This window comes from Halapricum desulfuricans (genome assembly GCF_017094525.1).
GTDB classification, from domain to species: domain Archaea; phylum Halobacteriota; class Halobacteria; order Halobacteriales; family Haloarculaceae; genus Halapricum; species Halapricum desulfuricans.
Map to the genome: position 1 here is coordinate 2,846,041 of NZ_CP064788.1, position 47,869 is coordinate 2,893,909.

The 47,869-nt window shown below is 59.7% G+C and carries 41 protein-coding genes, 1 tRNA gene and 4 pseudogenes; 25 read left to right on the forward strand and 21 right to left on the reverse strand.

Features of this window, described 5'->3' with window-relative positions; translation table 11 throughout:
• The first annotated feature begins 285 nt into the window (after nucleotides 1-285).
• The 8 genes from HSR122_RS14610 to HSR122_RS14645 all read left to right on the forward strand — a co-directional run bounded on the left by HSR122_RS14610 (nucleotide 286) and on the right by HSR122_RS14645 (nucleotide 9,086).
• Entirely contained in the window at nucleotides 286-774 is a 489-nt protein-coding gene (locus HSR122_RS14610) for a type II toxin-antitoxin system death-on-curing family toxin (RefSeq protein WP_229110546.1), read from the forward strand.
• Nucleotides 775-799: 25 nt separating this feature from the next.
• Nucleotides 800-940, forward strand: coding sequence for a hypothetical protein (locus HSR122_RS14615; RefSeq protein ID WP_229110547.1), 141 nt, complete (start codon nucleotides 800-802; stop codon nucleotides 938-940).
• A 1,079-nt stretch (nucleotides 941-2,019) separates the two neighbouring features.
• Nucleotides 2,020-4,236 (forward strand): sensor histidine kinase, encoded by a 2,217-nt coding sequence (locus HSR122_RS14620; protein WP_229110548.1) that lies wholly within the window; start codon nucleotides 2,020-2,022, stop codon nucleotides 4,234-4,236.
• A 176-nt stretch (nucleotides 4,237-4,412) separates the two neighbouring features.
• A complete protein-coding gene (locus HSR122_RS14625; protein ID WP_229110550.1) occupies nucleotides 4,413-4,757 on the forward strand; it encodes a HalOD1 output domain-containing protein in 345 nt (114 codons plus the stop codon).
• 447 nt (nucleotides 4,758-5,204) lie between these two features.
• A complete protein-coding gene (locus tag HSR122_RS14630) occupies nucleotides 5,205-5,435 on the forward strand; it encodes a hypothetical protein (protein WP_394355531.1) in 231 nt (76 codons plus the stop codon).
• An 8-nt stretch (nucleotides 5,436-5,443) separates the two neighbouring features.
• On the forward strand, nucleotides 5,444-5,860 hold the full coding sequence (locus HSR122_RS14635) for a PIN domain-containing protein (protein WP_229110553.1): 417 nt from the start codon (nucleotides 5,444-5,446) through the stop codon (nucleotides 5,858-5,860).
• Nucleotides 5,861-6,611: 751 nt separating this feature from the next.
• Nucleotides 6,612-7,658: a PAS domain-containing sensor histidine kinase gene (locus HSR122_RS14640; RefSeq protein WP_229110554.1), complete on the forward strand. Its 1,047-nt coding sequence runs from the start codon at nucleotides 6,612-6,614 to the stop codon at nucleotides 7,656-7,658.
• Nucleotides 7,659-8,216: 558 nt separating this feature from the next.
• On the forward strand, nucleotides 8,217-9,086 hold the full coding sequence (locus HSR122_RS14645; protein ID WP_229110555.1) for a universal stress protein: 870 nt from the start codon (nucleotides 8,217-8,219) through the stop codon (nucleotides 9,084-9,086).
• A 352-nt stretch (nucleotides 9,087-9,438) separates the two neighbouring features.
• On the opposite strand, the gene HSR122_RS14650 is transcribed toward HSR122_RS14645, so the two are convergent.
• Nucleotides 9,439-10,182 (reverse strand): Lrp/AsnC family transcriptional regulator, encoded by a 744-nt coding sequence (locus HSR122_RS14650; RefSeq protein ID WP_229110557.1) that lies wholly within the window; start codon nucleotides 10,180-10,182, stop codon nucleotides 9,439-9,441.
• Nucleotides 10,183-10,473: 291 nt separating this feature from the next.
• Here HSR122_RS14650 and HSR122_RS14655 point away from each other — a divergent pair, with 291 nt between their 5' ends.
• Genes HSR122_RS14655 through HSR122_RS14670 form a run of 4 tightly spaced genes read left to right on the forward strand, consistent with a single transcriptional unit; the run spans nucleotide 10,474 to nucleotide 13,497 of the window.
• Nucleotides 10,474-10,728 (forward strand): hypothetical protein, encoded by a 255-nt coding sequence (locus tag HSR122_RS14655; protein ID WP_229110559.1) that lies wholly within the window; start codon nucleotides 10,474-10,476, stop codon nucleotides 10,726-10,728.
• On the forward strand, nucleotides 10,721-11,164 hold the full coding sequence (locus HSR122_RS14660; protein ID WP_229110560.1) for a universal stress protein: 444 nt from the start codon (nucleotides 10,721-10,723) through the stop codon (nucleotides 11,162-11,164). The genes HSR122_RS14655 and HSR122_RS14660 overlap by 8 nt, the downstream gene beginning before the upstream one ends.
• A 56-nt stretch (nucleotides 11,165-11,220) precedes the next feature.
• Nucleotides 11,221-11,907 (forward strand): potassium channel family protein, encoded by a 687-nt coding sequence (locus HSR122_RS14665; protein WP_229110562.1) that lies wholly within the window; start codon nucleotides 11,221-11,223, stop codon nucleotides 11,905-11,907.
• 33 nt (nucleotides 11,908-11,940) lie between these two features.
• Nucleotides 11,941-13,497 (forward strand): TrkH family potassium uptake protein, encoded by a 1,557-nt coding sequence (locus tag HSR122_RS14670; protein ID WP_394355532.1) that lies wholly within the window; start codon nucleotides 11,941-11,943, stop codon nucleotides 13,495-13,497.
• A gap of 694 nt (nucleotides 13,498-14,191) precedes the next feature.
• Here the strand turns inward: HSR122_RS14670 and HSR122_RS14675 are convergent.
• Together HSR122_RS14675 and HSR122_RS14680 are read right to left on the reverse strand one after the other, a co-directional pair.
• Nucleotides 14,192-14,920, reverse strand: coding sequence for a homing endonuclease associated repeat-containing protein (locus HSR122_RS14675; protein ID WP_229110563.1), 729 nt, complete (start codon nucleotides 14,918-14,920; stop codon nucleotides 14,192-14,194).
• Nucleotides 14,921-15,091: 171 nt separating this feature from the next.
• Nucleotides 15,092-16,366, reverse strand: coding sequence for an IS4 family transposase (locus HSR122_RS14680; RefSeq protein ID WP_229110565.1), 1,275 nt, complete (start codon nucleotides 16,364-16,366; stop codon nucleotides 15,092-15,094).
• A 219-nt stretch (nucleotides 16,367-16,585) separates the two neighbouring features.
• Between HSR122_RS14680 and HSR122_RS14685 the strand changes: the two genes are divergently transcribed.
• Together HSR122_RS14685 and HSR122_RS14690 are read left to right on the forward strand one after the other, a co-directional pair.
• Nucleotides 16,586-17,236: a hypothetical protein gene (locus HSR122_RS14685; protein WP_229110566.1), complete on the forward strand. Its 651-nt coding sequence runs from the start codon at nucleotides 16,586-16,588 to the stop codon at nucleotides 17,234-17,236.
• A 51-nt stretch (nucleotides 17,237-17,287) separates the two neighbouring features.
• Entirely contained in the window at nucleotides 17,288-18,187 is a 900-nt protein-coding gene (locus tag HSR122_RS14690; RefSeq protein WP_229110567.1) for a hypothetical protein, read from the forward strand.
• 51 nt (nucleotides 18,188-18,238) lie between these two features.
• On the opposite strand, the pseudogene HSR122_RS14695 reads toward HSR122_RS14690, so the two are convergent.
• Nucleotides 18,239-19,122: pseudogene (locus HSR122_RS14695) on the reverse strand (IS1595 family transposase).
• A 333-nt stretch (nucleotides 19,123-19,455) separates the two neighbouring features.
• Between HSR122_RS14695 and HSR122_RS14700 the strand changes: the two are divergent.
• Nucleotides 19,456-21,075 carry a PemB family protein gene (locus HSR122_RS14700; protein WP_229110568.1) on the forward strand — a complete coding sequence of 540 codons (1,620 nt, stop codon included), beginning with the start codon at nucleotides 19,456-19,458 and terminating at the stop codon, nucleotides 21,073-21,075.
• 416 nt (nucleotides 21,076-21,491) lie between these two features.
• Here the strand turns inward: HSR122_RS14700 and HSR122_RS14705 are convergent.
• Nucleotides 21,492-21,566 (reverse strand) — tRNA-Arg (locus HSR122_RS14705).
• A gap of 134 nt (nucleotides 21,567-21,700) precedes the next feature.
• Here HSR122_RS14705 and HSR122_RS14710 point away from each other — a divergent pair.
• On the forward strand, nucleotides 21,701-22,714 hold the full coding sequence (locus tag HSR122_RS14710) for an NAD-dependent epimerase/dehydratase family protein (protein WP_229110569.1): 1,014 nt from the start codon (nucleotides 21,701-21,703) through the stop codon (nucleotides 22,712-22,714).
• A gap of 7 nt (nucleotides 22,715-22,721) precedes the next feature.
• Here HSR122_RS14710 and HSR122_RS14715 read toward each other — a convergent pair whose 3' ends face one another.
• The 3 genes from HSR122_RS14715 to HSR122_RS14725 all read right to left on the reverse strand — a co-directional run bounded on the left by HSR122_RS14715 (nucleotide 22,722) and on the right by HSR122_RS14725 (nucleotide 25,308).
• Nucleotides 22,722-22,883 (reverse strand): hypothetical protein, encoded by a 162-nt coding sequence (locus tag HSR122_RS14715; protein ID WP_229110570.1) that lies wholly within the window; start codon nucleotides 22,881-22,883, stop codon nucleotides 22,722-22,724.
• Between the two features lie 124 nt (nucleotides 22,884-23,007).
• The gene (locus tag HSR122_RS14720; protein WP_229110571.1) at nucleotides 23,008-23,628 is read right to left on the reverse strand and encodes a hypothetical protein; all 621 of its coding nucleotides are present in this window, start codon (nucleotides 23,626-23,628) and stop codon (nucleotides 23,008-23,010) included.
• 81 nt (nucleotides 23,629-23,709) lie between these two features.
• Nucleotides 23,710-25,308, reverse strand: coding sequence for a hypothetical protein (locus HSR122_RS14725; RefSeq protein WP_229110573.1), 1,599 nt, complete (start codon nucleotides 25,306-25,308; stop codon nucleotides 23,710-23,712).
• A gap of 101 nt (nucleotides 25,309-25,409) precedes the next feature.
• Here HSR122_RS14725 and HSR122_RS14730 point away from each other — a divergent pair, with 101 nt between their 5' ends.
• Together HSR122_RS14730 and HSR122_RS14735 are read left to right on the forward strand one after the other, a co-directional pair.
• Nucleotides 25,410-26,999 carry an Hsp70 family protein gene (locus HSR122_RS14730; RefSeq protein ID WP_229110575.1) on the forward strand — a complete coding sequence of 530 codons (1,590 nt, stop codon included), beginning with the start codon at nucleotides 25,410-25,412 and terminating at the stop codon, nucleotides 26,997-26,999.
• A 115-nt stretch (nucleotides 27,000-27,114) separates the two neighbouring features.
• Nucleotides 27,115-27,321: a hypothetical protein gene (locus tag HSR122_RS14735; protein WP_229110576.1), complete on the forward strand. Its 207-nt coding sequence runs from the start codon at nucleotides 27,115-27,117 to the stop codon at nucleotides 27,319-27,321.
• Between the two features lie 259 nt (nucleotides 27,322-27,580).
• Here the strand turns inward: HSR122_RS14735 and HSR122_RS14740 are convergent, their stop codons facing one another.
• Nucleotides 27,581-29,101 (reverse strand): amidohydrolase, encoded by a 1,521-nt coding sequence (locus HSR122_RS14740; RefSeq protein ID WP_229110577.1) that lies wholly within the window; start codon nucleotides 29,099-29,101, stop codon nucleotides 27,581-27,583.
• 87 nt (nucleotides 29,102-29,188) lie between these two features.
• On the reverse strand, nucleotides 29,189-30,016 hold the full coding sequence (locus HSR122_RS14745) for a deoxyribonuclease IV (protein WP_229110579.1): 828 nt from the start codon (nucleotides 30,014-30,016) through the stop codon (nucleotides 29,189-29,191).
• Between the two features lie 86 nt (nucleotides 30,017-30,102).
• Between HSR122_RS14745 and HSR122_RS14750 the strand changes: the two genes are divergently transcribed.
• The 3 genes from HSR122_RS14750 (at nucleotide 30,103) to HSR122_RS14760 (ending at nucleotide 32,805) form a co-directional block, all read left to right on the forward strand.
• Nucleotides 30,103-30,495 carry a DUF192 domain-containing protein gene (locus HSR122_RS14750; RefSeq protein WP_229110580.1) on the forward strand — a complete coding sequence of 131 codons (393 nt, stop codon included), beginning with the start codon at nucleotides 30,103-30,105 and terminating at the stop codon, nucleotides 30,493-30,495.
• A 48-nt stretch (nucleotides 30,496-30,543) separates the two neighbouring features.
• Nucleotides 30,544-31,053, forward strand: a complete 510-nt coding sequence (locus tag HSR122_RS14755) for a metal-dependent hydrolase (protein WP_229110582.1) — start codon at nucleotides 30,544-30,546, stop codon at nucleotides 31,051-31,053.
• Between the two features lie 201 nt (nucleotides 31,054-31,254).
• On the forward strand, nucleotides 31,255-32,805 hold the full coding sequence (locus HSR122_RS14760; protein WP_229110583.1) for a (R)-citramalate synthase: 1,551 nt from the start codon (nucleotides 31,255-31,257) through the stop codon (nucleotides 32,803-32,805).
• Nucleotides 32,806-32,850: 45 nt separating this feature from the next.
• Here the strand turns inward: HSR122_RS14760 and HSR122_RS14765 are convergent, their stop codons facing one another.
• The 5 genes and pseudogenes from HSR122_RS14765 to HSR122_RS14785 form a co-directional block, all read right to left on the reverse strand.
• The gene (locus HSR122_RS14765) at nucleotides 32,851-33,516 is read right to left on the reverse strand and encodes an MBL fold metallo-hydrolase (RefSeq protein WP_229110585.1); all 666 of its coding nucleotides are present in this window, start codon (nucleotides 33,514-33,516) and stop codon (nucleotides 32,851-32,853) included.
• A 31-nt stretch (nucleotides 33,517-33,547) separates the two neighbouring features.
• Nucleotides 33,548-34,366 (reverse strand): aldo/keto reductase, encoded by an 819-nt coding sequence (locus HSR122_RS14770; RefSeq protein WP_229110587.1) that lies wholly within the window; start codon nucleotides 34,364-34,366, stop codon nucleotides 33,548-33,550.
• Nucleotides 34,367-34,651: 285 nt separating this feature from the next.
• Nucleotides 34,652-35,242: a MogA/MoaB family molybdenum cofactor biosynthesis protein gene (locus HSR122_RS14775; protein ID WP_229110588.1), complete on the reverse strand. Its 591-nt coding sequence runs from the start codon at nucleotides 35,240-35,242 to the stop codon at nucleotides 34,652-34,654.
• 44 nt (nucleotides 35,243-35,286) lie between these two features.
• A complete protein-coding gene (locus HSR122_RS14780) occupies nucleotides 35,287-36,105 on the reverse strand; it encodes an amidohydrolase family protein (RefSeq protein WP_229110590.1) in 819 nt (272 codons plus the stop codon).
• 131 nt (nucleotides 36,106-36,236) lie between these two features.
• Nucleotides 36,237-36,323, reverse strand: a pseudogene (locus HSR122_RS14785) (VapC toxin family PIN domain ribonuclease); the annotation flags it as partial.
• Nucleotides 36,324-36,398: 75 nt separating this feature from the next.
• Here HSR122_RS14785 and HSR122_RS14790 point away from each other — a divergent pair.
• Nucleotides 36,399-37,823: pseudogene (locus tag HSR122_RS14790) on the forward strand (IS4 family transposase).
• A gap of 219 nt (nucleotides 37,824-38,042) precedes the next feature.
• On the opposite strand, the pseudogene HSR122_RS14795 reads toward HSR122_RS14790, so the two are convergent.
• Nucleotides 38,043-38,138, reverse strand: a pseudogene (locus HSR122_RS14795) (VapC toxin family PIN domain ribonuclease); the annotation flags it as partial.
• Between the two features lie 211 nt (nucleotides 38,139-38,349).
• Between HSR122_RS14795 and thsA the strand changes: the two are divergent.
• Complete coding sequence (gene thsA / locus HSR122_RS14800; protein WP_229112227.1) at nucleotides 38,350-39,903, forward strand: thermosome subunit alpha; 1,554 nt, start codon at nucleotides 38,350-38,352, stop codon at nucleotides 39,901-39,903.
• A 49-nt stretch (nucleotides 39,904-39,952) separates the two neighbouring features.
• Here the strand turns inward: thsA and HSR122_RS14805 are convergent, their stop codons facing one another.
• Together HSR122_RS14805 and HSR122_RS14810 are read right to left on the reverse strand one after the other, a co-directional pair.
• Nucleotides 39,953-44,041 (reverse strand): DNA-directed DNA polymerase II large subunit, encoded by a 4,089-nt coding sequence (locus tag HSR122_RS14805; protein WP_229110591.1) that lies wholly within the window; start codon nucleotides 44,039-44,041, stop codon nucleotides 39,953-39,955.
• Nucleotides 44,038-44,460, reverse strand: coding sequence for a PPC domain-containing DNA-binding protein (locus HSR122_RS14810; protein WP_229110593.1), 423 nt, complete (start codon nucleotides 44,458-44,460; stop codon nucleotides 44,038-44,040). The genes HSR122_RS14805 and HSR122_RS14810 overlap by 4 nt, the downstream gene beginning before the upstream one ends.
• Nucleotides 44,461-44,606: 146 nt before the next feature.
• On the opposite strand from HSR122_RS14810, the gene HSR122_RS14815 reads away from it, so the two are divergent.
• Nucleotides 44,607-44,831, forward strand: a complete 225-nt coding sequence (locus tag HSR122_RS14815; protein WP_229110594.1) for a hypothetical protein — start codon at nucleotides 44,607-44,609, stop codon at nucleotides 44,829-44,831.
• A gap of 48 nt (nucleotides 44,832-44,879) precedes the next feature.
• The gene (locus HSR122_RS14820; RefSeq protein WP_229110596.1) at nucleotides 44,880-45,296 is read left to right on the forward strand and encodes a hypothetical protein; all 417 of its coding nucleotides are present in this window, start codon (nucleotides 44,880-44,882) and stop codon (nucleotides 45,294-45,296) included.
• A gap of 6 nt (nucleotides 45,297-45,302) precedes the next feature.
• On the opposite strand, the gene HSR122_RS14825 is transcribed toward HSR122_RS14820, so the two are convergent.
• Genes HSR122_RS14825 through HSR122_RS14835 form a run of 3 tightly spaced genes read right to left on the reverse strand, consistent with a single transcriptional unit; the run spans nucleotide 45,303 to nucleotide 47,058 of the window.
• Nucleotides 45,303-46,013, reverse strand: a complete 711-nt coding sequence (locus HSR122_RS14825) for an OapC/ArvC family zinc-ribbon domain-containing protein (protein ID WP_229110597.1) — start codon at nucleotides 46,011-46,013, stop codon at nucleotides 45,303-45,305.
• Entirely contained in the window at nucleotides 46,013-46,405 is a 393-nt protein-coding gene (locus HSR122_RS14830) for a DUF2073 domain-containing protein (RefSeq protein WP_229110598.1), read from the reverse strand. The genes HSR122_RS14825 and HSR122_RS14830 overlap by 1 nt, the downstream gene beginning before the upstream one ends.
• Nucleotides 46,406-46,410: 5 nt before the next feature.
• Nucleotides 46,411-47,058, reverse strand: a complete 648-nt coding sequence (locus tag HSR122_RS14835; RefSeq protein ID WP_229110600.1) for an Era-like GTP-binding protein — start codon at nucleotides 47,056-47,058, stop codon at nucleotides 46,411-46,413.
• Nucleotides 47,059-47,869 lie beyond the last annotated feature (811 nt).

Here is a 47,869-nt window from a genome sequence, read left to right on the forward strand (position 1 = left end):
CGCGAAACGCCGGAATCAGGGGCTGTGAGCCGTGATTTCGGGAAGGATATCGGCGATGGGTGCCGGAAGCTATGATTCGAGCGTCGAAGCTTATACTGCCGGCTGTAACAAACTGAAGGAATTCGCCACTCCGGGGTGGCGAATATCTTTACGAACTTACAGCCGGCAGTATTAATCGTTCTGGCATACGGCAGTCGCGTTCGTCAGTCCGAAAATCGGGATCGGCGTGGTTTCTGTGTCGTTCATAGCAAAGACTACACGGGACCGGTATCGATAATACGTTGTATGGCAGACTCGTTGTGGTATCCGTCAGTTGCAGACGTTCTCACCATCCACGACGACATCGTTTCGGAGTATCCCGATACTCATCCCGGCGTGGCGAACCGCGGGGCCATCGAATTCGCGCTGGACTACATCGAAGAAGGGAGCTTCGATGCGGCACCGGAGACGATTCACGAAAAGGCATTTCATCTTCTTCGGCTCCTCGTTGCGAACCACCCTTTCGTCGATGCGAACAAACGTACCGCGCTCAACACTGCGGCCGTGTTCTATTTCCTCAATGGGTATCGGTTCGAGTACGACGACGAAATCAGAGGAGTTTTGAAACGACTTGGTACCGACGAGACGACCGTCGATGAGGAACGGACTATCGAGTATCTCCGGTCTCATACAAAAGAACTGGACCTGATAGGCGAAATCGAAGACTGGCGCGAGGACCTCATTCAGTACGGACTAGAACAGTTGAACGACGATCTGTCGGACCCGAACGATTAACCGCGCTCAGGACATCTACTCAGATATGGCCACTGAAGAAGGGACAGAGTCCGCTTCTCCGCTCGACGAAGTGATGGAGGACATCCGCGGGGAGTTAGTTCGGCGTATCGCAACGGCCGATCGAGAGTCGAACCGAGACATCTACGACGCGCTCGAAAACGAGTAACTCGTACCTTCGACTTGTCTCTCCGTCGTCTCTTGTCGCTTCTGCCTCAACTGCCCGACTGACTCGCCAGTCGTCACGAAGAGCTTCAATCGACGATTGCTGTTCTCTGTGAGGACCAATGTAGCTGGACGCGAACTCCCGTGGACACCACTCGCCCGGTTGCGCATCGAACGAAAGCACACACATTCCAACAGTAGAACGCGAAATGCCCGAATAAGGGGCTGTGAGCCGTGATTTCGGGAAGAATATCGGCTATGGGCGCTGGAGGCGCTTGTCCGACTGTCGAACGAATCGCTTTTCCAAGCGTGAGGCGTCCGAATTCCGGCAGCTCAGAAACAACGATCCATCAATTGAAATACCGTTTGCGGCGACGGTGAAAGAGATAGAGCGCGAGTATAGTATTCCATCAACAGCTGCCGTCCCAGGTGAAACCGAGGGGTGCCCAAGAGCGATAGAAATCACTCGCTGAAAAAACACTCTTACTAACCGCCAGACACCCCTGGTCTAGATAGATCAATACAAATCACTATTGAGAAGAGTTTGCTCTCTTTCTTGTGGAGATCCTATTCCGTCTCTCGATAATGCGGTAGACCATCGAATAATGGATACAGGCTCTGAATCGGTCACAGTGATGCTGACAGGGAATAGAGAGATAGATAGCGCCCGTGCAAGATGGAGCGCGCGTATCGATCACCGATCTTTCGGCAACTGACGGGCGGTGGTGCAGAATAGTTCTCAAGGCCTAACTCGGTGGATTTCGATCAGCGGGCTCATATAAACCGAACCAATGTTCGGAGGGCAATAGCGGTTCATATCGGGACGAAAGCTTGTCCCATTCAAAAACCGAGATCGGACAGTTCAGAGTGTGTGAAGACTTCTGCACCACCGCTCAACTGACGAAGAGACGGATCAGTAGAGACAGGACTCTCACTTACTGATTATCCCGCTGAGCTCCTCTCCATCTGTCAAGAACGCCATGCAAAATATACTAATTGCCAATTGCTACGTCACGCTTCGACTTCAATGTGCAAAGCTGAATTAACGAGAGAGTGTATATAGTTAGCGACCTTATATAATACATGAATTCAGACGGAGATGGCACGGCGATCATTATCCTCATGGTCACGGCCGATCGGGAGTTTGCCGCTGCGTCTGAACGGAATCTAACCCGACAGTCAGACCTGCAAGTCAAGACCGTCACTACAGTCGGCGCGGCGATCGACGTGCTCGCAGCTACTGACGATATCGACTGTATCGTCAGTGATCATGACCTTCCGGACACCGATGGTGTTGCCTTTCTTGAAGTCGTTCGAGCACACCTCCCAACGCTCCCGTTTATTCTCTTTACCAGTGAGGGCAATGAGACAGTCGCCAGTCGTGCTATCTCTGCCGACGTCACTGAATACCTTATTAAGGAACATCACAGCGATCAGTGGGAACGACTGACTCGTTTCATTATCGATGCCGTTGCGTTCTCTCGCAAACGCGATGACTTCCTCACCACCGAGACCCGTGCAACGACTCTATTAGATGCTGTTCAGGACATGATCGTTGTCGTCCGTGAAGGCCGTCTCGAATACGTCAACCAGACCGGCGTCGATCTCTTGGAAGCGGCCGATCGGACAGCTGTGACTGGCCGCTCAGTTGGAGAGATGATTTCAACTGACGCCGACATCGCCATATCTGAGCACCTCAGACCGATACAGACAGCAGAGACGTCGCTCGAACAATTCGAGGCACAACTCACACGTGGCGATGGCTCGACCGTTCCCGTCGAGGTGACGGCCACACGCATTCCATGGATGGACGCACCGTCAGTCATCCTCGTGCTGCACGATATTAGCGCACGCAAGGCAGGCGAGCACACGCTCCGGTGGTTCAGACAGGCGGTTGAGGCTGCCGGCCATGCGATCTACATCACCGATTCCAAGGGAGTCATCACGTACGTCAATCCCGCGTTCGAACAAATCACGGGGTATGCCAGTGCCGAGGCTATCGGCCGAAATCCACGCATTCTCAAGTCGGGGGAAATGAGCGAAGACTACTATGATCGACTGTGGGCGACCGTTCTCGAAGGAGAGGTCTGGGTCGAAGAGGTAATCAACCAGCGTCACAACGGTGAGCGGTATTACGCCCACCAGACGATTGCACCCGTGATTGACGACGCCGGCGACGTAGAGGCGTTCGTTGCCGTCCAGACAGACATCTCAGAACAAAAAGATCGAGAAGCCCAACTTCGTCAGTACGGACGTGCGATCAACGGTGCAGCCGAACTGATTACAGCGTTCGACGATGAGTATACATATATTTTCGCCAACCCAGCCTATCGCCAGTTCCATGGAATTGAAACCCCAGATATAACCGACACGAGACTACCAACGGCCATTGGCGAAGCAGCATTCGAGACAGCCGAGCCCTACATCAAGCAGGCGCTGTCGGGAGACATTGTCAGGTATCGGATGCGGCGTGAGCAACCCGACAAACCGGCTCGAACGTTCGATATCCGGTACACGCCCCTTGAAGACGAGATGGGCAGTATCCAAGGCGTGGTGGCGACGATGCGGGATCTCACCGAGCAAATAGAGCGTGAAACCCAACTGGCATCGCTTGATCGGTTACTCCGGCATAACCTCCACAACGGGTTGAACGTCATTCTCGGTCGTGCGGAGCTGATTGCGACTCAACCATCGGGTGACATTGGATCGCACGTGAAGACTATCGAGACAGCGGCCGAACGTCTCCTTGAGCAGGCCGACAAGGAGCGAGAGATTGTTGAATTACTGACCGGCCAATCGAACCCAACAGCAGTCAACATGAACGGAATGGTCGAAGCAGTCGTGGCGGAAATCAAAATCGACCATCCTGAAGTAGATATCAGTCTGGACATACCTGAGACAGTCGAGGTGAGGACGGTTCCGCAAGTAGAACGGGCTATTGAGGAAGTCATCGAGAACGCCGTCATCCACAACGATCACGAATCACCGGCTATCACGATTAGCATCGAGGAGCATGACGAGAGAATCGAACTCAGCGTCGCTGACGATGGGCCTGGCATTCCGCCTGCTGAACAGAAAGTAATCGGTGAGGAGGCAACAATCGGGCCACTGTTACACAGTGAAGGGATGGGACTGTGGCTTGTCAAGCGGGTCATGACGCATATTGGAGGAACACTTCGGTTCGACGGGACTGCATCTCACGGGAGCGTCGTGACACTTGTTATCCCCCGTAGCTTCCTAGAGATGCACGACCCCAATGAATCACTGGGAAGTATCGGCTTCGATCGTCAGAACTGGTGATCTGAAGCAGGAAACCGTCGATGATTCATATCACGGATCTTCTGCTTCACGATCGGGTGCCACAAAATAGTTAGCACATCCGTCATTTGGCCCTCCAGATCGGCCAATACAATGAGAACAGACTGTCACTCAGATTCTCACGACAGCCTTATGCTGAGGAAGAGCGTTGATTTAGTATGAATAAGCAGGGGGAACTAGTAGTTTACCGTAGTTGCACACCGGTTGTTGATGCAGAATACGACGTCGAAAGTAACAGCTCAGCTATGGAGTCTGTTGTATGGGCTTTGGCGGACGCTGTCGGTGTTGATCCAGCTGATCTCCCACCCCTGTTCGATTACGTTGAGCCGGACGCCCTCAACGCACTGTTTGACCCTTCTGACAGAGTCGCAGACGGTGACACCCTCCTCAGTTTTCAGGTAGATACGTGGAACGTGTTCGTCCGCTCCGACGGTCGTATCCGCGTCTGTGATGGCACTCAACTAACCGATCCAAAACCGGTCTTCGAGTCCACCACTGTCTAACACGGATTCTCTGTATGGCCAGCGCTGCTGATTCATATGCATTTTCTATCTACCGGCTGGTTCAGACTCCGAAGCGTGAATTAAACCAACTCTGTATGCTTCGTTTAACCTCTGAGTCGGTCACGCTATTACTGACAGAATATGACGCTGTCGTGTCAATTGGCGATTGATTTTCTCTGGGGCCACCAGTATGGGTCTACGCGAACTCCCGTGGCCACCACTCGCCCGGTCGCCCATCGAACGAAAGCAAACACATCTCAACAGTAGAACGCGAAACGCCCGAATCAGAGGCTGTGAGCCGCGATTTCGGGAAGAATCTCGGCTATGGGCGCTGGAGGCGCTTGTCCGACTGTCAAACGAATCCCCTTTCCAGGCGTGAGGCGGCCAAAATTGGCGATATGAGATACACCGAAAGACACAGTATTCTGTGTTCACATAGTTTTGTGTATGCCGACTATTACGGTCAACGTGGATGACGACCTGAAAGAGCGTATGGAGAACCACCCGGAGATCAACTGGAGTGAGGTCACTCGGCAGGCCATCCAAGAGAAGGTCGAGACGCTCGAAGTGATGAACGAACTCACCAGCGAGAGCGAACTCACCGAGAGTGATGTACAGGACATCGTTACCAAAATCAACGAGAGCGGACGCAAGCGCGTTGACGAGAAATCGGCGTAACACGACGAATGAAGCTGGTCATCGACGCCAACGTCGTCATCTCTGCACTTATCGCTGATTCGAAAACGCGGGAGCTCATCGTCACGCTCGACCCCGACCTCTTGACACCCGCATTCGTTCACGACGAAATCGAGAACTACGAGGATCTGATCGTCGAGAAGTCGGGAATGAAACCGGACCGGGTGACACAGTTCATCGAGCTTCTGTTCCAATACATCGACGTTGTCCCAACCAGTGAGTTCTATCCGGCCATCGAGAGCGCGGATGAAGCAATTGGTGACACTGATCCGGATGATGTGCTCTATCTGGCGTGTGCGATTGCCTGCGATGCGGCCATCTGGAGTGACGACTCAGACTTTGACGAACAGGATCTGGTTGAGACGTACTCGACGATTGAGGTTATCAACTCGTTCGACACGCGCTAACTCAATCAGCGATTAATGTTCTCTGTTGGGACCAGTGTGGATGGATGCGAGCTCCCGTGGCCACCACTCGCCCGGTCGCCCATCGAACGAAAGCACACATATCTCAACAGCAGAACGCGAAACGCCCGAATCAGGGGCTGTGAGCCGTGATTCGGGTAGAATCTCGGCTATGGGCGCTGGAGGCGCTTGTCCGACTGTCAAATGAACCTCCTTTCCAGGCGTGAGGCGTCCGAATTCCGGCATCTCAGAAACAACTATTTATCAATTAAAATACTATTTTCGGCGACAGTGAAAGAGACATAGCGCGAGTATAGTATTCCATCAACAGCTGCCGTCCCAGGTGAAACCGAGGGGTGCCCAAGAGCGGTAGAAATCCCTCGATGAAAACACACTCTTACTAACCGCCAGACACTCCTGGTCTAGATAGATCAATACAGATCACTATTGAGAAGAGTTTGCTCTCTTTCTTGTGGAGACCCTATTCCGTCTCTCGATAATGCGGTAGACCATCGAATAATGGATACAGGCTCTGAATCGGTCACAGTGATGCTGACAGGGAATAGAGAGATAGATAGCGCCCGTGCAAGATGGAGCGCGCGTATCTCGCACTTCACGTCAGTCAAAGCAAGTCAGTAGAATCGGTTAGACAAACTACTCACCTTGGATAGATCGGTCTTCCCCAATCCAGCGTAGTTTCTCACAATGAAGCCACGGTGGATGATATAACTCCGTAGGGAACCAAGTAACTCCTATGGATGAACGAGAGAACCAGGTCACAGAGTTTATCCAAGATCAATATGTCCCAAATATCTATCAATTATCCTTTGAATCTTCGCTTGCAGGAATCGCGATCGCGGATTTAGAAGGTGTCTTACGCGAAGTGAACCCTGCGTTCATCGATATGTGGGGATATGACGATCGAGATAACGTCGTCGGTCGGTCAGTAACCGAATTTTGGGTTGACACTGAGAAAGCAACCTCGGTCGCTACTACCGTTATTGAACACGGCGAGTGGGAGGGCGAGCTTCGTGCGGAAGCAAAAGACGGGAGTACATTCCACGCCCGCGTCGAAGCCAGTGCCGTGACGAATGAAAACGGCGAACTAGTCTATATTATGTCTTCATTTATTGATGTTTCTGAACGTGTCTCTCGTGAGAATGAGCTTACCCGCAAGAACGAACAACTTGAACAGTTCGCAAGCGTGATTTCGCACGATCTTCGCAATCCCTTACAGGTTGCACAGGGACGTATCGAATTGGCCCAAACAGAGCATGAAAGTGAGCATCTTTCGGATGCAGTAGCCGCATTAGAGCGGACACAGGCGATTCTTGATGACCTGCAGACATTGGCACGCGAAGGCGAGCATGTGAATGACATTGAACAAGTCAATCTCACCGCCACGGCTGAAGACTGTTGGCAGCAGGTGCCAACAGCTGAAGCGACATTGGTGACCGACACGTCACAGCGGATTCGAGCCGACGAAAGTCGCCTCAAGCAGTTACTGGAGAATTTGATGCGAAACGCGGTCAAACATGGAGGGTCAAAGGTGACTGTGACAATTGGCGATCTTGAAAATGGATTCTACGTTGCAGATGATGGAGCAGGAATTTCACCAGATATCCGCCAACAAATGTTCGACGCGGGGTTCTCAACGACGACGGAAGGAACTGGCTTTGGTCTAAATATCGTTGAGCAAGTTGCCGACGCCCATGGGTGGGAAGTCGAGGTGACAAAAAGTGAATACGACGGAGCACGATTCGAAATTACGGGTGTAGAGAGTATACCAGCTGCTGAATAGAAACTCTATATCTTGCACGGCGTCCTTGACAGAATATGAAGCAGTAGTGTCTATCAGCGATTAATGTTCTCTGTTGGGACCAGTGTGGCTGGATGCGAGCTCCCGTGGCCACCACTCGCCCGGTCGCCCATCGAACGAAAGCAAACACATCTCAACAGTAGAACGCGAAACAGCCGATACAGAGTCTATCGGCTGTGATTTCGGGAAGAATCTCGGCTATGGGCGCTGGAGGCGCTTGTCCGACTGTCGAACGAATCCCCTTTCCAGGCGTGAGGCGTCCGAATTCCGACAGCTCAGAAACAACTATTTGTCAATTAGAATGCTTTTTTTTTCGCCGGCAGTGAAAGAGACATAGCGCGTATCGGTCACTGATATTTCGGCAACCGACGAGGAGACGAACTGGGAGAGACAGAGTGTATACAGCACGACGGCTTCATTTGTTCTACGCCAAAGCCAGTGAACCTTCGGGAGTGAATTGGAACCGTACTCAAAGCCACAGATACCGTCGTCATCGACAGAACAGATGTCTTTATCATCCTGTGCGATAGAATATGTTTCATGCCAGCCAATTCGGATGGATCTCCACAGATGCAGGCGCTTGAGCACGAAGATGTGGTGTGGCCATCCGAAGATCAACGGATTCTCGTGCCGTTCCACGAGGCTGTGAACGTCACCGAGACCGGTCTTCTCGGGGCTAGTATCGCCAGCGGGACGAACGGCACACTCTATCTTCTCCACGCTGTCAAGCCGGGTGACACGAAGAACACAGATGTTATCCGCCATGACGCAGGCACCAAATTCCTGATCAAGCAGGAGTTCGACGTGCCTGTCGTTCAACAGCAAAAAGAGCTCTCTGACGACCTCTTGCGCGCGTTCATCGAGAGTCACGATATCACGAGTGTCCTCATCAACAGAGAGGAAGAGAGTTTCTTCTCTCGGGCGGGATCCGATCAGACGGACGGCTTGCAGTGTCACACCATCGTCGGATCAGGAATGGCCGCATTCGACTCACCGACAAGTATTCTCGTGCCAGTCGCTGGAGGTCCCCACTCCGGGCTTGCGATACGGATCGCGGAGGCGATCGCTACCGCGTACGACTGTTCGATCGAACTGCTTCACGTCATCTCCGAAGACGCCTCTGAACAGCGGGAAAACGATGCAGCGAAACTGCTTGATACCTACAGCTCTCGGGTCGCTGGGTCAATCGAAGTACGTTGTGACGTTCTCCGCAAACCTGGTGTGGCCGACACGATCATCGAACAGTCTGAAACGCGTGATTTGACTGTTCTCGGCGCGCCAGAAAAAGGAGAACTCCGTCGATATATCTTCGGATCCACAGTAGACGACATAATGAACAACACTGACCCACAGCCGATACTGACAGTCCATCGGAAAGATACAGAATCCTTGATTTCGCGCTGGTTCTGACTGCCGGGACGTCCAGCAGTCGAAATCACACACGACACACTCCCGCGATTAATTGCATCTCTGCACCTCTCAAAATCCATTTCAACAGTTGCGTCGCCGTGAGACAACACCACTGGTTGATGCGGCGCTCGGTATCTGAACCAACTATCAGACAGAATTTACGGCCGTCTCATCGATCGTGCCGCTATTGAGACTGGATTTGCTCCCAGACTTCAACACAGTCATCGCAGAGATATCCGGTGAATCCGTCTACGTCGTACCGCTCAACAGACCCATCCGACCCACATCGTTCACATTTCATGGTTCTTCCGTTCGAAGTGCATAACCTCTATTATAGGTTTATTAATACCAGTCATCGTGTCCCAAACACCTCTAAGGCGTCTTTCTCTAGCCCCGTTTTCGAGAACAGGGAAATCACGTCTCCCGCCTCGATAACCGTTTCACCTTTTGGCGTGATGATGTCACCATCCCGTTCAACACCGACCACCAGCATCTCGTCAGCCAACAACCCCTTATCGACCGCCTCTTCGATAGTCAACCCGGCAACCTCGGCCCCCTCTGAGACAGTAAATTCGACGACTTCCGCTCCGCCAGCGAGCCCCATGAAATCCGTCAATGACGGGCCCTTCGGGGCGTCTTCCGGTCCGAACGGGTCGTACGGTCGGTGGTACTCCTTTTCGATCACGCTCTCGTCCTCAATATCGAGCCCGATGTCCGACAACTCACCCGCAATGCGGCCGATATCGTTCGTGTCCGATCCGACAGCCGTTATTGCCAGGTTCGCATTGCCAGTCATCAACTCCCGGACGGTCACGATACCCGAAACCTTCAGAGCCGCCTGCGCGAGGCGATCACGATCCGGAATCGGGGCTGTACAGCTAAACTGGTAGGTAACGTGGCCCTCGATGGATTTGTAGTCGATATCCGCAAGGTAGCCCCGCAGAATCCCATCCTCTTCGAGTTGACGGATTCGGTTCCGGATCGTCGCTGGTGTCACCTCCATCTCGTCGGCGATTTCCGGCGCTGCCGTGTTCCTCGCATCCTTTGCCAGATAATAGAGGATGCGCTTATCGATCTCGTCGATGCGAGATACCATACGAGAGCTACGGTCATAACGCATAATTAACCCCCGATTTGGCTGCGCAACCACTCATTGTTAGACGACCTATATATCATATACACGCATCAATGTTATGGAAAGGGGAAATACCCCCTGATATATTTCTCCTTCGAAAATGAAACGCGAAGTTTTATGCTGTGTCGATAATCTAGGAGAGTGTAGATCACTTCCACGGCAAGACATCCGCACATGTCGTTCGAAGCAGCCCATCCCGAACCATCGTCGTTCGAATAGATGGGCGAGAATCAGCAGGGAGGCACTCAACATATGACTGCAACTGACCCTACTCCGCCGGGAACAGACGCGATTGAACCACGGGCGGGCGAAGAACTCGTTCATATGGAGGACCACGGCGCGTATACACTCGTGGTCGTCAAACGTCCGGATGCACCAGAGGGGGCGCGTGGCCCCTTCGCATACCACGTCAGGTGGGTTCCGGATATCGACGGTGACGGTGGTTCATTTCGATGGCAGTACCTCGGGGAAACCTACAACGAAGAGGAGGAGAAGCAACATGACTGAATCAGTCCTCCAGCGAACCATTGTTCCAGTAGCTGATCCTGACGACGCAGCGGCGACTACAGAGGCAGTCGCTTCGCACGTTGACGACGTGGGTGGGACCGTGATCGCCGTCCACGTCATCGAAAAAGCCGGTGGTGCGCTCGATAAAGCCTCAGTTGAACAGCGTGAGCAGGCGGCACGAGACCTATTCGCTGTTGTCAGGGACGGCCTCAGCGATACTGATATCACCCTCGAAACGGAGATTCTGTACGGCACCGATGTCGCACAGACGCTCATCGATGCGGCTCACGATCTCGACGCAAGTGCTATTGTGTTTACACCACGCGGTGGGAGTCGCTGGCAGAAATTGTTAAGTGGTGACGTTACGCACCACCTCCTCAACAACACCGACGTCCCGATCCTGGCCTTTCCCGAGGAAGACGTGAGTGAATCATGATCCGGATCGAACACCGCCTATCCAAGCAGACCACAGACCGCTAATTCATCTCAGATATGTACATCATCATTGTTGGCGCAGGCGATATCGGAACACCACTGATAGATATTGCGACTCGCTCCGGAAACGAGGTTGTAGTGATCGAGAGAGACGCACAGAGAGCCGACGCCGTCGCTGGCGAGCACGACTGCCTGGTGCTCAATGCGGATGCCACGTCGAAAGAAACGCTCAGCGACGCCGGGGCCGAGCGGGCTGACGCGATTATCTCGACGACTGACCAGGACGCGACGAACGTTATGGTTTGTCTGCTCGCGGAGGAATTCGATATTCCGGCAATTACGTCAGTCGTTCACAATCCAGAGCACATGAATCTCTTCCGCCAGATCGGCGTGAATACGATCGAAAACCCGCAGCAACTCATTGCCGGACACCTGTATCGGGCAGTCGCCAGGCCAGCTATCGTCGATTACATGCGGATCGGCGATCAGGCAGAGGTCTTCGAAATCACGGTCACAGAGGACGCACCGGTTGCTGGAAAGACACTCACTGAAGCTGGTAAAGAGGGGATCCTGTCGGACGATGTCTTGATTGTTGCCATTGAACGTGAGGATAACAACAAACCAATAACACCGCGCGGGAAGACGCGAATCAAAGCGAACGATCTATTAACAGTCTATTCCGCATCCGGGGCCGACCCCGAACTTACAGACATTTTCGGACATTACGAAGACCGAACGGTATAACGGACGAAATTAGATCTGGGCAGTGGATATCATATGTTGAAAGTAGATACGAAGGCTGTCGGACGTGACGTTGGACGGATCGTGCAGGCGATCTCTCTGATGATGGTGGTGTCCATCTTTGTGGCAGCTGTGAACGCCGAGTTCTACGCGATTCCTGCATTCGTCGTCTCTGCGATCGTCATGGCCGGGATCGGGACTGGCCTCGTCTGGCAGTATCGTGGCGCGGATCCGCCGGAAAAACGCGAGGCGATGGTCACAGCTGCATCAGCATGGGCGTTGATCGGTGTCCTCGGTGGGTTGCCATTCCTCCTCATCGCCTGGACGATCCAGATCGATCCGTTTCCTGTCTGGACCAACACGCCACCGATGGATTCGACAACTGAGGTATTCCTCCGTCCGCTGGATGCGGTATTCGAGAGCATGAGCGGCTTCACCGGGACCGGTCTCACGATGGCTGCTGTCGAAGAAGAACTGCCCCGATCGCTCCACTGGTGGCGATCGTTCATCGAGTGGGTCGGTGGCGTCGGCGTGATTGTGCTAACCGTCGCCATCCTCCGGCGGGGCGGGGGACGCAGTGGTTCGTACACCCTCTACGAGAGCGAAGCCCGCTCGGAAAAGATCCATCCGAGTATCGTGACGACCGTCCGGGAGATTTGGAAGATCTTCGTGGGTCTCACGCTCGGCTCGATCATCCTGTTTGTGCTCGTCGGGATGCCGCTGTGGGATGCGATTAACCATGGGATGACTGGTATAGCGACGGGCGGGTTCTCCGTGCACGCGGATTCGATTGGCCATTACGGCAGCCCATTGATCGAGTATGCAACGGTACCGGTGATGGTCGCAGGGAGTATCGCCTTCCCCGTCCACTATCTGATCTTCAAGGGAGAAATCCGGAACTTCTACACCGATCTGCAAACGCGGTGGGTGTTCATCTGGTTCACTATCGGCTCACTCCTGTTGACAGTGATCCTCTACGCGAACGGCCAGTACTCTTCGCTCGAAGAGACGTTTCGGATCAGCCTCTTCCAGTTCGTCTCGGCGACGTCGAACACCGGCTTTGGCAGTACGACGATTGGCGGTGGGACGGAACAGGTCTGGAGTGCCGGTGCGACACTGCTTGCGTGTGTCGGGATGCTCACTGGCGCGGCGGCCGGTTCGACGGTCAGTGGCCTGAAACTCATCCGGGTTGCTACGCTCGTCAAAGGGACAGTCTGGCAGATTCAAGAGGTGTTCCACCCGTCGAGTGCGATTCGGTACATGAATATCGATGGCCGGCGACTCGACGAGGAACAGGCCCAGCGCGAGTACACGGAAGCGACAGTCGTGTTCGTCCTCTGGCTCACATTTCTGGCGATCGGTGTTACTGTCCTCTTGCGGGTCCTCTCACCGGCCCATCCGCTGGAATACGTGATCTTCGACGTGATGAGCGCCCAAAGCAACGTGGGGCTCGATTCCGGGATTACTGGCCCGACCATGCCTGCCCCCGCCAAAGGGATGTTGATCATCAACATGTGGGTCGGGCGGCTTGAAATCATTCCAGTGGCCGTGTTGGTCGGCTCGCTCCTCCAACGCCTTAATTTATACCGATAAGACAGGCAGACCGCACGTATTGACTCCTCCGGACACTCACTCGAATAATGCGTATTTACTCTGCAATCACCGTCTTCAGTATAAGCGAGACTCAATAGTTCAGGAATCGCCACGGACTATTGTTCGCCTATCTCCATCGGTTCGTTTCCTCACCAACTCCAAAGAGGCCGATAACCGATACGCAGCTCTCATCGACTGGCTGTTTCAGGCAAGAATATATCTGAAGAATAGGGTTTCAACAGAGTCATCCACTACTAACGCATCCCGGGTGCTGAATACGCGCTCTGAGTCTTGCACGCGGATTCTGACAGAATATGAAGCAGTAGTGTCAATCGGCGATTGATCTTCTCTGTTGGGACCAGTGTGGCTGGATGCGAGCTCCCGTGGCCACCACTCGCCCGGTCGCCCATCGAACGAAAGCAAACACATCTCAGCAGTAGAACGCGAAACGCCCGAATCAGACGCTCTGAGCCGTGATTTCGGGAAGGATCTCGGCTATGGGCGCTGGAGGCGCTTGTCCGACTGTCGAACGAATCGCCTTTCCAGGCGTGAGGCGTCCGAATTCCGGCAGCTCAGAAACAGCGATTTGTCAATCGGAATACTATTTGCGGCGACGGTGAAAGAGACAGAGTGTCTACCTGGAAACTGGTTCGTCAGCCCGTAGTATAACAGCTAGACATACGAGAACGGTTTGTCACTTGCTGTCCGGTTCAAACCCTGCAACCTCAAGTGCAGCAGTCCAGGAGCCAAACCGATTAAAGTAGGTGCCTGAACTAAATTCTCCGTCTCGATCCATATCCGTTGACGAGGGGATACTGTCATTCGCGTCCCCCACACGCTGCAATTCGTTGATTAATTCTTCTTCGGGTATTCTTTCCTTTGGCGACTGTGATTCGAACCCAGCAGCCTCAATTGCTTCATTCCAAGAGCCAAAGCGATGACGGTAGGTCACCGGACTGAAGTTTCCATACGTACTCATCTCGCGCTTTGTTGGGGTGTGTCCAAGGTCGTCCGTGATTCGCTTGATTTCACTCAGAAGTGCATCGCGTGACTTTTGTGTCCTGTCGGGGCGACTATCCAGATCCGCAGCCGCCAGTGCCTCATTCCACGAACCGAAGCGATTCTTGTAGGTGCTGAGTCCGTGCCGCCCCTTCTCGTACATATCTTGTTCTGCGGGGACCTTCTCTAACTTGGCGGCAAGTCGTTTGAGTTCAGCAATGAGTGCGTCCTGAGGAATACGCTTGCCAGTCGGTTGCTCAAGATCGGCTACTGACAGCGCGTGGGCCCACGACCCGAACTCCGCTCTGTATTCCGGCAGAGCAAACGATCCCTTTTTTGCTATTTCGTCTGGGAATGGAGCCCTGCCGAGATCGGCGGCGAGTTCCTGCAGTTCAGCGAGTAACTGGTTTCGGGTCGGCGTCATACGTTCTCATCTTCTTCGGAGCGATAAGTAGTACCCGGTGACTGTTCGGGTGAAGACGCCGTTCAAAGGCTCTTATCCGGACATACAGTGGCTCCAATCTATCTTCAAACACGGTCAGAGCGCAATTCTGGAGCCTCAATACAATACTGGTAGGGCATCATTCGTCTTTAGCTAAGACTCACACCTCGGTTGCGTGGCGGTAGCGAGCGTCTCTTGTAAGATCGGTCGTTGCTGGTGGATCTTCTGTGCGTCTTCGATCAGCCGCTCCAACAGCGGCGGTGGCGAGTAGCCAAGGTACTCACCGAGTTCGTGGAGGATGAGCTGGGCGTGCGACCGGAAGGTCGCCGCCCAGCGTTCCGGCGGAAACACGATCTCATCGTCAGCCTGCTCAGTGACCAGATCCAACAGCTCACGACTCACCAGCAGTGACAGCAACGCCGCATACAGCAGAATCTCCACGACATCCGGGTCGCTTGTGTCGAATTCATCCAGTTCGTACTGTGTCTTCAGCTCACGGAACAACGTTTCTACTTCCCAGCGACACCGATACAGCGTTGCTAGATCTGCCGGGAGAAACTCCTCTCTCGGCAGATTCGTGATGTAGAGATGGTAGTCGTCGGCGTCCTCGTCGCGGACGCCGACGACGCGGAACCGCTTCGTATCCAGCGAGCGCGTCCCTTCGTACGGTCCTCGCTTGAACTCCGCCTCGACCTCTACGTCGATGTACTTCCGCGAGAGGTCATCGACCACATCGTGGATCTGCTTGCCCTCTAAGGGAATGGCGCGCCCGCGCCATTCCCGTAATTCCTCTGTTATCACCGGGTTCGCGCTCTTCTTCAGCCGACTCACGAAGTAGCCGTCGTTCTCGTCGATTAACGCGAAGCGGCGGTACTTGAAGTACGCTAGATCGAGCAAAACGAGCCGTCCTTGCAGCCACGAACCTGTATTGAACAACGTGCTGTCGTGCGTTTTCTCGTCCGTTACGTCGATCCGTTCAATTGTCTTGTCGGTGGCGTTATGGAGCAGGTGGAGCGTCGCTCCAGCCTGCTCCTCGTGACGGGCTTGGAACTCATCAGAGAGGAACTCGTGGAGCCGCAACACCGTTCCATCAGCAATCATCACGTCCCTGAATCGGTCGATATCAGCGTCAACAGCGTCGGGAACAGCGACCTCGTCGAGCGCGGTCTCGACGAGGTCGCGGAGGTACTCCGCCAGCGTCGGTGTCAACCGGTGATAGAAGCCACCGGGCGAGATCGTTTCGTCAGCTGTGGAGTTGTAGCTGCGTCTGAACCCAGCGAGTGTTCGGCTCTCGCCTGCGGCGAAGCCGAACACGAGCGCCCACACGAGGACTGGAACCTGGAGTTTTCCCTCTCGTTCGACCACGCCGAGTTCCTCGGCGTGCTCTTCGAGGAACTCGGAGGGAAACAGTGTAGTGAGCCGACGCATAACTCTCGATGAGGAGGTTTTAGTGTGCACAACCGACACCTCCTCATTCCTCTCGAAAAGAAGCCTCGATAAGCTACTGCTGTACTGCGGTTCTTCTCTTAGCTAAAGACGGATGGGTAGGGCATATGGTATCAAGCAAGCACGCCTCGCAGACGACCCCTGTCGGTCGCGGTCAAGTAGGTGGGGTCGGGCGGCGTGCGAACAAGAGGTAGACTAAAAATGACAAATCGACGCAAGTTCCTGCTCGGAATGGGATCGCTCGCCGCCGGTGGGGCGGCTGCAATAGGTAGTGGCGCGTTTAGTAGTATGGCGGCTACCCGTTCCGTTGCTATTGATGTCGCTAGCGACTCGAACGCACAAATTGGATTGGTTGCGGGCGACGTTTCAGACATCTCTGAGAAATCAAACGGAGAAATTGAGTTGAGTCTCACCGGTGATGGTGCAGGTGAGGGTGTCAACACTAATTCAGTGTACAAATGGGGAACAGGCGATGACAACTATGCGTTTGCTTTGGTTAATAATGATGATTCTGCCTACGAGATTATAGACTTCACATACGAACTCAATGATGCCAGCTGGCTTGACGATGATTATGAATACAAGGAAGATTCTGAGTCATTTATTGAATTCGACGTTTCTACCGATGGATATTCTGAGGTTGCGAGGTTTCCGGAAGTCATCTCCCCGGACCCTACAATGAAAAAGACTACAAAGAGAATACACGGAAAGGATGAAGGGACTACCTTCAACTCGGGAGATGAGTGGCCGGTTGTGGTGACTGTAAATACAACGGAGGGTCATTCAGGTGATGATCTATCGAATGTCGATCTCAGCGGTGAATTAACGATCGAGGTGTCGGGGAGAATCTAATCAACACGAAGGAAACCGTCCCAGATATACAGCAAAGAGGCCCCTCATTAGATGAAAAGACGCGATCTGATCCTACTGATCGGCAGCACAAGCGCGGGGGTTCTCACGCTTGGAAGTAGCGCGTTTAGCAGTACGACCGCCGATCGGGGTGTGGTTGCTGATGTAGTTCCCGACGACGAAGCGCTGGTAGGGTATCAGGTTCGCAAGGACATAGAGGTGGATGAAAGCGAGTCCGGGTTTCCGGAATTCATAGTCACGGCCGGCGAGAACGAAGAACGAACGTTAGTTACTGTCACGAACCGTCTCGGGGAGGACACCGCAATCGAGATCGTGAACGTGGAAGTAACGACGCAGAGCGACGGGGAACCCAATGTTGTCAACGTCGAATGGGACAAAGGATCATTCGGCCCCGGCGAGATCGCTGACATTCGCGGGAAAATCGCCTGTGAGAAGGCAGGGAGTGATGTTGTTGAACTTACCGTCACAGTTGAGAGCGCAGGTGTCACCGCCAGCCTGTTCGGCGCTACGGACACGCGGCGGTTCGTGGTTCGATGTGAATCGGAATCTTTGCCCGACCTCACGAGTGACTTCCTGTCGCAGGGAAAGAGTGGAGAGAGCTCAGCCAAGGTGACATTCAATGGACTCGGACAAGTCACACTGAACCACGACGAGCCCGGAACTGTGGACGTCCAGTTCTATGTCGGAAGCAAAACTGGTGCGAACAAGCAGATGTCCGTCGACACTCACCCCTCGGAAACGATCAAGACAAATCAAAAAGTGAGTGGAGACACGTTCACCGGTGAGTCAGTCGTTGGCGTTCGTATTGCGGGGTCAGACGCGATCTATCTCCATCCCAGTTGGAATCAGGACGGCTGTAAGTTTGACAACGGATCTGGCGGGATCGTTAGCCGTCCAGCATCCATTGAGGATATTGATCCCATAGAGTGCTGATCGTCGTAACTAGTCTTTCGAACGCTCTTGGGTAAGCGATTGTTGGTGGCGTCATAGCGCTGTTTCGAGGATGGTTTTGAGCGCTTCATCGCCAGGTTTGCGGCGGACGCGTTTTCGAAGCTGTAACGCTCTGATATAGGGTGTGAGTTTGTCTTTGGAGATCCTTGATGGGGCGAGAGACAGGATCGCGCCAGCGACGCGTGGCTCTCGCACGTGTTGACGTGCACGTCTCCATCAGCGTATTCACCCTCACCGTGGACGACGTATTGCCGGTCGAAGGAATCGTCCTCGTCGAGTGGCTCGTATGCTCGAAAGCCGTCGGTATAGACGGTCAGCGACTCCTGTTGGCGGTCACTAAGTAGGAGTCGAATCGTCGATTCCTCGGCGGCTTTCGCCGGGTGAACGTACGTCTCGCTACTACCACGGTCGGCGAGGATAAACACGGGTGGTTTGTCCTCGTGATACGTTCCACGACCGCGCCTGAACAGGCCACGCGAGCGCGACGGCCGGTCGCGCTTGCGGTCTTTCTTCCCAGCGTTGACGTACAGTTCATCGATCTCGACTGGGCCTTTGAGCTGTGGCCGAGGCGCGTCCAGCGCCCACAGGAAGCGCTGGACGCGCCGGTAGACTGTCTTGTACGAAACAGCGAGCTCAGCGTCTAATTGCCGAATGCTCGTATTCGGCCGGATATAGGTGTAGACGGCGAGATACCACTTCTTGAGAGGTATCGCAGAGTGTTCGAAGACCGTCCCAGTCTTGTCGTTGAATGTTCGGCCGCAATCCTTACACCGATACCGTTGAAACTCTCGATAGCTGCCGTACTGAATCACGGATTCGGCACGGCAGCGCGGGCAATAGACGCCGTCGCGCCAGCGAACCTGTCGGAGCAGGTTCGCGGCGCGACGCGACGAGACGAACGTCTTGAGTGGAATCATGCTTTCGTCGGGTGGCGCGGTCGCGCTACTCTTGCCCGCTACGACTTCCAGCTACTGCTGAACACTGACCAACAATCCTCTACAGAAGAGCGTTCTCCAGAGCGATAGGTAGTACCTGGTGATTGTTCGGGTGGGGATGCTATTCAAAGACTCTTATCCGGACATACAGGGGATCCAATCTATCTTCAAACACGGTCAGAGAGCAATTCTGGAGCCACAATACAATACTGGTAGGAAATGTGGTACTGATCAAGCACGCCTCGCAGACGGCCCCTGTCGGTCGCGGTCAAGTAGGTGGGGTCGGGCGGCGTGCGAACAAGAGGTAGACTAACAATGACAAAACGACGCAAGTTCCTGCTCGGAATGGGATCGCTCGCCGCCGGTGGGGCGGCTGCAATAGGTAGTGGCGCGTTCACGAATGTTGAAGCCTCTCGGTCTATGGATGTCGCGGTTGCCGGTGACGAAAGTGCGTATCTCAGCCTTGCACCGACTGGTAGTCCGAATTCACAAGACTACGTTTCGGTCAGTAACGGACAGATCCAACTAAATCTTGGTGAGACTGACAACAATGGTAGTGGGTTCAATAAAGACGCGGTGACAGAAATTGACAATCTTCTTCAAGTTGCCAACCAAGGAACCCAGACGATCTATTTCTGGGTCACACTTTCCGGTGGCAATGACTTCGACGATGGTAACCTCTACTTCTACCCTAACGGCGATGCAGATGATGCGCTGAACAACGGAGACGGCACGTCAGATGGCGATTCAGTCCTTGGTCTCACGCCCGGTGAGAGCGCTACTATTGGCTTACAAGCTAACCTGGGAGATATCTCCGACACGTCCGTGGAGAACCTGACCGCCACGTTCCACGCGAGTGCGAGCCGCGGGGCGGCGGACGCGTCCGATCCGGTTGACGACTCTGGTGGTTCGTTCAGTATCGTCGCAAACGACGGGAGCGGAGACTTCACCAACCTCCAGACCGCGATCAACAACGCACAAGGATCCACGATTGCGGTGAAAGACACCGGGACACCTTACACCGTCTCCAATCCGAAGCTTGAAATCGACAAGCAAGGCCTCGAAATCCGCGGACTCAGGGGCAAACCCACCGTCGAATATAAGGGTGGATACCCAGACTCAAGCGGTCCATTCCCTAACGAACCTGCAATCTCGATCTCGGCCGCCGACGTCACGCTGGAAAGCCTGCGGTTTGAAATCTTCGGTGTCGGCTCCAGTGGTTCGAACAGCCTGAAAATTACTGGTGGGAGTCCGCTGGTCCAGATCACCGACCTCGGCACAGAGATGACCAATGTCGACCTGTCGATGGAGGGCACCTTTGACGGATCACCCGGTTTCGTTGCGTTCAACGTACCCGCAAGCAAGGGTACCGGCGAGGCCGTTTTCGAATATGTCCTCGCCGAAGACAACACTGGCGGAGATCCAAACGGTAATGCGTGGCTCTCAACTGCTGGGCTATTCCGAGATACCTCATCGGGATGGGAGACCTGGACCAACGGTGGCACCAATGTGGCTCGAACAGCCACTATTCGAAACAGTGAATTCAAGAACGGGATCACAGTTGACGCGCACCCGGGGAATAACCAATCGATAGAAATCACGGATAACTCGTTCTACGGAGGTTCCAACGATGCGGGGACTTCCGAAGGGATTCAGCCCAGTCCCTCCGGAGGAGGAGTTACAATTGAGAGTAATGCATTCGAATACGTCTTGGATGTAGATGATGAGGGTGATAGCAACGAGAAGATCAAATTCGCTGGCCTTCCAAAGACAATCAACGGCAGCAACGTGGGTGACGTGTCTATGGCACAGAAGGTCGGTGAAGATAACCAACAGGCCGATGGGTCAGGAGATTATGAAGATGCCGCGGTACTGATTGTGGGCGTAGACGGTGGACCCTACTCTAATTCCACCTACGAGATGTATTCTAGTTAGAGATATTAAATAAAATATATTATTCAACTTATTTATGAGTGGTAGTGTTTCAAAGTCGAACGAAAATTAAGTTCGACGCTAGCATCTCGGTGGTTCGATGCTGTTGTTGGTTCGTTCTCAGAAAGAAATACACACGGTAAACCTGCCTTGAGAAATGATCTCTTGCCCCACTTTCTGATAAACCCGACTGAATCCTTCATATCTTAGGATTTACATACAAAGTATAAAAAATATAAATATATAGTATCAATCGTCGATTGATTTTCTCTGAGGCAACCAGTATGGGTCTACGCGAACTCCCGTGGCCACCACTCGCCCGGTCGCGCATCGAACGAAAGCACACACATCTCAACAGTAGAACACGAAACGCCCGAATCAGAGGCTGTGAGCCGCGATTTCGGGAAGAATCTCGGCTATGGGCGCTGGAGGATTTGAACCCCCGGCAACTTGGTCCGAAGCCAAGCACTCTGTCCAGACTGAGCTAAGCGCCCGTGTCTGGGTCTTACTCGCGTTTCGGTTTAAACCGCTCGGTTCGGTCCCGTCGACAGTTCCGGGCGCCAGACAGGTGGCCTCCGGCCACGTGCCCCGCCCCAACCACTAAGCGCTGCCCGACAGAGGAATGGGCATGGACGTGCTCATCCTCGGTGGTACGGGCCTCATCTCGACAGCGATCACCCGGCAACTCGACGCCGCCGGCCACGACGTGACCGTGTGCAACCGCGGCGAGAGCGACGCCGCGATCCCGGAATCGGTCGATCGCGTCCGCGCGGACCGGTTCGGCGACGACTTCCCGTCGCGGGTCTCGGGCACCGACCCCGAGGTAGTGATCGACATGCTGTGTTTCTCCACGAGCGACGCCGAGCTCGCCATCGAGGCGTTCGGCGGGCGAATCGAGCAATACGTGCTTACCTCGACGATCGATGCCTACCGCCGTCCGGTCGAGTCGAATCCCGTTCCCGAGAGTGCGCCGCGTCGCCCGCCGACCAGCGACTACGGAGCGAGGAAGGCCAACGCCGAAGACGCGATCCGCGAGGCCCACGACCGCGGTGCGTTCGCCGCCACGATCGTCCGGCCGTGGACGACCTACGGCCCGCACGGCGACGGCAACCTCTGTCACACCTTCGGAGTCGATACGACCTACCTGCGACGGCTCCGGGACGGCGACCCGATCGTCGTCCACGGCGACGGGACTGGACTGTGGGGACCGGCCCACCGCCGGGACGTCGCCGGCGCTTACGTCGGGGCGGTCGGCAACCGCACCGCCTACGGCGAAACCTACAACGTCACTGCAGAGTCGTTCCCGACCTGGAACGAGTACTACCGGACGCTCGCAGACGCCCTCGACGCACCCGAACCGGACCTGGTTCACGTGCCGACCGACGTGCTGCTTGAGGTCGCGCCCGAGAAGACGGATTTCCTGACCGATCACGGCCGCTACAGCACGATCTTCGACATTTCGAAGGCGCGTCGGGATCTGAACTACGAGCAGTCGATCGGACTGGAACGGGGCGCCCGCGAAGTGATCGAGTATCTCGAAGACAGGGATGCGATCACCAGCGAGGACGACGCGTTCATCGACGCGCTCGTCGCCGAGTGGCAGGAGACCAGAGACGGATTTCTCGAGCGCTTCGAGCGCTGACGGACGATCATCCGCTCGTCCGGGAGGATCCTGCTTCGTCGATGACGACAGTCATGTCGCCGGCCTCGAGCGTGCCGGTCCGTTCGAAGACTGTTGTCGGAATTGCGGGCACCTCACACGGCGGCTCGTAGAAGCGACACTCGGGGGATAGCGTCGCGGTGACAGTCACGTTGTACGCGTAGGCCCCCTCCGCCTCACTGGCGAGGATCAGGTCCTTCGGTTCGGCGACGTTCTCCGAGAGATTCGGACTCGAGAGCGGGAGCCGGACCTCCGTGCCGGTGTCCTCGGGTATGTCATATCCGGTCGTCGGTATCGAAGGTGACGCCGTCTTGCGTTTCGATCGTAGCTGACTTCGGGGCGACGCCGTCGTGATAGACGCGAAGTAGCATCGTCTCGAGCGTGATGTCGTCGGTCCCGACGCGACTGGAGTCGTTGATCCGGACAGATAGTTGGTCGCCGTCGCGCCCGACCGACTCGACGCGGTAGTCAGGAACCGACGACTTCGGGTACGCCTGGACGACGACCAGCGAGGCCGTCTCGAAGTCGGTCTCCTCGACGAACGTCACGGCGTCTTCGTCGAGGAGACTCCAGTTGAAGCGATCGAGAACGCTGGCGTTTGTCAGTAGCGTCGCGTAATAGCTACCGTTTCCAGTGTTGGCCAAGTCGGGGACCAGCCCACCTTCGATCACCGGGGAGTCGACCGGACCGCTGTCGAACACCAGGGACTCGTACGCCGGCCCGTCCTGTGTGGGCGTGTCTGTCTGTGTAGGCGTATCCGTGTCGGTCTGTATTGGTGTGTCCGCGTCAGTCGGCGAATCTGTCCGTGTCTGCGTATCAACAGGTCCGAGTCCGCTACAGCCGGCCAGAGCGACCGTGATCGCGAGCAGACAGGCCGCAAGCGTCGTTCGCCGCATATTCAGCCTTCGGAAGTAGCATAAAAGTCAGTTGTCGTAGCTCAAAAAGCCGTTTGATAGTACCAGAGGGGGTGCAAAGAGTCAGGACCCGGGCGCCCGCGAACGGACGCGGAGGGCGACCGACTCAAGGGCGTAGGCCAGGCTGTACAGCGAGGTCAGCGCGAGCGGGACAAACGCGAGCGCGCCGAACGAGACGACGACCAGTTCCGCGTTCGCCGCTCCGAACACTGTCGATTCGACTGCCGGGAGCGCGGCCAGCACCGTGGCGTACGTCCCGAAGATCCCGGGATGCGTGGCCGACAGGCCGAGGCCGATCACTGCGAGTGAGGCGACGGCGCCCGCCAGTGCGAACGCGAGCGTGGAGACAGTGCCACATACAAGCGACAGGGGCCGTGGCGCGCCGACGTCCATCGCCGCCTGGAACGTGAACGCGGCCAGTACCGCTGTAAAGGCCAGTCCCGGCCACTGTGGCAGCGTCGACCGACCGATCGCGACGAACAGCGCACCCGCGAGTGCCGCGAGCGTCGGCCCGAAGACCAGCCAGGCGTCACGTGGCAACGCCGCACGCTTTCGCGAGACGATCCGCGGAACGAGCGCCCGGCCGGCGGTCCACGCGGACGTCGCCGCCGCCAGTCCGACCAGCAGGTAGTGAACGAGCGCGAGCGTCGCGAGCGGCCGGTCGAGATCGACCAGCGGGAGTCCAACCACGGCGATATCGACCGTCGACTGGACCACCAGCGCAACGGCCAACAGCGGGACGAACGCGACGGCAGCGACGGCCGATCCGACGAGTCCGCCCCCGACAGATCCGACGGCTGACACGACACTCCAGCCTCCTGTTGCGAGGACGTAGGCGACGACGTCACGCAGCCGGTCGAACGGGGCCGACAGCCACGAGGTCGTCCCGGCGGGCGACGGAACCGACCTGTCGCTCCCGGAGCGATCGGGGACAGCCGCGGCGTCGCTTTCGAGCGGGCCGGGAGCGGCCGAACTCGGATGGCCGAGACGCAGCTGTGTCGTCGGCGTCTCGTCGGCCGTGCCGCCCGTCGTCGCCTGTTCGGAGACGGCCGCCGCGCCGCCCTCGCGGACCTGATCGAGCAGTTCGTCGACGGCCTCGGGCTCCAGCAGTGCCGTCCGCCAGAGCTGCTGTCCGCCGGTCAGCCACAGGGAGAACGAACAGGGTCGGTCGGCCCGATGCCAGCTCCAGGCCGCGACGCCGAACCCGGCGTCCTCGACAGCGTACCCGTTCCGGATGTCGTCCCGCTCGATCGCGTCCGGAAGCGGCGTCGTCACCTGCTCGTAATAGTCCTGAAACTCCCGGGCACCCCCTTTCGGACCCAGCACCTCGATGAATCCCCGAAGGTGGTCGTACAACGTCGCCTCGTCTCGAATCGCGTCGATGGTCTCCGTCGAGAGGGTTTCGAAGGCGATCGTCCCGTTGATGGGTCCGAGCGACTCGTGACAGTCGTCGTACCGTCGACGCTGGTCTGGATTCTCGAGGACGTTGCTGGCCTCGTTGATCCGCATGTGGCGCTTCTCGTCGGCGTCGGGGCTGGTACCCATCGGGGAGAACCGCCGGTCCGCCTGCTTGCGGCGGCGTTCGATCGTCTCGGGATCCGCCCCCGGCTCGACGCCGATCCGCGCGTAGTAGTCGATCGCGTCCGGGTCGGGCTCTGGCATGCCTTCGATGTCCGACACGTGGGCCGGATCACCCAAAAGCGTCCCGTCTCTGGGTGACAAGAACGAAAAACCATTTAGGAGATGCCCGAACACGTAGGGGTATGGTAGAAGGGTACGCAGTGGGGATCGACCTCGGAACGACCAACAGCGCTATCGCTGCGGTCACGGGGGACGAACCCGAGATTATTCCGAACAGCGACGGCGACCGGACGACACCGTCGGTCGTCATGATCGACGAGAACGACGAGACGGTGGTGGGACAGCCGGCGGCCAACCAGGCGGTCAGCAAGGCAGCGCGCACGGTACAGCACATCAAGCGCCACATGGGCGACGACGACTACGCCGTCGAGATCGACGACGAACAGTACCGCCCGGAACAGGTCTCGGCGCTCATCCTCTCGCGACTGCTGGCCGACGCCGAAGCGTATCTCGGTCGTGACGTCGACTCGGCGGTGATCACCGTCCCGGCGTACTTCGGCGACGCCGAGCGGCAGGCGACTCGCAGCGCCGGCGAGATCGCCGGTATCGACGTCGAGCACGTCATGACCGAGCCGACGGCGGCCTGCCTGGCCTACGGGCTTCAGGAGACCGGCGACGCCGACACTTCGGAGTCCCACGAGAAGCGGCACGTGTTCGTCTACGACCTCGGCGGCGGGACCTTCGACGCGACGCTCGTCGAGATCGACCTCGAACACAATCACATCGAAGTGAAGAACACCGACGGCAACCGCCGCCTCGGCGGCGAGGACTGGACCCAGCGGATCGTCGACCACCTCGCCGAGATCGCAAAGGAGGAAGGCGACGTCGAGATCGCCGGCGATCCCGAACAGGAACAGCGTCTCTACGACGCCGCCGTGCGGGCGAAACACGACCTGTCCAGCCGCGAGCAGACCGAGGTCACCGTTCCGTATCTCGGTCCCAACTACAACCTGGAGACGACGCTCACCCGAGAAACACTCCAGGAACTGACCGCGGACCTGCTCGATCAGACCATCGACGAGGTCGACGAACTGTTCGAGCGCTCCGAGCACGCGATCGAGGAGGTCGACGAGGTGCTGTTGATCGGCGGGGCGACCAGGATGGCGCAGGTCCAGGAGACCGTCGAATCGTACTTCGGGATGGAGCCGCTTCGCTCGATCAACCCCGACGAGGCCGTCGCGCTCGGTGCGGCGACTCAGGCCGAACTGATGTCGGCCAGCGGTGACACCACCGCCGACGACGTGTTGCCCGGCGAGGAAGAGGACCTGCTGCTGGTCGACGTGACGCCCCAGCCGATCGGGATCGAACTGCACGACGGCGATTTCGCCCCGGTCGTCGAGCAGGACGAGAAGGTCCCGATCAGCCGGAGCGACGATCGGTTCACGACGGTCATGGACGACCAGACTGGCGTCCGGTTCCCCATCTATCAGGGACAGGCAGAGGAGGCCGAGGACAACACCAAACTCGGCGAGATGGTGCTGTCGGGCATCCCGAAAGCACCCGCGGGCGAGCCGACCCTGGAGATCAACTTCGAGGTCCAATCCGACGGGACCCTCGAGGCGTCAGCCACGCACTTCGAGTCCGGCGAATCGGTCGATACGACGATCGAATCGGGCGTCCGGCTCTCAGAGAAGGAGATCGAGCAGATGCGAGAAGCGCTACCGACGCTGAAAGACCGCGCGGTCGCCGGGGCCGAACAGAAGGAAGCGTAGGCCGAACGCGCGACCGAACCGAGCACGGATCTGACGGAAGAGTCACACGAGCCGCCGGCCCCGACGCGCGATCCAAACAGGTTTTTCGATGCGCACGAGAGTACACTCACGAGCCATGGCTGAGGACGACCCAACAGTGCCGATCATCTGCGAGGAGTGTGGGACCGAGACACGGGTTCCGCTGGAGCGCCTGGCCGAGACGCTGGAGCGACACAACGAGAACCGCCACGACGGCGAACAGATCGCACAGGTCGATCCCGATATTGCCGATCGAATCGCCGACATGGTCGCCAACGATCTGGGGTTGCTCGAGGACGAGTAGCAACTGTCTGACCGTCGGCGACTGGAGCTACAGATAACACAGCAGTCCACATCACTCGCTTTCGCGCTTGCGTCGCTGTTTCATCTCTTCGATCAAGGGTCGACCGCGGCCTTCTCGCGGTCTTTCTGCGCGATGACACGATAAATCGGGACGAGAAAGCCGATCAGCCCAGCCAGGGTCAGTACGATCTAGAACGTTTCCATACGTGTGCGTCGTCGTGACTGGCCGATAGCCGTTTCGACGCCACGACAACGGTGTGCTAGCGACTGTCTGCGACGATCTCGCCGCCCACCAGCGTCGCCACGACGTCGATGTCGTCGATCGTCGCGTCGGGAACCTCCCAGGGCGACTCCGCGAGTGCGACCAGATCGGCTCGCTTTCCCGGCTCGACCGTTCCCAGCCGGTCCTCGTCGAAGCCAGCGTAGGCACCGCCGAGCGTGTAGGCCCGCAACGCCTCGGTGACCGACAGTCGCTGGCTCGATTCGGGCGCGGTGACGGCCTGTCGAACGCCGAACAGCGGATCGAGCGGCATGCAGTCGCTCCCGAACGCCAGTCGGACGCCCGCGTCCCGCAACGCCGCGAACCGGTTGGTTCGCGCCCGCCGCTCGGGACCGAGCGCCGTCTCGTAGAGGCCGTTCGGCCGCGCCCAGCGGTGGAAGTTCGGCTGGGCCGAGACGACGGTCCCGGCGTCGGCGAGCCGCTCGATCGCCTCGTCGGTCAGCAACTCGGCGTGCTCGATCCGGTGGCGGCCGCCCTCGGTGTCCTCGTAGGCGTCGAGGACGGCCTCGATCGCCGCGTCACCGATCGCGTGGGCGGCCATCTGGAAGCCGCCGTCCGCGACTCGCTCGACCAGCACGGCGAGGTCGTCGGGATCGCGAACCCAGGTGCCGTCCGTGTCCGCGTCGGCGTACGGCCGGGAGAGCTTCGCCGTTCGACCGCCGATCGACCCGTCGGTGTAGGTCTTGATCGCGCCCGTCTCGACCCGGTCGCTGCCGTGGTTGGTTCGTGCACCGGTCGCTTCGAGCGCGTCCAGGAAGTCGGCCCAGTAGTTGAGCCGCACCCGGAGGTCGAGTTCGCCAGCGAGATCCAGTTCCCGGTAGACGCCCGGGACGTGCCGATTGCGGATCATGTCGTGAACGGCCGTGACACCGCGGTCGAGCGCGACCGACTGGGCGGCACGCAGGTACTCCCTCGTCTGGTCGGCGTCGGGTGCGATCGCGTCGGTGACGGCCTCCAGCGCGCTCTCGACGAGCACGCCGGTCGGCTCGCCGCCCTCTGTCCGGACGTCCTCGTCTGGCAGGTCCGCTTCGAGCCGATCGAGCGCGACGCCGTTGACCGAGACGACGTGCAGGTCCTCGCGGAAGGCCGCGACCGGCCGATCGTCGCTGACGCGATCGAGGTCCTCGCGCGTGAGATACCGCGACGCCTCCCAAGTCGACTCGTCGTATCCGAACCCGAGGATCCAGCCGTCGTCTTCAGCCCCGACCTGAAGCCGGGAAACGGCCTCTCGTGGTCCGGACGCGTCCCCGAGGTCGGTCTCGACCTGTCGCCGGCCCAGGATATCCATGTGTGTGTGGGCGTCGACGAACCCGGGCAACAGCGTCGCGCCGTCGAAGTCGTGCGTGTCGGTCTCGACGCCCTCCAGAAACCGGACCTCCTCGGCCCGGCCGACCCGGACGATCCGACCGTCCCGGATCGCGACCGCTTCGAAGGTCTCGTCGGGTTCGGTCAGCGTGTGTCCCTCGACGTTCGTGACGATCCGGTCGGCCGGCGCGGTCATGGGGGAAGCCGGGACCGGGACTGCGTTAAGCGTTCCGCCCGATGGCGGCTACCGGATCCGTATCGTCCGATAGGCGCCCTCACGACGCTACGCTCGCAGTTCCCGCGCGCGCTCGACGTTCCAGGCGAAGCCACGCCCGTCCTCGGTCGGGGTCTCCAGCACGAAGGGCAGATCGCGCAGCGCCTCATGGGAGACGACGGCACTGATCCCTTCCTCGCCGATTTCGCCCTCGCCGAGGTGGGCGTGTTCGTCCTTGTTCGTCCCGCAGGCGTGTTTGGAGTCGTTGAGGTGGACACAGGCGAGGTTGTCGAGGCCGACGACCTCGTCGAACTCGGCGATCGTCTCCTCGACGCCTTCGGCCGTCGAGAGATCGTAGCCCGCGGCGAAGGCGTGTGCGGTGTCAAGACAGACCTCCAGATCCTGCTCGGAGCGCTCGAGCACGCCCGCCAGATGCGCGAAGTCCCCGCCGAGTTTCGTCCCGCTACCGGCGTCGCTCTCGACCAGCACCGTCACGTCCTCGGGCACGTCGAGCTCGTCCAGCGCGCTGGCGGCGTTGTCCAGCCCGCCCTCGACGCCCGCACCGGTGTGAGCACCCAGATGGACGTTGACGTACTCGATCCCGAGTGTGTCGGCCGCGTCGACCTCTTTTTGCATGGAGTCGACTGACTTCACCCGGAGGTCGTCCTTGGGCGTACAGAGGTTGACGAGATACGAGGCGTGGATGACCCACGGGCCGACGCCCGCCTCGTCGCTGCGCTCGCGGAACCGTTCGGCCTCGTCGTCGCCGATATTCGGGTCCTGCCAGACCTGCGGGGAGTGGCTGAAGATCTGGCCGCAGTTGCCGTCGTACTCGACCTGCTCGTCGACAGCGTTGTATACGCCCCCGGCGATGCTCGTATGTGCTCCGATCAGCATATCCGAACCAGGGCGGGCCCGATCAAATGGGCTTCGAAGCCGGCGACGCCGATAGCGTTTTGCCCCCGGTGGCCGATTGCCCGGCCATGCGTCTGGTCCACGAGCGCGACGGGGCGTCGGCCACCCTCGCCGACGACGTCGAGATCGCCGAGGGGTTCGTCCAGACCTCGAAGGGGCTGATGTTCCGATCGTCGATCCCCGGGGACTACGCGCTTGTCTTCGAGTTCGAGCCGCCGTCCGGAATCAGCGCGAAGCTTCCGTTCGCCGGCGACGACGCCGTTGCCCGGCGGTTCATCCACATGCTGTTCGTCCGGATGCCACTCGACGTGCTCTGGTTGCAGGGCGAGACGGTCGTCCACGTCAAGACCCTGCGGCCGTGGGTCGGAGTCGGGATGGCCGATGCGGATCGGATCATCGAACTGCCGGAAGGGGCGGCGGAGGACGTCGAAGTCGGCGATCGGGTCGTCCTCGAGCGGTGAGACGGACGACACCCACGCTTACCGTCTTCCGGCCACGACAGACAGACGATGTACCGCTACGGACACTACGGCGCTGCGCTTGCGGGGTATTCGCCGCTGGGAGCCGTCGCGCTCGCGCTCGGGTTCGAGACCGCTGCGGTCGGGGGCGCGGTCGTGGCGGTCGGGCTGGCGATGGTCCCCGACTGGGATCAGAAGGTACCGGGGATCGCCCACCGCGGTCCGACCCACACCGTCGCGTTTGCGAGCGTCGTCGCGGCCGTGCTCGCGGTCGCAAGCGCGGCGATCGCGTGGGCCAGTCCCGAACTGGGGCCGCTCGTCGCGATGGGGGCCGGCCTCTATCTCGGGGCCGCCGGCGGCGTGACGATCCTCTCGCACATCGCGGCCGACGCCCTCACGCCGATGGGCGTCAAACCGTTCGGCGACGGCGAGCGCTACTCGTTTGACGTGTGTCGGGCCGACAGCACGCTCGGCAACTACGGCCTGCTGGCACTCGGCGTACTCGTGGCAGCACTGGCATACGCCTTCGGCGCGGCGGTGAACGGTCTACTCGGACTGTGATACTGCCGGATTGCCAGTTCCGGACGATTCTCCACTCCGCCACGGCGGCCGTCTTCACGAACGTACAGCCGAGAATCGCTGCCCAGAACCCAACACATTAATCACCCACCATCCCATACTACCGGCTCACGATGTCGGATTCCAACGACACGGAGGATAGAGGAAGTCGCCACACGGCGGCTGGCCGCGAAATTCTACCCCATGACTGACGGTGCCGGCAATAGCGCGGGGCTGTTTGGCAGCGGCCTCGGCTCGTCCGGACGACCCGAAGACGTACAGCTTCTCGATACGACGCTGCGTGACGGCGAGCAAGCCCCGGGTGTCTCGCTCACGCCCGAGGAGAAAGCCCGGATCGCACGGGCGCTCGACGACGCCGGGGTCGACGTCATCGAGGCCGGGAGCGCGGTCACGGGACCGGGCGAGCGCGAGACGATCTCCCGGGTGACGGATCTCGATCTGGACGCGACGGTCACCAGCTTCGCCCGCGGCGTCGAGAACGACATCGACCTCGCGATGGACTGTGGGGTCGACGGGATCAACCTCGTCGTGCCCGCGAGCGACAAGCACATCGAGGACAAGATCGGCACGACTCACGCCGAGAACGTCGCCCAGACGGTCGAACTCGTGGAGTACGCCAGAGACCACGGCCTGTGGGTCGAGGTCATCGGCGAGGACGGCTCCCGGGCCGACCTCGATTACCTCGAAGAGCTGCTGGGTGCCGCCCTCGAGGCCGGCGCGGATCGGGTCTGCTATGCCGACACTGTCGGCCACGCGACGCCCGACCGGACGATCGAGGCCGTCTCGCGGCTCGCGGCACTCGGGCCGACGAGCACCCACACCCACGACGATCTGGGGCTGGCGGTCACGAACGTGATGGCCTCGCTGGCGGCGGGCGCGGATCTGGTTCACGGGACGATCAACGGCGTCGGCGAGCGCGCCGGCAACGTCGCCCTCGAGGAGGTCGCGATCGCGCTCGATCACGGCTACGGGATCGAGACGATGGACCTCACGAAGGTCTACGACCTCGCGCAGTTGATCGCCTCCAAGACCGGGATCCCGCTCGCGCCGAACAAGGCCGTCGTCGGCGAGAACGCCTTCACACACGAGTCGGGCATCCACACCGACGGCACGCTCAAAGACGAGTCGATGTACGAGCCCTATCCGCCGGAAAAGGTGGGCCGCGAGCGCCGACTCGCGCTGGGCAAACACGCCGGTCGCGCCGGCGTCGAGGCGACGCTGAACGAGCACGGGATCGACGTCGAAGAGGACGAACTCCGTGAGATCGTCGCCCGGGTCAAGGAGATCGGCGAGCGCGGCAAGCGCGTCACCGACGCCGATCTGCTGACGATCGCCGAGGACGTGCAGGGCCGCGAGCGCGAGCGCCGCGTCGAGTTGCTCGACCTGACCGCCGTCTCGGGGTCGGACGTGCCGACCGCGAGCATCCGACTGGACGTCGACGGCGAGGTGCGCGAGGAGGCCGCGACCGGGACGGGGCCGGTCGACGCCGCGATGCAGGCCGCCGAGGCGGCGCTCAGCCACACGGCCGACGCCCAACTGGAGTCCTATCACGTCGACGCGATCACGGGCGGCCACGACGCCGTCGTCACCGTCGAGGTCGAGATGTCCCGAGGCGACGACCACGTCACCGTCACGGCCAGCGAGGCCGACATCACCCGCGCCTCGATCGAGGCGATGGTCGACGCGATGGACCGGCTCGTTGCCGGCGAGGACACGGTAATCGCTGACGACTGAACACCACTGTCTCGCTCGGGTATGCGGCGAGTCGATTGCCAACCGTCACAGTCGGTCGGCCAGCTCTCGCAACCGCTCGTGACCGTCCCGTTCGAACGGGACGCCGTGACCCATCCCGAGGACGTCGACCTCGGGAAGCGCCGCGGCCAGTCGTTGAATACTCGCTCGCACCTGTGCGGTGTCGTGACTCAACAGCCCCGGTGAGGGCTCGAGTCGCCCGCCGGACTCCCGGACCAGATCGCCGACGAACGCGACCGACAGGCGCTCGCTGACGTAGCTGACGTGTCCCGGCGTGTGACCGGGGGTATGGACGACGGTGAACGAGCCGACGGTGTCGCCGTCGCCGATCGAGCGGACTGGGCCGGCCGGCGTGGGGCAGAACGGGGCCGCGAGACGCTGGCTCAGTCCCTTTCGGCCGGTCACGCCCGGACGGCGCTCGCCTCCCACCAGCGGAGCGTCGGTCGCGCCGGCGTAGACGGGTGCATCAACCCGGTTCAGCACGCCGACGTGATCGACGTCGTAGTGGGTCACCAGCACCCGGTCGATATCGGCGAATCCGTGGCCGAGGTCCCGCAGGTCCCGCGCCAGTTCGCGGCGCGACAGCGGTGTGCCCGCGTCCACGAGCGTCAGCGTGTCGCCGTCTTCGACGAGATAGGCGTTTACGCCACGGAGATCGAACCACCAGACGCCCTCGATGAGTTCCGTCGCCATGCGAGAGCGTACTCGTGCCAGCCCCGAAAAATCACACCATCGACCGCAGGTAGGCCGCGGCCGTCCGGAGTTTCGAGGGCTGGCGGATCTCGCGCATCTCGGCGTCGCTCAGCCGGAAGTCGAAGACGTCCAGATTCGCCTCGATGTGCTCGCGGCTGGTCGCCTTGGGGATCGTGACGACGCCGTCCTGCTGGAGCAACCACCGCAGGGCGACCTGTGCCGGCGATTTGCCGTAGGCCGCCCCGATCCGTTCGAGGATCGGATCGTCCAGCACGCTCCCCCGCGCCAGCGGGCTGTAAGCCGTCAGGAGCACGTCGTGAACGCGACAGTAGTCCAGCAGTTTCCGCTGGTCCCAGTAGGGGTGATACTGGACTTGGTCGGTGAGGATCGGGGCGTCGCTGACCTCGCGGGCGCGCTTGAGCTTCTCGACGCCGAAGTTGCTCACGCCGACGTGGCGGATCAGTCCCTCGTCGCGCAGGTCGGCCATCGCCCGCAGCGTCTCCTCGTGGTCGGCCCGCGTGAGGTAGTTCGGCTGGTGAATCAACAGCAGGTCGACGTAGTCGGTCCCCAGTTTGTCGAGACTCTCGCGAGTCGAATCGACCACGCGCTGGTAGGTTCGGTTGCGGGTGTCGAGTTTCGTCGTCAGGAAGATCTCCTCGCGGTCGACCTCGGCGGCTGCGATGCCCTCGCCGACTTCGGCCTCGTTGCCGTAGGCCTGCGCGGTGTCGATATGTCGATACCCCACGTCCAGGGCCGTCTCGACGGCGGTGGTGCAGTCCTGGCCGGTGAGTTGCCACGTTCCCAGGCCGAGCGCCGGAACCTCGACACCCTGGGCGGTCTCGTACTCCATACGCTGGCGTACGGTTTCCGGGGTCAAAATCCTCCGGCTTGTGGCGGTGACGGTTCGAACACCGCTTTCTATGAAAACACGCGCAAAACCGAGAAAATCGAACGCCACGAGTCGGCCCCGCGTCCGGAACTTCCCGACGCTGTCGCACAGACTCCGGCGTTTGACGAACCCGATCTCGACGCAGTCGATGTCGACACAGACCGGTAATACTGGTGGCTATACCGTTTCGAAATGATCCGGCCACCAGCACGAGATCGAACAGACATCTAGCAGCCCAGTTCCCAGTCACGCTTGCCTGGCCAGTCCCGCGAGATGACCGACCACCTCGACGACGATCTCCTCAGTCCCCAGCCGGACGGCGTTCTCGCTGCCGGGCAGGCAGAACACGGGGACGCCGTCGGCGATGCCGGCGGTCGCGCGCGTCGCGATCGCTCGCGTTCCGATCTCCTCGTAAGAGAGGCGTCGGAACAACTCGCCAAAGCCCGGCAGGCGCTTCTCGAAGAGTGGTTCGACCGCCTCGACGGTCACGTCGTCGGGGGTGACGCCCGTCCCGCCGGTCGTCACGACGGCGTCGACGTCCGAGCGGCCGACGAACCTGTCGACCGCGCTCTGGACGTTGTCGTAGGCGTCCCGCACGATATCTCGCGTGGCGATCTCGTGGCCCTCGGCTTCGAGTGCGGCGACGATGGCATCGCCCGCCGCGTCTTCGTCTCGCGTGCGTGACGAAGAAACAGTCAGCACCGCGACCCCGAGGGTTTCGAGGTCGTCCGCGTGGTGGTGTCCCGAATCGTGCTCGTGATGGTGCTGTCTGCCGCCGGGCTCGTCGCTCTCGTGATCCGATCGGTCGGGTGCGGAGCCGTCGTCGCTGTCGGCCATACCGGACGCTTCGGGCGCGGGGGCGAAAACGTTCCGCTCGATCGCTAGAACGATCGGGGAGCGAGTTCATCAAGAACGCGGCCGGCGTTGTTCGAGAAGGCCCTGCGCATCGCGTCCTGCGAGACGTCAAGCGTCAGGATCTCCATGATAGCGACGTTCGGGTGGGCGCTGGGTGCGCCGCTGCCGAACAGCACCCGATCGGGATGTTCCATCAGTGCCCGTTCGAGCGGGTCGCGAAACCGGACGAAGCTGGTGTCGAGATAGCAGCCGTCCCACGACGCAAGCAGATCGATCGACCGTTCCATCGCGTCCCGGTCGAGCGGATAGCCGCCGAAACTCGCGACGACCGTCGTGATCCCCTCGGCCAGCAAGGTGTCCGCGACCGACTCCGGGGGAAACGCCGTTCCGGCGTGGACGAGCACCGGCAATTCGACCTCGGCGAGCGCCGCAAGTACCTCCTTGTCCGGCAGGCCGTCATGGGTCGGGTGGACGACGAACCCGGCGAACCGATCGTCGTAGGCGTACTGTTCGACATCCTCGGGCGCGGTGTGCTCGTCGTTGCGTCTGGCGGCGAGGTTCTTCAGTTTCGATCCGGTCCCGGTCCCCGGATCGAGCGCGCCGGTAATCCGCGCCAGCGGCACGAACGGCCGGCCGACGCTCATCCGGGCGACGGCGTTGTTGGCCTTGAGGTAGTCGCCCTCCCGCCCCGGCGGATAGACGACCGACCGGACGATCCCCGCCTGATGCATCTCCCGTTCGAGGCGCTCGGGACCGCCAGTTCCCTCGCGTGGCCGGCGCTCGACGTCCGGCTCCAGCCGGGCATTGACGTCCACGACCCGGAACTCGTGCTCCAGCTCGAGCATCCTCCCTGTGATGGAGCCCACTCACTATTAGTACTCCCGGCCACCGGAGTCGTCCGGGGGCCCGTCTCCGCGCAAACCCGGATGAAAATAGCGATCAGCACAGGAACCGTACGATCGCGAACGCGAGTCGGTCACTCCGGTTGAAATGGGTTCGTTGCAATGTCGAGGCGGTAGACGTCCTCTGTGGCGTCGAAATCGTCGTCGAACGCGTAGAGGTGACATCCTCCTCGCCGTGAACGGCTGTCTCTTACCCACAAGTACAAACGGCAGTGTTGACAAGCTGAGACTGGAAGATGGGACGCTGTTCACGGGGGTGGCGGCCAGACGTTGACGAAGATGGACAGTTGCGTGATATGGATATTTCGGGCTGAATTCGAACGGAGTTCCGATCAGCCGATTTTGGAGATAAGCGTCTCACTGATCGTCTGGTACAGATTGGGGATGAACTCGGCAGTTCGCCTGCCGAGTCCATCCCCGGTGCCTGCGAAGACTGGGCATCCACAAAGGCTACATACCGATTTTGCGATAATGACAGTGTGGACCCTAGCGAGGTCATCTCTGCTCACAGGCAAGCACAGCAATCGCGAGTGAGTGGCGGAGACGAGCTCTTGGTCGTCTCCGACACGACGTACCTCACCTTCCCTCGCCACCCCGGAAAGGAAGGTCTCGGCGATATTAGCTCCTCAGATATTGATGTTGGAGGCGTCAAACTCCATTCATCGGTTGGTATACGCCCTGATACGCAACAAATGACCGGGATCATCGACCAGCAGGTGCTGGTCGAGGATCAACAGGCCGACACCGATTCCATCACAAACGGCAAAGACGACCCAATTCAGGTTGACTCCCAATACGAGAAATGGCTCCGTGGAGACAGAGAAACGCTTGAATGGGTTCCTGAAGATGTGCGCCCGATTTTTGTCCACGACCGAGGTGGCGATGCATTCTCGTTGTTCGAAGAACTTGGCAGAGAGCATGATAACGCTGGGTTTGTCGTCCGAGCCAACCAAAACCGGCGTATCTGGACAGAAGAGGGCGATACTGGCAAACTGTTCGAGTGGAGTAGCGACCTCGCCGAGCGAGGTCGCGACTCAATTGAGATACAACAGGGAGGAGGCCGAGAAGCCAGGACGGCAGAAGTGTCAATTACAGCAGGGACGTGCGAGGTGCGGGCGCGGAAAAACAATCCTGGACAGGAGGGGTCAGTTGAGGTCAATGTCGTGAGGGTTGACGAAGTCAGTGAGGCGGACGATCCGATTCAGTGGGTGTTGCTCACCACTGAATCGATCGCCACGCTCGAGGATGTTTTGACAGTTATCGAGTATTACCGTCTTCGGTGGCGGATTGAAGACTGGCACAAAGTGCTGAAGACGGGCTGTGAAATCGAAGAACGACAACTCCAGACCTGGGAGCGGATGGAGGTATTGCTAAGCGTGTACTCGGTGATCGCGTGGAAGGTACTGGAACTACGAGAGCTAGCCCGTGGTGAGGACTCGGCTACTCCGGAAACCTTGTTAAGCGACGCTGAACGCGCAGTTCTGGAAACAAAATTTCCAGAACTGAGCGGGCAGAACGGCAAAGCCTACGCGGTACACGTAGCGAAACTCGGTGGGTATCTAGACCGTGGCCCCGATCCTCCACCAGGCTGGCAAACGATGTGGAAAGGCCTCCAGAAGCTTCGCATGTGGGCAGAAGGCTACGAACTCGGTGCTGAATGAGCGCCAGAGACGCTCATTCAGCGAAACTCGCCGTGAATTGAGACGAATCCCCTATTGTGCGGACAGTTTCCTGCTCATCGATCAAGAGCCACTGCGATCCAACCTGAATAATGAGGATCTCCTGACCAATCCTCTCCTCTTAGTCCCGTTTCAGTTAATTTTATGCGACAAAACTTAATTATGGGTAAGAGACAGCCGTAAACGGCGGGATTCTCTCCTCGCAGAAAGATAGCCGAGCCCTTCCGCTTGCATGTACGCGATGATGCAAGCATCGACGAACGAGAAGCGCTCGTGCTGGCGGAAGAGTGCTGTACCGATTTACCGGTGCGACCGCACGGCTTCGTGCGGTCGATCCGAAAGGGACGTACAACAGTCACTGTGACAATCCCCAGTAATGGCTGCTGCAAAGCTCCGGATTGGTCCGGGAAAACTGCGACACCACCCTTCCTCGACTCGATAGTTTTATATAGAACCGCTAACGACCAATTAACCGAGGAATACAATCATGTCTAGTGGTCAGCGACGCATGGGCGGACAGCCCCTTTTCATCCTCGAGGAAGACACCGAGCGGACACAGGGCAAGGACGCACAGAGTTCGAACATCTCGGCCGGGAAGGCCGTCAGCGAATCCGTCCGGACCACACTCGGTCCGCGCGGCATGGACAAGATGCTCGTCTCCGACGACGGCGACGTCGTCATCACGAACGACGGTGCGACCATTCTCGGCGAGATGGACATCGAGCATCCGGCGGCCCAGATGATCGTCGAGGTCGCCGAGAGCCAGGAGGAAGATGTCGGCGACGGGACGACCACGGCCTCGGTACTCGCGGGCGAACTCCTCTCGAAGGCTGAGAGCATGCTCGACGACGACGTCCACCCGACGACGATCGTCGAGGGGTATCACGAGGCGGCCAGTCTCGCCCAGGAGGCCATCGACGAGCAGGTCATCGCGACCGACCTCGACGACGAGCAGCTCCTGCAGGTCGCCAAATCCAGCATGACCGGCAAGGGCACCGGCGATGTCGCCGGTGACGTGCTGGCGGAAGTCGTCGTCGATGCGGTCCGTGCCGTGCAGAGCGAGGACGGCGTCGACCGCGACGCGATCTCCCTGCAGACCCAGATCGGGGCCGCGTCCTCTGCGACGGAAGTGATCGAGGGTGTCGTCGTCGACGAGGAGCCGGCCCACGAGAACATGCCCCGGTCCGTCGAGGACGGGGCCGTCGCGATAATCGACGGAGCGATCGAGCTGCAGGAGAGCAACGTCGACGCCGAGTACAACGTCACCAACGTCGACCAGCTCAACGCCGCGCTGGACGCCGAAGAGCAGGAGCTGCGCGGGTACGCCGAGGCGCTGGCCGATCTCGGTGCCGAGATCGTCTTCACGACCGACGACATCGACGACCGCGTGCAGGCGTATCTCGCCAAAGACGGGATCCTCGCGTTCGAGGACCTCTCCAGCGACGATCTGGCGTCGATCCGGTCGGCCAGCGGCGCGACCCGCGTCAGCGGCGTCAAGGCACTGGAAGCCGACGATCTGGGGACGGCCTCGGTCAGCGTCCGGAGCTACGGCGAGGCCGAGCTCGCGTTCGTCGAAGGGCCGGAAGCCGAGACGGTCACGGTCTTCGCCCGCGGCAGCACCGAGCACGTCCTCGACGAGGTCGAGCGTGCGCTCCAGGACGCACTGGACGTCGTGACGGCCGCGCTTGATAAGGGCGGCATCGTCCCCGGGGCAGGCGCGACCGAGATCGCCGTCGCGGCGCATCTCCGCGATCACGCCGCCTCGATCGAGGGGCGCAAGCAGCTGGCCGTCGAGGCCTTCGCCGACGCCATCGACGTCCTGCCGCGCACGCTCGCGGAGAACACCGGCATGGATCCCATCGACGCGCTGGTCGACCTCCGCGCGGCCTACGACGGCGGCGACTGTGCAGGTATCATCTCCGAGGGCCAGACCGGTTCGGTCACTGACCCGCTCGAACACGGCGTCATCGATCCCGCCGCGGTCAAACACGAGGCCGTCCACAGCGCGACCGAGGCAGCCACGATGATCGTTCGCATCGACGACGTCATCTCCTCGTCGTGAACTGAAACGGCCGTTTTCGATCCGAGAGGAAGTGTCGTCAAAAAACAGATCACATAAAATCCGCAATACCGGACTGTTTGTTTTTGTCATTCTCGAAAATCCGCTCAATCGACCGTTCGAGGATCTCCAGGCGCTGTTTCGTGTAGGGCCGACAGTCGAACTCCTCGGCGACCTCCGTGGCGGTGTCGATGTACTTGGTGACCGATCCCTCGTGGACAGTCAGGTTGACTCGGCCGCCACATTCGCGACACTCGCCGGAAAGCGGTGGCCTTCGATACGATTCCCCGCAGTCGAGACAGCGGTATTCCTGCCGAGAGAACGCCCGGAGGTTACCGATCAGGTCCGGCAGGAAGTGATACTCGATGATCCGCTCGGCGACGTCGGTCTCGTCGACCGCCCGGAGTTTCCGCGCCAGCTCCAGCTGTGCGTCCATCTTCTCCTCCATCGACCCCAGCGTCTTGTACGCCGACAGGTCCGGTCCCATGGCGATGTCGGTCGTGTCGTGGGTGTGATCGAAGCCGGTATACTCGCGGTCGGTCCCGAGCGTCTCCTCGGCGATAGTCATGATGTCTTCGACGTCCTCGGGATCGGCCAGTTCCCGCGTGGCCTCGTAGAACTCCAGCGGATACTCCCGCATGATGTCGACGTTGTGGGCCTCGTCGTCGATTTCGGAGGGATCGATACGGGAGGACATCACCAGTGGCGCGTCCATCCTACCACCCCTCTTATCAGGTAAGTAGTATTTACTAAAATTCAATAATCCGTCCATCAGTAGCATCACACAGTCTTCGTCTCCGTCGCATTGTGCGGTATAGACGTTTTCGACAGCAACGTTATGTGTGTCAGAAACAGTCAGATTATATACATAATCGAGGTCGGTCTGGACATATTCGAGATCAGTGACGGTCTCGAAGGGGACGCCGCTGTCGCGGGTCGCGTCGCCGCCCATTGTCGTCGTCTCGCCGCCGTCGAACGCCGGGAGCCGGTCACCGACGTCGAGTTCCGAGGCTTCGACTTCTTCGAGGCGGCCGTCCGCCCGGCGAAGCATCGAGTGGCCGGGCGTGACCGTCAGCGATTCGTCTTCGGTCTCGACGCGGATCATGTGTTCCGGTGCCGGATGCTTCGAGACGGCCTCGAGGGGTTTGCGGCAGGGCTGGCCGTCCGCGTCGACGGAGGGAACGAGCACGTCCGCGTCGGGTTCGTCGACGAGGTCGCCGAAGTCCGTCTCGTCCGGATCGGTCAGGTGCTCCTCGACGAGCGTCTCGATGGTGTCGAAGCGCCAGTCGCCGTCCTCGCCGTACCACAGCCGCGTGTCGGGATGGAAGCAGTTGCGTCGCTTTGCGGCGTGGAAATACGGGTGCGCGTAGCCGACGGCCGCGGACGTGAACCCGACGACCCGTCCGACCGTTGCGGCACTGGTGTGAGGGGCCATCCCGAAGACGAGTTCGCCGACCAGTTCCTGTCGGTCGTCGAGTTCGTAGTACGGCGCGAGCCCGTAATACTGGGTGAGCAGGTCGTCGACGAAATCGGCCGTCTGCAGCATGTGCTCGGCCGCGCCGTCCGAGAGGACGATGTCCTGGACCTTGAGTTCGACGAGCTGGTCGTCGTGGCGGAGCGGGTCGCCGTTGACGTCTTCCTCGTAGCCGAGTTCGCGGAACTGTTCGACGGTGACATCCAGCTCTTCCGGCCGGACCGACGTGACCGGCAGGTCAGTCATGTCGTATCGGACCGTACCGTCTTTGAACGCGCTGACGTCATGTTTCGCCCGGAGGACGCCCTTCTCCATCGGCTCGGGGACTTTCTGCTCCGAAGACAGTCCCTTGACGCCTTTCAGCACGTCGAAGGCCGTCTCGCGCTCGCCGACCGACGAAAGCGCCGAGTGGAACTGCTCGCTGACGTCGACGGTCCTGGTCTGTGTCGGATTCGCGAGCGTCTCACAGCGGGGGCACTCCGCACGACCCGACTCGTCGGGCTCGATCTCCTGTCCGCAGTCCGGACAGACGTACACCGCCTCTGTGTTGCCACCGCAGTCCGGACACCGCGCCTGATAGGTCTCGGTCCCGCACTCGACACAGCGACGGCGACTGACCTCGAGTTCGACCGCGCCCTGCTGGCCGCGCATCGACTCGGAGTGGGAGGCCGCCTTCGAAACGTCGCGCTGAGACCCCCCCGCTTCACCGATCGGAAACAGCGTGTGCACGGCCGGCGAGAGTTCCCGCTCCTCGGACTTTTCGGGTCGTCCCATCCGATTGCCGATCCGGGTCGGGGCTCGCTCACGGACCCGAAACGGTGCGACCTCGTTGATCGCGACGATCGCGTTCTCGCCGTCAGCGTACGTTCGGGCCCGTTCGGAGAGGCTCTCCCGGGCCCACTCGCGCTGCAGGTCAGTCTCGAACCCCAGCGAGCGGACCAGCGGTCGCCACTCCGGGACCAGCAACGACTCCTCTGTCTGGGTGTGTTCGACCAGCAGCGTCTCCAGCGTCTCGCGAACGCTCTCGGTCCGTGGAACGACGAGTTCGGCGTTTCCATCCGAAACAGAGGGGTGGTCAGCGGTCGCACCGTCCGTCGTCGCCAGTTCAGATTCCTCGATGACTGTAGCCAGTTCACACACCCGGTCGACGCTCACGTCGTGCCAGAGATAGGTATATTTCGGGTGGAGTGGGACGCCGTACCGGTCGGACCATGAGAGCGCCTCCTCGGGGTCCGGATCAGCGAGATCGACGTCGACGGCGTCCCGTATGGCCCGAACGTCAGCGTCGGTGTCTTCCAGTTCCTTGACCCACCACTCGACGGTGTAAGAAGCCGGCGCGAGCGGGTGGTTGTTCTCGACGAACTCGCCGTAGTTGACCAGATACTCGCCGAGATCGAGGATCTTCTCGACGCCGTTGCGAACCGCCAGTGCTTCCTGTGGGTCGTCGATCCGCCGGACTTCGCCGTTGGCGAGTCTGACCGTCGGCCCTTCGATGGAGTCGACGGGGACGACGCCTGCGGCCTTGCCCGGTTGTTCGGTCTTGATCTGGGTGCCGGTCGCCAGGAAGTCATCGACGAGGCGCATCGTCGCGGGGTGGACGCCGGCGGTCGCGTTCCCGTGGTTGCGGGCACGGCCGTAGCGGAGTCGAAACCCCCCGGCTTCGCTCGGATGGCCGAAGACGGGCCGTCCGGCGATGAGGTCCCGGAGGTACTTCTTCGAGGGGTCCGGTCTGGGCGGGCCCGCTCGCGATTCAGCCTCGTCTTCGCCGTCGTCGGACTCGTCGTGGCGCTGTTCGTCGGCGTCCTCCGAGTCGTCGGGTTCCGAGTCGCCGATCGTGCCGTCGATGAGGTCCTGCAGCCAGGGCCACTCGACCTCGTCGAGATTGCGGGTGTAGCGCTGGATCTTCGGCGCCTTGAGCGCGATCCCCTCGGCGAAGACCAGACACATCCCGCCCCGCGAGGAGTTGGTGTCGACGCGTTCGAGGTCGCGATACCCCGAGACTTCCTCGTCGCCGGTCGCCTCGCCGTCGAGCATGATCGGGATGTGCTCGGTGATGAACCTCGACTCCTTCTCCTTCGGGGAGTACTGGAGGCCAGTCTCCGTGTCGTAGAGTTCGACCTCCTCGGCGTAGCGGTTGATCTCCTCCTCGCGGGGCTTGTACTGGTCGATCCCGAGCAGCGCACGGGCGTAGTCGGCGACCAGCACCGACAGGGCCTGTGCAGTCCCGCCCGCCGACCGGATCGGACCGGCGTAGTAGATGTTGACGAACTCCGTGCCGTCGTCGTTGTCCAGGATCTCGACGCGGTCGATCCCCTCGATGGGTGCCGCGACGACGCCCTCGGTGAGCAGGGCGACGGCAGTGCGGACCGCGCCCTCGATCTTGCCAGCCTCGGAGTCGTAATTGCCGACGGTGCCGTCGACGAAGTCCTCGACCAGTTCGAGCGCGGCCTCCTCGCGGGACATCTCTCCCTCCAGTTCGCGGACGCGCTCGGCGACGCCGTCGATCCCGAGGATATTCTCGACGCGGTCGGCCATGTCCCGCGCGGTCGGGATCTCGACTTCGGGTTCCGGATCGCCGCCGCGCTCGCGGGCCTCGTTGGCGATCTCGATGGCGGTCTCGAGTTCGCTCTCCAGCGTCTCGAAGTAGCGCTCGTCGACCTCCCTCATAGCGGCCAGAGATCGAGGTCGGTCGGCTCGTCGTGGACGCGTTCGAGCGACTGCTCGAAGGCCCGGACGTACAGTTCACCGGCGAAGACCGTCGCGCTGTCGAGATGACCGGCAACGGTCGAGCCGTCACGGCGCGAGAGGACGGCGTGCGTGTGTGCGAAGGGTTCGCCCTCGAGCAGCGAGACGTTGCCCACGCAGGAGGCGATCTCCAGGGGTTCGTCGAATTCCATCGGATCGTACTCCTGGTCGTCCTGATCGTAGTACCACAGTTCGGCGTTCTGAACGGCACCGAGGCCGACGAAGAAGGCGGCCTTGATCCCCTCCGCGCGTGCGAAGTCCTCGATCTGCCCGCGCCAGTCCTCGCCGTGTGCGAGACGCGCGACGAACTCCCGGGTCCCGTCGACTTCGCGATAATCCATATCCACACGGAACGGACGGGAGCGATAAAATAGTTGCCAACGGTGGCGAGCAGCTCGAGGTCGTGACAGTTCGACGTTACCGAGTGATAGAGTGCGCTTCCAAAGACATCCAAAGGCGATAAATAATATCTCTCTGGAACGAAACTGTGAAGCGACTCCCGTTCGATCGACGGCAACGTATCGTCGCCGTACTCGCGGTCGTCGCCGTGAGCGTCGGATCGATCGCCGCCGTTCAGGCGACGGCGTCACAGACGGTCCCGGCCAGTACCGGCGACACCTGTGAATACGATACGTACAGCCCCCCGGAGCTGGATGTCAGCTGGACGCAATCGTACAAGGACGGGCTCAGTAACGGCTCCGAACGGGACTGAAGTGGCGGGCGGATCGTGCAGGTGGGTGGAAACGGAGAGTGCTCGCTGTTGGTCAGCGACGGACGTTCCGAGTCTCTCGACGGGATCGCGGTGGGCGTCGCAGAGCCGGACGAATCGGGGACGCCCACCGAATCGCCGACTCCCGGGGAAACGACGAGTGAAGATGAATGGCCGTTTCCGGAAGACGAGCCGCGGTTTGACGACCCGGACACAGATCCCGGAGCGGAACCGGATAGGAGCGGGATTTTCTTCGGTCTGATACTCGCAGGCTGGGGCGTGATCGAGTTCCGCTACGCGCGACCGCTCGCTCGATTCGAAGAGCAACTCGACGCGATCGGGAGTACGACACCTGTTTCGGAAGTCGAACCCGCGGAGTGGAAAGTCGCGCTCACGAAACTCGTCGGCGTCGTGTTCGCACTCGTTGGGCTGTACCTGATCGGGCAGGGGATCGTAATGCAGAACTGAGCGAAATCAGTCCTGCCAGCGATCGGGCACCTGAATGGAGTACTTGCCATCTTCCTGCAGGGCGATGATGTACTCCTCGCGGTCGTACAGCTCCATGAGATTGAGCTCGTACTGGCCGGGTTCGACGACCTTGATCGACTCGAACTGATCGTTGAGCTCCTCCCGGAGTTCCGAGAGATCCGGACGGTCCGACTCGTCGGGTTCCTGGGCGACCGTGGCGTCATCGGGTGCCCGTTCGGGCGAATCGGGGCCGTCCTCCGGGAGTTCGTTCCGATCGACGACATCCGAGCGGGCGCTTGCCTGCGCCGCGTCTTCGGATCCACCGGCCGGCGCAGCGTCGTCACTGGCGGACCCGTCCGCAGCGGTCGAATCGTCGTCGAGAGCGACGTTCTCGGACGGAGCGGAAGTTCCCCCCTCGTTTCCGGTGGAAATCCCGTCACTTACTGAACTCCGGCTCGACGAATCCCCTTCGTTTCCAGTGGAAGATCCGCCGACGAGGTTTCGGACGGTCGCGGCAGCGTTGCCGACCGTGCCGGCGACCGAGTCTTCGGGTTCCGGCCGGTCGGGCGGTTCGGCGTCGCCAGGTGGTTGCTCGGGGATGTCCGTACCCTCCGGGTGAAACTGGAACTTCGTGCCGCCACACTCCGGACAGCCCGAGAGCATCTCCTTGGAGCCGTCCTCGAACACGTGTCCGCAGGCGGTACACTGGTGTGGCATCAGTTCCGGGAGACGAGTGCGCTGATGAGCGTTTCGTCCTTGTGCAGCGTCTCGATCTGATCGGCCGGACCGATCACGGTCAGTTTCTTGGGGGTCGAGTCTTTGCCCATCAATCGACCGAGAAAGCTCCCCCCGTCGTCGTCGGACTGGGGGTAGCTCTCGATCTCGATGCCGTTGAACTCGTCGGGGCTGATCTCGGTCATCGTCACTTCGATCAGCCGCGACTCCTCGTCAGGGGTGAGCCCTTCCTCGAGGATCACGATATTGCCCTCGCGGACGCCGTCGAGGATCATCCGGATCTTCTCCATGCTGGTCAGCCCCTCCATGCGCTGGGCGCTGATCATGTCGATCTGGACGCCGTCAGTGTCGTCTGGTGTCTTGACTTCTGCCATCGTGATCACCCGAAGTACTCCGCGATCTTGCCGTAGACCTCGTCCATGTTGTCGCCTTCCAGCGCGGAGAGGGGCACCGTCTCGTGCTGGGGGAAGGCGTTTCGGATCCGCTTGACTGAGGAGTCCTCGAGGTCGATCTTGTTCGCGAAGATCAGCACGGGCAGATCCTGACTCTCGATGATGCCGATCAGCATCGTGTTGACCTGCGTGAACGGGTCCTCGGCGCTGTCGAGCACGTAGATCACGCCGTCGACGTCCTCGCGAAGCCAGTGCATGGCCTCGGCGACGCCTTCGGTGGCCTCCCGGGAACGACGGACGGCGTCCTCCTTTTCCATGTCGTGATCGAGAAACTCGGTGTAGTCGACTTTCGTCGTCACGCCGGGCGTGTCGACGATGTCGATCGAGACGGACTTGCCGTTCCGTTCGATCTCGACGTTCTCTTTCCGACGGGCGCGTCGCGTCTCGTGGGGAATGTGACTCTCCGGTCCGACGGCGTCGCCGTGTTCCGTCCAGTCACGCACGATCCGGTTGGCCAGGGTCGTCTTGCCGGCGTTCGGCGGCCCGTAGATGCCGATACGTTTCGGGTCCTGTTCAGAGAACAGCGACGCGGCTGCACGGGAAATGCTGTCCCTGAGTCCTGTGAGCAGTCCCATCCTCTGTATCCTCCCGCGCCCGATACCGGGCGTCTGCACGTACAGGCTACCCGAATTCACTTAAGTATACGTCAGACATACATAAATGACCGTACACGACGACCAAGGGCAGTCAGCAAAACGCTGGTCGTGTGATGGACATATATATCAGAAAATGTATTATTTTGCACTATCTGTCATATATTAGATGGTATGATAGGTCGATAGCCGTGAGGTTATATACCATATGTATTCTCTGTCCATATTTCTAGAGTGTCTGTGTCCTAGGGTGCCGTAACCGCCCCTCCCCCACCCCTTCGTTTCAACTGGAACACCCAGAGACACGGGATGATGCAAGCAGAGAGTGGTGTAGAATAGCGGAAACCGACGAACGAACAGTCGATCTCGCCCGGGGCGCGGTACATCAGATCAGCTAGGAAGAACCGAACGGACAGGAAGCTAGTCGCAGTGCCAATAGCCACATCTTATTTGGCGTTCGGAACCGGCGAGCGACACGTTCGGAGGTGGAGCAGCTCTAGTACGTCTTTGTTTCTAGGTTTCAATTGATGTCGTCCCTACCCCAGTGTGTCTTCGTTTCTAGCCTTCAACTGCTTTTATTCTAGGTAACTAGAAGTAATAGGCGTTATACTCTTCCTAATCTTCAGTGCGGGTATGGTCCGTATCTCATGGATTTAAATCCATCGACTCTAGTAGACCCTTTTCTCACCCCCTCCCCCTGTTTCTGTCGTTCCAGTCGAAACGAAGGGGTGGGGGGGTTCCATGTCATGTGGTATATTCTCACTATGTCCACACAGGCCCGGACAGGTTACCC

Excerpts from the sequence above, each read along its gene's own strand:
- HSR122_RS14610 (WP_229110546.1), top strand. The coding sequence starts at position 286 with ATGGCAGACTCGTTGTGGTATCCGTCAGTTGCAGACGTTCTCACCATC.
- HSR122_RS14615 (WP_229110547.1), top strand. The coding sequence starts at position 800 with ATGGCCACTGAAGAAGGGACAGAGTCCGCTTCTCCGCTCGACGAAGTG.
- HSR122_RS14620 (WP_229110548.1), top strand. The coding sequence starts at position 2,020 with ATGAATTCAGACGGAGATGGCACGGCGATCATTATCCTCATGGTCACG.
- HSR122_RS14625 (WP_229110550.1), top strand. The coding sequence starts at position 4,413 with ATGAATAAGCAGGGGGAACTAGTAGTTTACCGTAGTTGCACACCGGTT.
- HSR122_RS14630 (WP_394355531.1), top strand. The coding sequence starts at position 5,205 with ATGCCGACTATTACGGTCAACGTGGATGACGACCTGAAAGAGCGTATG.
- HSR122_RS14635 (WP_229110553.1), top strand. The coding sequence starts at position 5,444 with ATGAAGCTGGTCATCGACGCCAACGTCGTCATCTCTGCACTTATCGCT.
- HSR122_RS14640 (WP_229110554.1), top strand. The coding sequence starts at position 6,612 with ATGGATGAACGAGAGAACCAGGTCACAGAGTTTATCCAAGATCAATAT.
- HSR122_RS14645 (WP_229110555.1), top strand. The coding sequence starts at position 8,217 with ATGCCAGCCAATTCGGATGGATCTCCACAGATGCAGGCGCTTGAGCAC.
- HSR122_RS14650 (WP_229110557.1), bottom strand. The coding sequence starts at position 10,182 with ATGGTATCTCGCATCGACGAGATCGATAAGCGCATCCTCTATTATCTG.
- HSR122_RS14655 (WP_229110559.1), top strand. The coding sequence starts at position 10,474 with ATGACTGCAACTGACCCTACTCCGCCGGGAACAGACGCGATTGAACCA.
- HSR122_RS14660 (WP_229110560.1), top strand. The coding sequence starts at position 10,721 with ATGACTGAATCAGTCCTCCAGCGAACCATTGTTCCAGTAGCTGATCCT.
- HSR122_RS14665 (WP_229110562.1), top strand. The coding sequence starts at position 11,221 with ATGTACATCATCATTGTTGGCGCAGGCGATATCGGAACACCACTGATA.
- HSR122_RS14670 (WP_394355532.1), top strand. The coding sequence starts at position 11,941 with ATGTTGAAAGTAGATACGAAGGCTGTCGGACGTGACGTTGGACGGATC.
- HSR122_RS14675 (WP_229110563.1), bottom strand. The coding sequence starts at position 14,920 with ATGACGCCGACCCGAAACCAGTTACTCGCTGAACTGCAGGAACTCGCC.
- HSR122_RS14680 (WP_229110565.1), bottom strand. The coding sequence starts at position 16,366 with ATGCGTCGGCTCACTACACTGTTTCCCTCCGAGTTCCTCGAAGAGCAC.
- HSR122_RS14685 (WP_229110566.1), top strand. The coding sequence starts at position 16,586 with ATGACAAATCGACGCAAGTTCCTGCTCGGAATGGGATCGCTCGCCGCC.
- HSR122_RS14690 (WP_229110567.1), top strand. The coding sequence starts at position 17,288 with ATGAAAAGACGCGATCTGATCCTACTGATCGGCAGCACAAGCGCGGGG.
- HSR122_RS14700 (WP_229110568.1), top strand. The coding sequence starts at position 19,456 with ATGACAAAACGACGCAAGTTCCTGCTCGGAATGGGATCGCTCGCCGCC.
- HSR122_RS14710 (WP_229110569.1), top strand. The coding sequence starts at position 21,701 with ATGGACGTGCTCATCCTCGGTGGTACGGGCCTCATCTCGACAGCGATC.
- HSR122_RS14720 (WP_229110571.1), bottom strand. The coding sequence starts at position 23,628 with ATGCGGCGAACGACGCTTGCGGCCTGTCTGCTCGCGATCACGGTCGCT.
- HSR122_RS14725 (WP_229110573.1), bottom strand. The coding sequence starts at position 25,308 with ATGCCAGAGCCCGACCCGGACGCGATCGACTACTACGCGCGGATCGGC.
- HSR122_RS14730 (WP_229110575.1), top strand. The coding sequence starts at position 25,410 with ATGGTAGAAGGGTACGCAGTGGGGATCGACCTCGGAACGACCAACAGC.
- HSR122_RS14735 (WP_229110576.1), top strand. The coding sequence starts at position 27,115 with ATGGCTGAGGACGACCCAACAGTGCCGATCATCTGCGAGGAGTGTGGG.
- HSR122_RS14740 (WP_229110577.1), bottom strand. The coding sequence starts at position 29,101 with ATGACCGCGCCGGCCGACCGGATCGTCACGAACGTCGAGGGACACACG.
- HSR122_RS14745 (WP_229110579.1), bottom strand. The coding sequence starts at position 30,016 with ATGCTGATCGGAGCACATACGAGCATCGCCGGGGGCGTATACAACGCT.
- HSR122_RS14750 (WP_229110580.1), top strand. The coding sequence starts at position 30,103 with ATGCGTCTGGTCCACGAGCGCGACGGGGCGTCGGCCACCCTCGCCGAC.
- HSR122_RS14755 (WP_229110582.1), top strand. The coding sequence starts at position 30,544 with ATGTACCGCTACGGACACTACGGCGCTGCGCTTGCGGGGTATTCGCCG.
- HSR122_RS14760 (WP_229110583.1), top strand. The coding sequence starts at position 31,255 with ATGACTGACGGTGCCGGCAATAGCGCGGGGCTGTTTGGCAGCGGCCTC.
- HSR122_RS14765 (WP_229110585.1), bottom strand. The coding sequence starts at position 33,516 with ATGGCGACGGAACTCATCGAGGGCGTCTGGTGGTTCGATCTCCGTGGC.
- HSR122_RS14770 (WP_229110587.1), bottom strand. The coding sequence starts at position 34,366 with ATGGAGTACGAGACCGCCCAGGGTGTCGAGGTTCCGGCGCTCGGCCTG.
- HSR122_RS14775 (WP_229110588.1), bottom strand. The coding sequence starts at position 35,242 with ATGGCCGACAGCGACGACGGCTCCGCACCCGACCGATCGGATCACGAG.
- HSR122_RS14780 (WP_229110590.1), bottom strand. The coding sequence starts at position 36,105 with ATGCTCGAGCTGGAGCACGAGTTCCGGGTCGTGGACGTCAATGCCCGG.
- thsA (WP_229112227.1), top strand. The coding sequence starts at position 38,350 with ATGGGCGGACAGCCCCTTTTCATCCTCGAGGAAGACACCGAGCGGACA.
- HSR122_RS14805 (WP_229110591.1), bottom strand. The coding sequence starts at position 44,041 with ATGAGGGAGGTCGACGAGCGCTACTTCGAGACGCTGGAGAGCGAACTC.
- HSR122_RS14810 (WP_229110593.1), bottom strand. The coding sequence starts at position 44,460 with ATGGATTATCGCGAAGTCGACGGGACCCGGGAGTTCGTCGCGCGTCTC.
- HSR122_RS14825 (WP_229110597.1), bottom strand. The coding sequence starts at position 46,013 with ATGCCACACCAGTGTACCGCCTGCGGACACGTGTTCGAGGACGGCTCC.
- HSR122_RS14830 (WP_229110598.1), bottom strand. The coding sequence starts at position 46,405 with ATGGCAGAAGTCAAGACACCAGACGACACTGACGGCGTCCAGATCGAC.
- HSR122_RS14835 (WP_229110600.1), bottom strand. The coding sequence starts at position 47,058 with ATGGGACTGCTCACAGGACTCAGGGACAGCATTTCCCGTGCAGCCGCG.